Genomic DNA, 55,885 nt, shown 5'->3' on the forward strand with positions numbered 1-55,885 from the left:
ACCACCTGAGCCGGCAATCAGCAGCGGGGAAAATCGTGCACACCGGGTACCGCGGGCAATGACCATGGCCGGCACCCTATCCCTTGCCCGTCCAGCGCCAGGTTAGCACGCCCATCGAAAGGTCGACCTAGGAGCGTGTCAGGCCGATGACGGCCATCTGCCCACGCGCCGGCATCATCAGAATGGACGTGTCGTTGAAAATGGTGAGCAGGTTGCCCGGCTGCGAGAAGCGCGGGAAGCGCAGCGTCACCAGCACGATAACGGCGAGAATGCCGAGCGCCAGCCAGGGTTCACGGGTTTTCAGAAGCCGGTTCATGCCGCCTTCTCCTTGGCAATACCAGCCGCCGGACGCACCAGCGTCTCGGGCTGCGGATTCTTGTTTTTCGAGGGTCTCGATGATGTGCCCTTCGCGCATGAGCGACCACACGGTCGCTCATGCCCAAAATTTCCGGCAGTTCGGACGAGACCATGATGACGCTCAGGCCCTGGGAGACGAGCTCGCCCATGAATTCATGCACCGCCGCTTTCGAACCGATGTCGATGCCCTTGGTCGGCTCATCGAGAATGATGACCTTGGGCAGCGTTGCCAGCCACTTGGCGATGACGACCTTCTGCTGATTGCCGCCCGACAGGGTGGAGACGTTCTGGCTCAGCGACGAAGCGCGGAGATCAAGCCGTTCGGTATAGGTCCGCGCCAGCGCGAACTCTTCCGCCATGCGGATAAAGCCCCTGGCGCTGGTCTTGTCGATGCTCGGCAGCGATACGTTCTTGAAGATCGGCTCGCCGGTGATGACACCCTGCTTGCCGCGCTCTTCCGGCACATAGACGATGCCCGCCTCGACCGCATCCGCTGCAGATTTCGGCGCGATCGTCTGGCCGCCGAGCACCATCGTGCCCGAAGCAATCTGCGTCATGCCGAACACAGCCTGCATGACCTCGGAGCGTCCGGCGCCCACAAGGCCGTAAAAGCCCAGGATCTCGCCCTTGCGGACCTCGAAGGAAATATCCTCGAATTCGGTCGGGTGGCTCAGCCCCTTCACCTCAAGCACGGTCTCGCCAATCGTGGCGGTGCGTGCGGGGAAGATGTGGTCCACCGAACGGCCGACCATGAGCTTGACGATCTCGTTCTCCGGGGTCTCCTTGATGAAACCCTTGCCCACCATTTCGCCATCGCGGAACACGGTGAAGCGGTCGCAGATGCGGTAGATTTCGTCGAACTTGTGCGAGATGAAGAGGATAGCCTTGCCATCCGCCTTGAGGAGTTCGACGAGCACGTAAAGCTCCTCGATTTCCTTCTGGCTCAACGCGGCGGTCGGCTCGTCCATGATCACGACCTGCGCGTCGACACTCAACGCCCGGGCCACAGCCACGAGGTGCTTCTTGGCGATGCCCAGTTCCTTGAGCGGTGTGCCGGCATCAATCCCTGCGGCCATGGAATCGAGCGTCTTCTGCGCCTCGTTTTTCATGGTCTTCCAGTCGATCATGCCGAAGCGATTGCGCGGCGCATGCCCGAGATAGATATTCTCGGCCACCGAAAGCTCGTCGAACAGAACCGTTTCCTGATGGATGGCGGTGATGCCGGCATGGGTCGCCGAAATCGCCGTCGGCAGGGTCACGACCTGCCCTTTGACACGAATTTCGCCTTCGTCGGGCTGGTAGATGCCGGTCATGGTTTTGACCAGCGTCGACTTGCCCGCGCCGTTCTCGCCGATCAGCGCCGTCACTTGCCCGGGAAAGAGTTCGAGCGACACATTGTGCAGCGCCCTTACGCCGGGAAAGCTCTTGGATATGCCCGTCAGGGTCAGGATGGGTTCTGTCATTGCGCGTGTGTCCTTGACCGCCGGCAGCGGCATCAATCACCACGTCATTCCCGCGAAAGCGGGAATCTCATTGCCGAAAAAGAGATTCCCGCTTTCGCGGGAATGACGCCGTGGTTTGGGGTGGCCCGGCACCGAAGCGCCGGGCCGAAAAAGATCAGTAGATCTTGGAGAATTCTTCGATGTTGCTCTTGTCGAACTGGAACGGGGCAGCCATGGCAGCCGCGTTGTTGTCATCGAGGGTCACTTCGCCGACCTTGCCGATCGAGAAGGTCGCGCCGGGGGCAGCTTCCTGGCCGTCAACGAGAGCCTTGGCGAGGTAGACGGCCGAGTAGCCGAGGTCGATCGGGTTCCACAGAGCCACAGCCTGCGAAGCACCATTGTCGATGAACTGCTTGAACTCGGACGGCAGAGCCAGACCGGTGACATTGACCTTGCCGATCAGGTTCTGGTCGGTCACGACCTGGGCCGCAGCAACGACGCCGACGGTAGTCGGAGCGATGATGGCCTTGAGGTTCGGATAGGCAGCGATCAGACCGCGGGCTTCTTCGGTCGACTTCACCGAGTCGTCGTCACCGTAAACGGTGGCGACGAGGTTGATATTCGGGAACTTTTCCGGAATGACAGCCTTGGCGGCTTCGATCCAGGCGTTCTGGTTGGTCGCGGTGGAAGCGGCCGAGAGAATGGCAACGTCGCCGCCTTCGGGCAGGTAGTCGGCAGCCAGCTTGATGATGGTTTCGCCGATCAGGCCGATATCAGACGGGTTGAGGTGGATCTGGCGGCCTTCGGGAGCAACGCCCGAATCCCACGAGATCACCTTGATGCCGCGCTGCTGGGCGCGCTGCAGAACCGGCACGAGAGCATCCGGGTCATTGGCCGAGATGGCGATGGCGTCGACCTGCTGAGCGATCAGCGAGTTGACGACTTCGATCTGGGCTTCGGCGGTTGCAGCGGTCGGACCGGTATAGATCAGCTCGATGTCGCCGATTTCCTTGGCAGCTTCTTCAGCACCCTTGGCAGCGGCGTCGAAGAAGCCGTTGCCGAGCGATTTCACGACCAGCGCGATGCGGGTCTGAGCATAGGCCGGCACGGCGAGGAGAATGGCGGCAGCAGCCGTCGCGGCCATCAGTTTGAACAGTTTCATAAGAGTCCCTCCCTGGGATGATCTGTCGTTCATGTCTCAAGCCACCGCACTTTGACGGTCGGCCTGAGCAGTCGTGTCCGCCACGATGAGCCGCACACCTGCTGTTTCCAGCATTTGACGATCTTCGTCGCGGATGCCGCTATCGGTAATGACAGCGGCAATTCTATCGAGCCCGCAGAGGATGAGACTGCTGCGGCCCATGAATTTGGAGGAGTCGGCGAGGACGATCAGTTCGTCTGCCTGCCCGATCAGGCCAAGCTCGGACTGCACGACCATCGGGTCGGCCTCCATCAGCCCATGGGCGCCGATACCCTGGCAGCCGATGAACATGCGCTTGGCATAAAAGTGGCTCGCCACCACCCCGCCAAAGGGCGAGAGGATGACGTTCTGCTCGCGATAGACCGTGCCACCGGGAATGACGACGGGGTTGCGCGAGTTGTGGATCAGATACTCCGCGATGGCGAAGCTGTTGGTGAACACGCTGACCCGCTTGGAGGTCAGGAAGTGCACCATCTGATAGGTCGTCGTGCCGCCATTGATGATGATCGGCTCGCCATCGCTGCACAAATCTGCAGCAGCGCGCGCAATTGCCCGCTTCTGAGCAATATTGATCGTTTCGTTGACGGAGAAGGGTCGACCGACGAGACCGCCCTGCGCCGGAGGATTGATCGCCTCGGCGCCGCCACGCACGCGGCGGAGCTTGCCCTGCTCGTCGAGCGAGGCAATGTCCCGGCGGATCGTGGCTTCGGAAGAGCCTGTCACTTCACACAATTCGGCCACCGTCACCACGGGGTGCGATTGTGCAGCGGATAGAATGACGCGGTGGCGTTCCGTTTCGTGCAAGGCTGATACTCCCTGAACGCAGTGCTTTCACTCTTTCCGCGCAGAGTCAATCAGCAATCGACATGTTTCAGTCAGAAGCGCGCACGAATGATGAATCCTGATCGTTTCTGATTGACAGCGTATATCGTTCTATGGCCATGTCCGGGCCAAATCTCCACTTCGCCTAACCTTCGGGAGGAACTTCCATGTCCACCGCGCCCAAGCGCCTTGAAAACAAGTGGGACGACGCCAAAGCCGCGTCCATGACCGAGCCGGAGCGCCTGGTCTACCGTTCGAACCTGCTCGGCTCGGACAAGCGCGTCACCAACTATGGCGGCGGCAATACCTCCTCCAAGATCATGCAGAAGGACCCTCTTACGGGCGAGATGGTCGAAGTCCTCTGGGTCAAGGGTTCGGGCGGCGACAGCGCTTCGATCAAGCTCGACGGCTTCTCGACGCTCTACATGGACAAGCTGCGCGCCCTGAAGGGCCTCTATCGCGGCGTTGAGTTCGAAGACGAGATGGTGGGCTACCTGCCCCACGCGACGTTCAACCTGAACCCGCGCGCCGCTTCGATCGACACCCCACTCCATGCCTATGTGAACCACAACTTTGTGGACCACATGCACCCGGACGCGATCATCGCCATCGCGGCCTCGAAGAATTCCAAGGAACTGACCAAGCAGATCTTTGGCGACACCATCGGCTGGCTTCCGTGGAAGAAGCCGGGTTTTGAACTCGGCCTGTGGCTTGGCAAGTACTGCGAAGAAAACCCGAACTCCAAGGGTCTCATCCTCGAGTCGCACGGCCTCTTCACCTGGGGCGACACCCCCAAGGAATGCTACGAAACCACCATCGGCATCATCAATCAGGCCATCGAATGGTTTGAAAAGGAAACCGCTGGCAAGACCATCTTCGGTGGCGCCGCTACCCAGTCGCTCGATGCCGACGCCCGTCGAGCCGTCGCTGCCAAGCTGATGCCAAAAATCCGCGGCTTCATCTCCGAAGACAGCCACAAGCTCGGCCATTTCGACGACAGCGACGCCGTCCTCGAATTCGTCAATTCCAAGAACCTTCGCCCACTGGCGGCTCTCGGCACGTCCTGCCCCGACCACTTCCTGCGCACCAAGATCCGTCCGCTGGTCATCGACTTCAACCCGGCCAACCCGGACGTTGATGCCGTGATCGCTGGCCTTGATGCCCAGATCGCCGCCTATCGCGTCGACTACCAGGCCTATTACGATCGCTGCAAGCACGACAATTCGCCGGCCGTGCGCGATCCGAACGCCGTCGTTTACCTGATCCCCGGCGTCGGCATGCTGACCTTCGCCAAGGACAAGGCCACTGCCCGTATTTCTGGCGAGTTCTATGTCAACGCCATCAACGTGATGCGCGGCGCCTCGACCGTCAGCGAATACCAGGGCCTCCCCGAGCAGGAAGCCTTCGACATCGAATATTGGTTGCTTGAAGAAGCCAAGCTTGCTCGTATGCCCAAGCCGAAGTCGCTCGCTGGCAAGATCGCCCTCGTCACCGGCGGCGCCGGCGGCATCGGCAAGGCCACTGCCGCTCGTCTGCTGCGTGAAGGCGCTTGCGTCGTCATCGCCGATATAGACCAGACCGCGCTCGACAACGCGACCGCCGAACTGTCCGGCGTGTTCGGTGCCGACTTCGTCCGTCCGGTGAATATCAACGTCACCAAGGAAGAACAGGTCCTCGCCGGCTTCGCCCATGCCGTGGTCGAATTCGGCGGCCTCGACATCCTCGTTTCGAATGCCGGTCTCGCCTCCTCGGCTCCGATCGAAGAGACCTCGCTCGAACTCTGGAACAAGAACATGGACATCCTGTCCACGGGCTATTTCCTCGTCTCGCGCGAAGCCTTCCGTCTTTTCCGCCAGCAGAAGATCGGTGGCAACGTCGTGTTCGTTGCGTCCAAGAACGGCCTCGCCGCTTCGCCCAACGCTGCAGCCTATTGCACCGCCAAGGCAGCCGAGATTCACCTGGCGCGCTGCCTCGCCCTCGAAGGCGCGGAAGCACAGATCCGCGTCAACGTCGTCAATCCTGACGCCGTGCTGCGTGGTTCGAAGATCTGGGCCGGCGAATGGCTTGAGCAGCGCGCATCGACCTACAAGACCGACAAGGACGGCCTTGAAGAGATGTATCGCCAGCGCTCGATGCTGAAGCGCTCGGTGTTCCCGGAAGACATCGCCGAAGCCATCTACTTCTTCGCTTCGGAAGCCTCGGCCAAGTCCACCGGCAACATCATCAACGTCGACGCCGGCAACGCCCAGTCGTTCCCGCGCTAATTTGGCATTGTCCTAGCCCACCCACTGAATGTCACCCCGGCCTTGAGCCGGGGCCCATCCTGAGATCTCAAGATGGATCCCGGCTCAAGGCCGGGATGACAACCGGTGGGTGCGGGAGGAGGAGCAAGAAAATGACCGAACACATCATCGACGCATCCATCGTCGAAGCCGACAACACCAAGCGCGAAGCCGATCTTCGTCGCGATTACGAAACCCTGGGCGAACGCCTCGACCGTCGCGGCATTGCCATCGACGCCGTCAAGGCCAAGGTCGCAAAATTCTCCGTGGCCGTCCCCTCCTGGGGCGTCGGCACCGGCGGCACGCGCTTTGCCAAGTTCCCGGGCGCCGGCGAACCGCGCGACATTTTCGACAAGATCGAAGATTGCGCCGTCATCGCCCAACTCACCCAGGCGACCAAGACCATTTCCCTGCATATTCCGTGGGACAAGGCCGATCCGAACCGTCTGAAGCAGGCTGCCAGCCGCTTCAACCTCGGCTTCGACGCCATGAACTCGAACACGTTCTCGGACGCCAAGGGTCAGCTCCAGAGCTACAAGTTCGGCTCGCTCTCGTCCTACGACAAGGGCACCCGCAACCAGGCCATCGAGCACAATCTCGAATGCATCGAGATCGGCAAGACCATCGGCTCCAAGGCCCTGACCATCTGGATCGGCGACGGTTCCAACTTCCCCGGTCAGGTCAATTTCGCCGACCAGTTCGCGAACTACCTCGACTCTGCCAAGGCGATCTATGCCGCCCTGCCGGACGATTGGAACGTTTATACCGAACACAAGATGTACGAGCCGGCCTTCTATTCGACGGTCGTGCAGGATTGGGGCACCAATTACATCATCGCCAAGGAACTGGGCGACAAGGCCCTCTGCCTCGTCGATCTCGGCCACCATGCGCCGAACGTGAATATTGAAATGATCGTCTCCCGCCTTGCCCAGTTCGGCAAGCTCGGCGGCTTCCACTTCAACGATTCCAAGTATGGCGACGACGATCTCGACGCCGGTTCGGTCGACCCGTACCGCCTGTTCCTGGTGTTCAACGAACTCGTCGACATCGAAAACCGCGACGCTAGCTTCCACCCGGCCCACATGCTCGACCAGAGCCACAACGTCACCGACCCGATCGAGTCGCTGATGCTGTCGGCCTCGGACGTGCAGCGTTCCTACGCCCAGGCGCTCCTCGTCGACCGCGCGACCCTCAAGGCCGCGCAAAACGACAATGATGCACTGACGGCTACCCAGCAGCTTCGCCACGCGTTCCGCACCGATGTCGAGCCGATCCTGGCCCTCGCCCGCCTCGAAGCCGGCGGCGCTATCGACCCGCTCAGCGCCTACCGCGCCTCCGGCTACCGCGCCAAGGTCGCCGCAGTCCGTCCCGCCGTCGAAGGCGGCTCGGGCGGCATCGTCTAATTCCAACGCTCCTCCCAAGTTGCGACGGAAGAAAAGGCCCGGTGAGCGATCACCGGGCCTTTTTGTTCCTACAGGACGTCACCCTCGGGCTTGACCCGAGGGCTCTGCACTTGCCGCCCCCCTCACCCGTCTCGGGCTTCGCCCGATCCACCCTCTCCCCGAGAGGGAGAGGAACAAGAGGAAGCCCCGGCGTATTCTTCTCCCCCTCGGGGAGAAGGTGGCGCGAAGCGCCGGATGAGGGGGATGCTTCAGCGGCACGGCGCAGCAGAAGGCGCAATAGCCCCCTAAGGCTTCACCAGCCCACCAAAATAATCGAGCGCATAAGCCTCTACCCCACCCACCAAAATCACTTCCCTCCCCCGAAACTGCGCCGCGCTGCCCTCGCTCCTGTCTCGATAATGTCCATGCGCCCCCGTCCAATCAAAACCACCCAGAAACCGCCCTTCGCCATACATGGCCGAAAGTGCGCCCTTGATCGTCTCCCCCGCCTTGGCCCCGTCAATCAGGTCCGGCCGCAGCACATAGCCGTAGTAGTTCATGGCCCAGACCGGCTCCGCGCCGCGCAGCAGCACTTCCTGCCCCAGAAAATCCGTGCCGCCAAAATAGCTGTCGAGATAGCGCCACTCGCCCTCGGACCAACCGAGATCATGCGATCCCGGCCGCGAGGCAGTCGCCTTCACGCCGCCGCCCACATAGGTCGCGGCCTTGGCCCTAACGATCACGGCATTGAGTTCGTCTGCAGTCATTCTGTTCCCCTGACTTCTTGGGGAACACTCGCGGTGTCCCGCGCCAAAACCTGTCAGGATTCCGCGCGCATAAAGGCCGTCGCCTCCAGCATCCAGTCGCGAAACATCTTGATCTTGGGCGCATTGCGCCGGCTTTCGGGATAGACGAGGTAATAGGCCCGCCCAGCCGGCGCCAGCAGCGGAAAGGGCTGGATCAACCGACCCGAGGCAATCTCGTCGCGAAACAGCGCCGGCGTCAGCATGGTCACCCCGCGGCCCGCCATGGCGGCCGTACCAAGCAGGCTCTGCCAATTGAGCATGCTCATCGGCCGCCCCTCGGCCGAAAAGCCGGGAACCCCCGCAACCTCGAACCAGAGCGCCCACCATTCGTCCTGCGGATCGAGCATGGGCAGCTTTAAGAGGTCCGCCGGCTCCTTCACGCCGCCGATGCTCTCAGCCAAAGCCGGACTAAGCAGTGGCGTGAAATCCGCCTTGACCAGCATGTGCGAGACCAGCCCCTTTTCCGGCGGCGCTGCCAGCGTGCGGATGCCGATATCGCATTCATCATTGAGCAGGTCGACCATGTCGCTGGTGCTATCGACCCGCACCGCGATCTCTGGATGATCGATCTGGAACAGCCCCAGATTCTGCGCCAGCCATTGGCTCGCAAAGGTCGGCACAGTGGTGATCGAGAGCAATCTGTCGACCTCGCCCCGCGTATCGGCAAAAGCCTCGCGCATGATTTCAAAGGCCTGCTGCACCTGCGGCGCCAGGCTCGCCCCCACTTCGCTCAACGCAATCTGCCGCGGTTTCCTGAGAAACAGCGGCGCCCCCACGCGCTCCTCCAAGAGCTTGATCTGATAGCTCACCGCCGCCTGCGTCATGCCCAGCTCCTCGCCTGCGCGCGTAAAGCTGAGATGCCGCGTCACGGCCTCGAAAACCCGGATGGCACTGAGCGGCGGCAGCGACATGGATAAACACCCCTTATGCGTCGGCATCGAGCTTTAGTTGGATACTGGCAGCAATCAGGTGCATTTTTCAGCTCATGTCAATCCAATGAGGACGCCGGCCATAAGGCCAGCGAATGCATCAAATGCTCACTTTGCCCAGCTTTCTTGGCTTTCTCCTGCCCCTCCCCGCCGCTCTCCTGCACCAGCAGGACGCCTCGGAACCCAAGCGCCGCCGCGCCATAAGGGCACTTAATCTCTCCCATCACATCCTTCAGGATGTCGGTCTCGACGATCTCGAAAATCCCGCCGACGATCCGCGCTGGGTACAGCGTCCCGATCTTGAGCGCTGAGGCTTGAGCTTTGCCGTCGACGGGCTAAAACAGATGCATGTCCAAGACCACGCCCGCCACGCAGGCCCTCATCAAGGCCGGCATCAGCTTCACCCTCGCCAATTACGACTATGACCCGAATGCAGAGCGCGTCGGGTTGCAGGCCGCCGAGGCCATGGGCGTATCGCCGGGCGAGGTGTTCAAGACGCTGATGGCCGAGCTCGACGGCAAGCCCATCTGCGCCATCGTTCCTTCCGACGAGGAAGTGAACATGAAAAAGCTCGCCGCCGCTCTCGGCGGCAAGTCCGCCCACATGATGAAGCCGGCAGATGCCGAGCGCCTGACGGGCTACAAGGTCGGCGGCATCAGCCCCCTCGGGCAGCGCAAGCTCGTCCCCACCGCGCTCGACGAAATGGCCCAGCTCTACGACGAGATTTTTCTCAATGGCGGTCAACGGGGATTGCAGATTCGCATCAAGCCGGACGATCTCGTCGCAGCGCTCGAATGCGTTGTCGCGGATTTGACGCGGTAAGCGTCACAAGCGCGGCATCCCGCGGGAATTCGGATTTCCGCACCGCAAGACCCCACCCCACCACGTCATTCCCGCGAAAGCGGGGATCCCTGTTTTTCGCGCAAGGAGATTCCCGCTTTCGCGGGAATGACGCCGGGGGATGGGAGGGCTTGGGAGGGGGGACGGAGCCACACGCTCGACATCACCCCAGAAAAGACAAAAGGCGCCCTGGAGGACGCCTTCATCTTACATACCGATTTGCCTAAAACTTAGGCGGAGTAGGTACCGCGAGCAATCGACTTGATGTCGGAGCGGGTGATGCCCAGGTCGTTCAGCTGGCGGCTGTCGAGCGAGTTGAGCTCGCGCAGGGTGCGCTGGTAACGGGCGAAATCGGCGATCTTCTTTGCAATGTTCATTTTGGTTCCCCTTCGTTTGATGACCTCTATGTAGACCGGAGGGGTCGTGATTAGTAGATGGACCTTCTGCACATCCGTTATGCACTGGACGCACAGAAATGAGGCATATGGTTCATATTCGGTTTAGGTAGGTTTTCCGCCAATTTCGCCGACGCCACGACTGGTACCGATCTAATTCATTGTAACAAAAAGCAAAAATCGGATTCCGCGACCGCAGAACCCGATTTTCTGATTTTTGACCAAATGGTCAGGACCCATGCGCTAGCGGGTGGTCGGCTCCCGCCCTTCCTCGCGAGCTATGCGTCTATCCTCGCGCATTTCGAACCACATGGCATTGAGAATGCCAAAGGTGCAGGCAAGCCCGAGGCCGAGAATCCAGGAAAAATACCACATCGTCTCTCTCCTAGTAGGCGTTGGGGTTCTTGTTGAGGCTGGTTGAAGTCACCGGACCGCGCATCACCCGGAAGACATAGCCGGTATAGAGAATGATGATCGGCAGGAAGAACGCGGTCACCAACAGCATGATGAACAGCGTCATATGGCTTGAAGACGCATCCCAGAGCGTCAGCCCGGCCTGCGGCACCGTCGAGGATGGCAGCAGGAACGGGAACAGCGACAGGCCGGCGGTGGAAATAATGCCGAAAATGCCGGCGCTGGTCGCCAGGAGCGGAATGAGCTTCCAGCGAGCATTGAGCCCCAGCACCGCCAGCGCCAGACCGGCAAAGCCGATCACCGGCGCTGCGATCATCCAGGGATAGGCGCCGTAATTGCTGAGCCAGCCACCACGCACCAGTTCGACGGTCTTGGCGAGCGGGTTGATCGGGGCATTGGGATCGACGGTGCTGGTGATGACATGACCATCGATACCAAAGGCCACCCAGACGCCGCCAAGAGCAAAGAGCACGATCGTCCCGAGCCCGGCCCAGATGCCTATCGTCCGGGCCCGCTCGGCCAGCAAGCCGTCTGTGCGCCCCACGATCACCGACGCGCCCTGTGTCACCAACATCCCCAAGCTCACGAGGCCACAGAGCAGGGCAAAGGGCATCAGCAGCATGAAGAAGTTGCCGGTATAGAAGGCACGCATCGTATCGTCGAAGTGGAACGGCGCGCCGAGGATCACATTGCCCACCGCCACGCCGAAGATCAGCGAGGGCACTGCCCCGCCGATGAACAGTGCCCAGTCCCAGGTCGCCCGCCAGCGGGCATCGGCGATCTTGCCGCGGAACTTGAACCCCACCGGCCTGAGGATCAGGGCCAGCAAGATGACAATCATGGCGAGGTAAAAGCCCGAAAAGCTCACGGCGTAGAGCGGCGGAAAGGCGGCGAAGATGGCACCGCCGCCCAGCACCAGCCAGACCTGATTGCCTTCCCAGGTGGGGCCTACGACGTTGAGCAGAACACGCCGCTCGTCATCGGTGCGCGCCGCAAAGGGCAGCAGCGCGCCGACGCCGAGATCGCGCCCACCCATGATGGCAAAGCCGATCAGCAGCACACCGAGCAAGAGCCACCAGATAAGCCGCAAGGTTTCATAGTCGAGTGGAATGGTGCTCACGATCCGAGCTCCTTGGTAGCGGGAGTGGCAGGCAGTGCGGCGACAACAAAATCGTCGGCGTCGGGGCTATCGGCGAAGGTGTAGTCTTTCGGTCCGGCTTTGACGATTTTGACCATCAGCATGATCATGATGATGAACAGCACCGTGTAGAGCAGGGTGAAGAAGGTCAGCGAAATCACCAGGTCCCAGAAGTTGAGGGTTGAGGCGGCGTAGAAGGTTGGAAGCACCCCTTCCACCACCCAGGGCTGGCGGCCGAATTCGGCGATGAACCAGCCCGACTCGATGGCGATCCATGGCGTCGGCAGCAGGAAGAAGCTCAGCCAGAGCAGGTTCTTGTTGCTGTCGAGTTTCCCCGTCGATGCCTTCCAGAACCAGAACGCGAAGAAGGCGATGAAGAAGAAGCCCAGACCCATCATGATGCGGAAGGTCCAGAACAGCGGCCAGACATCGGGCACGGTGTCCTCGGCTGCCATGGCGATTTCCTCGTCCGTGGCATTGCCGACGTCTTCGCGATACTTCTTCAGCAACAGGCCATAGCCGAGATCGGCCCAGTGCTCGTCAAAGACCGCACGCGCCGCCTGATTGGTGCCATCGGCCCGGATTTCTTGCAGCGCATCATAGGCAATCATGCCCGAGCGGATACGCGTCTGGGCATGCAAGGTCAGTTCCTCGATGCCCTCCAGTTCCTCGTCCAGCGATCTCGTCGTGATAAGGCCGCCGACCCAGGGCACCTGGATCGAGAAGCTCGGCTCGCCACCATCGGCGCCTGGAATGGCGATGACCGTCCACGGGGCCGGCGCTTCCTCGGTATGATAGCTCGCCTCAAGCGCGGCGATCTTCATCTTCTGGTGCTCGGTCGCGACATAGCCGCTCTCGTCACCCAGCACGACGACCGACAGCGCCCCGGCAAGACCGAAGCTGGCTGCCACCACCATCGAGCGCTTGGCGATTTCCACATGCTTGCCGCGCGCCAGATAGAAAGCCGAAATGGCAAAGATGAACACCGCACCGCAGACATAGCCCGCGCTGACCGTGTGCACGAACTTGGCCTGTGCGACCGAGTTGAACAGCACCGCCATGAAGTCGGTAACTTCCATGCGCATGGTATCGGGATTGAACTTCGATCCAACCGGGTTCTGCATCCAGCCATTGGCAATGAGGATCCAGAGCGCCGAGAAGTTGGTGCCGAGCGCCACAAGCCAGGTGACGACCAAGTGGCCTACCTTGCTCATACGGTCCCAACCGAAGAAGAAGAGGCCGACAAAGGTGGCTTCGAGGAAGAAGGCCATCAGCCCCTCGATCGCCAGCGGCGCGCCGAAGACGTCGCCCACATAGTGGCTATAATAGCTCCAGTTCATACCGAACTGGAATTCCATGACGATGCCGGTGGCCACGCCCATTGCAAAGTTGACGCCGAAAAGCGTGCCCCAGAAAATCGTAGCCTTGCGCCAGATTTCGCGCCCCGTCATCACGTAGACGCTCTCCATCACGGCCATCAGCATGGATAGCCCGAGCGTTAAGGGAACGAAGATGAAGTGATACATGGCGGTGGCGGCGAATTGCCATCGCGAGAGTTCTACGACAGTCATGTCGATCATGGCAGGTCCTGCCTTGCTGCTGCTAGGGATGGCCGGGAGGAACCACCCCATCTCCCCATGAACCCGGACTGTGCTACCCGCCTTGATGTAGATCAAGGTTCATTGCGCCAGCGCAATTTAGAGTGCAAAACGTGGCCCTCCGGAATCGGCCCTGTTCCGACTAGAAGATCTGCCCGTGACACCCCAGGAAAAAGCTGCCGGCAAGGCTCTGTCAAAACTGCAACGCCATGGCGGCATTGCGCTTTGGCTGGCGATCGGCCTGCCGCTCGTCTCCGGCGGCCTGCTGGTCTGGCAGGCCTCCAGCCTTGCCAATGTGATCGGCCGCGCCGTGCAAGGCGGCGAGACGATCGACGCACTCCTGCCGACCGTCGGCATCATCCTCGCGCTGCTTGTTTTCCGCGCCGGCCTTTCGGCACTGGGCGACTGGCTCGGCACGCTCGCGTCCGAACACATCAAGCGCGACCTGCGCGAGGCACTCTTTTCCTCGCTCCTTGCCCGCTCTCCCCGCCGTCAGGATCAGCCCGCCTCGGGCGCCGCCGTCACCGCCATTGTCGATCAGGTCGAGGCACTCGATGGCTTTTTCGCCCGCTACCTGCCCGCCTCGGGCCAGGCGGCCCTGTTGCCGCTGGTGTTCGGCGCCATCATCCTGCCGCTCGATTGGGTCGCTGGCCTGCTCTTCCTCGTCAGCGCGCCGCTCATTCCGCTTTTCATGGCGCTGGTCGGTTGGGGCGCGCAGGCGGCCACCGACCGCCAGGCCCAGGCTCTCACCCGCCTTTCCGGCCGTTTCGCCGATCGGCTGCGTGGCCTTCTCACCCTCAAGCTTTTCGGCCGCGAAGCCGCCGAAGTGCATGGCATCGTCTCAGCCAGCGAGTCGCTGCGCCGCCGCACCCTAAAAGTGCTCGCCATCGCCTTCCTGTCCTCCGCCGTGCTCGAATTTTTCGCTGCCCTCGGCGTTGCCGGCGTCGCCCTTTATCTGGGCCTCACCTTCATCGATTTCCTCCACTTGCGCTCATCGCCGCTGACACTGGAACTGGCGCTGTTCCTGCTCCTCATGGCGCCCGAGGTCTATAATCCCCTGCGGCTCCTTGCCGCGCACTACCACGACCGCGCCTCCGCCAAGGCCGCCCTCGTCGAAATCGAACGCCAGCTCGGCGCCCTCCCTTCAGAGGCAACGCCCCTCGCCGACATCGCCCCTCGCCCCGGCAAGGCCATTGCGTTCGATCTCACTGGCGTCACACTGCGCACGCCCGACCGCCAGCGCGTCGTCCTCGCCGATACCGCGCTCAAGATTGCCGCCGGCCAGCACATCGCCATTCTCGGCCCCAGCGGCCAGGGCAAGTCGACCCTGCTGGAAGCCCTTATCGGCCTCCGCGCCGCCGAAGGCGAGATCATGCTCGATGGCCGCGCTCTCGATAGCTGGCCCGAGGAAGAGCTGCGCGCCCGCACCTTCCTCCTCACCCAGAAGCCGCGCCTCCTTCACGCCAGCGTCGCCGAAAACATCGCCCTCGCCCGCCCCGGCGCGAGCCGCACTGAGATCGAGCTCGCCGCCGAGCGCGCAGGTATCACCCAGTTCGCCGCCGCCATGCCACAGGGACTCGACACCATCATCGGCGAAGACGGCATCGGCCTTTCTGGCGGTCAGGCCCAGCGCGTTGCCCTCGCCCGCCTGTTCCTCCGCGATGCCGGCCTCATTCTCCTCGACGAACCCACCGCCCATCTCGATGCCGAACTCGAAGCCGAAATCATGTCGGCCATCATCGACTATGCGAAGGGCCGCACATTGATCGTCGCCACCCATTCGCAAGCGGTCGCCACCCGCCTCGACAAGGCCTGGCGCATCGCGGGCGAAACCCTGCTGCCGGTCGCCCTGCCTGCGCATAAGAAAGGTGTCGCATGACTGTCTTTGCCATGCTCGCCCCGCTCTTCCGCCGCCGCCTCGGCGCGCTCTCCCTGGCGCTGCTGCTCTCCTCCATCGCCCTTGCCGCCGGCATTGCCCTCCTCGGCACTTCCGGCTGGTTCATCACCGCTACGGCACTGACCACGCTCGGCCTGGGCTTCAATCTCTTCGTGCCGTCCTCACTGGTCCGCGCCTTTTCCTTCATCCGCATTCTCGCCCGCTATGGCGAACGCTTCGTCGGCCACAACGCCACCCTGCGCCTCCTCTCGGACCTGCGCGGCTGGCTCTTTGCGGCGCTCTTTCCGCGCTTGCCGCTCTCGGATCGTTCCATTCGCCATGGCGACCTCGTCAGCCGCCTGACAGCTGATGTCGACGCGCTCGACGTCGCCTTCCTCGTCGCCATCGGCCCCATGCTCGGCGCCCTCCTCATGGGCATGGCGGTCACCGGTGTACTGGTCGTCTTCCTGCCATCCGCCGCCCTCATCTACGCGCTCGCGGTTGCCGGCGCCGTCTTCGTGGTTCCCGCCGCTCTCGTCATCTCGTCGCGAAAAGTCGGCCGCGAGGTTGTCACCGCCGCCGCCGACACGCGCATATCCGTCTACGACGCCATCAGCGGCCACGCCGATCTCACCATTCTCGGCGTTCTGGGCACCGCCAGAGACCGCTTCTCCGCCCTCGCCCGCCGCCTTTCCGAGCGCCGTCTCACCCTCGCAGCCCTGACCGGCGCCGCAGCCATGGCCGTGCAGGTGCTGGCCGCCCTAGCATTGGTCGGCACGCTCTGGGCCGGCCTCGTCGCCCATGAAGCTGGCACGCTCGACCCGGCCGTCTTCGTCGGCCTCGTCCTCGCCGTCCTCGGCAGTTTCGAAGCCACCGCTGTCATCATCCGCAGCGTCGGCAAATCTGCTGCTGCCCTTGCCGCTGCGGAACGCCTGACCGCCCTCGCCAACCTGCCCCCGGCGATCATCGACCCGGCCCAGCCCCTGCCCTTCCCCGAAGGCCAGAAGATCGCCTTTTCCGACGTGCATTTTTCCTATGATAGCGGCGCGCCCGTTCTCAACGGCGTCACCCTGAGCATCACCCCCGGCGAACGCATCGCCATCACCGGCCCCAGCGGCGGCGGCAAATCCACGCTTCTACGCCTGCTGCTGCGTCTCAACGAACCGCAATGTGGCGACATCCGCATCGGCACCACCGCTCTGCACGACATCGCCAGTGCCCAAGTCCACGCCCATATGGCGCTCCTGAGCCAAGATAGCCCCGTCTTCATCGATACGATCCGCAACAACCTGCGCATCGCCCGCCCCCTCGCCGACGACGAGGCAATCTGGGCCGCGCTCGAAGCGGCAAAACTCGACAAATTCGTTGCCACCCTGCCCGATGGTCTCGACACCGTCCTCGGCGAATCCGGCCGCACGCTCTCCGCCGGCCAGATGCGCCGCCTCTGCCTCGCGCGTACGCTCCTCTCGGATGCGCCGATCATCCTTCTCGACGAACCAACCAATGCGCTCGACCGCGCCAATGAACTAAGCTTCTTCGAAACCCTCGCCGAAGCCACAAAGGGTCGCACGCTGATCATGGTCACCCACGCCGCCATTCCTGAGGGCACAGTGGATCGGGTTTTGGAAATGCGGAATGGCAAGCTGTCTGGCTGACTAGGCCGACACTCTCCCGCCCACGATCGTCACCACCGGGCCTGTCCCGGTGGTCCATGCGAAGGCAAGATGGATTGCCGGGACAAGCCCGGCAATGACGACCAAATAGGTCCTGTAGGCCCTTACCCGCAGCGCAGCCGCAACTGTGTCAGGTCCTTGATGCTGACATGCCGATAATTGGCAATCTCGATCACCTTCTCGGCCTTGAGCTTGGTCAGCTGCCGGCTCACCGTCTCGATGGTCAGCCCCAGGAAGTCAGCAATATCCGCCCGACTCAGTGGCAGATCAAAAGTCGCCAGCGCCGTTTCTTCCGTGGGATCGATATGCGTCGCGAGGAGATACAAAAAGCTCGCGACCTTTTCGCTGGCCGTTTTGCGCCCCAGCGTCACCATCCAGTCGCGCGCCTCGTCGAGTTCGCGCAGCGCCTGCATCATGATCCGGTGTTCCACCGGGCCACCTGCCGACATCAGCGCCTCGAGCGCGCTTTTGGGGATCATGCAGAGTTCGACGTCCGAGGCCGTTTCCGCCGTCACCCGGCTTTCGCTGGCAAAGGGCCGGCCCAGCAGATCGGGCGCAAATTGCAGGCCCACCACCTGCTGGCGCCCGTCTTCGAGTACCTTGGTCAGTTTGACCACCCCGCGCAGCACATTGGCATAGGAAGCAATCGGCATGGCATCAGCCATGATTTCCTGGCCCGGCTCGCGACGCACGCGCCGCGTATGCTTGGAAATGGCGAGCAATTGCTCGGAGGTCATTGCCCCACAAATCCCCTGGTGCCGCGCCTCGCAGCTTTGGCACAGGATCGGCAATTCAGAGTTGTGGATGTCTTTGCGAACCGTCTGCATGGATCAAGCTCCTGACAGCGCATGAAATAGGCTGGCGGCGCTTCGAATATAATCAGGAGATTTGTCGCTGTGCCAACAGGTCGCATAGGCGAAACCACATTTGTTTTCCGCGCGTGCACAATTACCGCGCTTTCTTCGTGCCGGGGGCAGCAATGCCAATGGCAAAAAGATGCTTCTTCGCCTATTGACCTTACCATGATGGGAAGGTCTATCTACATGAGGACGGAGTAAGAACCCATGACAGAACACGTCCACCACACCCATTCGCCTACCCCCGTGGCCCTCGATATCGAAGGCATGACCTGCGCGTCCTGCGTGTCGCGGGTAGAAAAGGCATTGCTGAAGGTTCCCGGCGTCGAAGCGGCGTCAGTCAATCTCGCAACCGAACGCGCCACCATAACCGGCGGCGACACCGAAGCCCTCATCAAGGCAGTCGAAAAGGTCGGCTACAAGGGCAGCCTGCGCCAGCCCGCGCATGCCGGTCACGACCACGCCCATCACCACCACGACGAAGACGCGGCGATCCTCCGCCGTGACGTCATCATTGCCGCCATCCCGACCATTCCGCTCTTTGCGGTGGAAATGCTCGGCCACCTCTACATGCCCTTCCACATGTGGCTGATGTCCGTCGTCTCGATGGACGTCCTCTACACAACCTATTTTGTCCTCGCGACCTTCGTGCTCTTCGTGCCGGGCCTGCGCTTCTTCAAGGTCGGCATTCCCGCCCTGTTGCGCGGCGCGCCGGAGATGAACTCGCTCGTCGCCTTGGGCGCGGGCGCCGCCTGGCTCTTTTCCACTGTTGTCACCTTCGCTCCCCAGCTCGTGCCGGCCGAAACGCGCTACGTCTATTTCGAAGCCGCCGCCGTGATCGTGCTTTTGATCCTCGTCGGCCGCTGGCTCGAAGCCATCGCCAAGGGCCGCACCGGCGAAGCCATCCAGCGCCTCGTGCGCGAACAGGCCAAGACCGCCCGCGTCGAGCACAATGGCATGGTCCATGAAATGCCGATCGAACAGGTGAAGGTCGGCGACATCATCGTGGTCCGCCCCGGCGAGAAGATCGCCGTCGATGGCGAACTCGTTGATGGCACCAGCCATGTCAACGAATCCATGATCTCCGGCGAACCCCTCCCCGTCTCCAAGAAGGCAGGCGACACGGTCATCGGCGGCACGCTCAACACTTCGGGCAGTTTTCGTTTCCGCGCCACCAAGGTCGGCGGCGATACCATGCTGGCCCAGATCATCCGCATGGTCGAAGAAGCCCAGGGCGGCAAGCTGCCGATCCAGCGCACCGTCGACCTGATCACCGCCTGGTTTGTGCCCGCCGTCATGGCCCTCGCCGCGCTCACCTTTATCGTCTGGCTCGTCTGGGGTCCCGATCCCGCGATGACCTTCGGCTTCGTCAATGCCGTCGCCGTGCTGATCATCGCCTGCCCATGTGCCATGGGTCTCGCCACGCCCACCTCCATCATGGTCGGCACCGGTCGTGCCGCCGAACTCGGCGTGCTCTTCCGCAAGAGTGAAGCCCTGCAGCGCCTGCGCGACGCCGATGTCGTCGCCTTCGACAAGACCGGCACGCTCACCGAGGGCAAGCCCGTGCTGACGGACCTGATCCTCGACGACGACTTTGACCACGACGAAGTGCTCACCCTCGTCGCCGCCGCCGAAAGCCGCTCCGAGCACCCGATTGCCCTGGCCATCGTTGCCGCTGCCGAAAAGGCCGGCCTGACCCTGCCTGCGGTGGAACATTTCGACTCCGACCCCGGCCACGGCGTCATCGCCACCATCGGCGGCCGCAAGGTGCAGGTCGGCTCCGCCCGCATGATGGAAGGTCTGGACCTGTCAGACTTTGCCGAAACGCTTCAGCGCCTCGCCGACGAAGGCAAGACCCCGGTCTTTGCCGCCATTGACGGCAAGATCGCCGCCGCCATAGTCGTCGCCGACGTGGTCAAGCCGACCAGCAAGGCCGTCATCGCGCGTCTCCACGCCATGGGTCTCAAGACCGCGATGATCTCGGGCGACAACAAGCGCACCGCCGCCGCCATCGCCGCCCAGCTCGGCATCGACGAGGTGCATGCCGAAGTCCTGCCCGCCGACAAGGTCGCCGCCGTCAAGGCCCTGCGCCAGGGTGGACGCGTCGTCGCCTATGTCGGTGACGGCATCAACGACGCCCCCGCCCTTGCCGAAGCCGATATCGGCATCGCCGTCGGCACGGGCACCGACGCCGCCATCGAAAGCGCCGACGTTGTCCTCCTCGGCGGCAATCTGCAGGGCGTGCTCAACGCCCTGACGGTCAGCCGCGCCACCATGAAGAACATCTGGGAGAACCTCTTCTGGGCTTTTGGGTACAACGCCCTCCTGATCCCAGTCGCCGCGGGCGTGCTCTATCCCGCCTTCGGCATCCTGCTCTCGCCCATGCTCGGCGCTGGGGCCATGGCCCTCTCCTCGGTCTTCGTCGTCGGCAATGCCCAGCGCCTGCGCACCATCAAGGGAGAAAAGGCATGAATATCGGCCAGGCCGCCGACGCATCCGGCGTTTCGGCAAAGATGATCCGCTACTATGAGCAGATCGGCCTCATCCGCCCACCCTCGCGCACCGGTAGCAATTACCGCGTCTATGGCAGCGATGAAGTGCATGTGCTGCGCTTCATCCGCCGCTCGCGAACCCTGGGCTTTTCCATCGAGGAAACCAGCGCCCTCCTCGCCCTCTGGCAGGACAAGACCCGCGCCAGCGGCGAAGTGCGCGACATCGCCTCCGAGCACATATCGGCGCTCGAAACCAAGATCGCTGAACTCGAATCCATGGTCGGGACGCTAAAACATCTCGTCCATTGCTGCCAGGGCGACAACCGCCCCGATTGCCCCATTCTCGACGATCTCGCCGGGACCCATTCCAAGACCAAAGGACACTGACATGGCCGACAAGACCATTTTCACCGTCAACGACATGACCTGCAGCCACTGCGTCGGCACGGTCCGCAAGGCCCTCGAAGAAGCGCTACCGGGCGCAGAAATCAGCGTCGACCTCGACACTCACAAGGTGAGTTTTACGGGTGATCGCGCCAAGGGCGAAGAGGCGATCAAGGAAGCTGGCTATACGCCTGAGCCTGCGTAGCTTCCCCACCCACCGCAGCAGCACCTCCCCCTTGACGGGGGAGGATGGGAGGGGGTGCGGGAGCCGCGATTTTTCAGCGTGTGAACACCCCTCCCCAACCCTCCCCGTCAAGGGGAGGGTGCCACATCGAGTGTGGCGCCTACTCCCAATCCCCCTCCACAAACCGCCCGAGATTATCGAGCAACCCATTCGTGCCCTCCTCACGCAGCCGCCCGCCATCATCGAACCCATCGAGATAGGCGCCCATCTCGGTCAGCTTCAGCACCGTATGATCGCCATCCGCGACCAATTCAAACGTCGCCACCGACACCGATATCCGCACATCGTCCAGCGTCATGTCATACGAGTAGACAATTCGCTCATTGGGCACGATGTCCTGATAAACCGCGCGAAACGCATGCACTGGTCCGCCCACCGGCCCACCAACGCTCGTCTCCACCCCGCCAATTCGGAAATCCATGGTCTGCTCGTCCTTGCCCCAGGTCTCGGGCGGCGTGAACCACTGCGCCTTGGCCCCCGGTTCAGAGAGGGCGCGATAGACCCGCGCTGCCTTCGCCTTGTAGCGGCGCTCCAGCACAAAGGTCGCATGACTGACGCTGCGTTTCTTCTCGGTCATTTGCCCTCTTCCTCGTCTTCCGTCGCCGCCAGATATTCCCCCAAGCGATCGAGCCGCTGCACCCATAAAGTGCGCCGCTCATTGAGCCATTGCTCCGCCTGGCTCAGCGCCTCCGGCTCGATCTGGCAGGTGCGCACGCGCCCCACCTTTTGCGAGGAAACGAGGCCACTCGCCTCCAGCGCCTGCAGGTGCTGCACCACTGCCGGCAGCGACATATCGAAGGGTTTTGCGAGCTCACTGACCGAGGCCGGGCCACGGCTGAGGCGATCGATCATCGCCCGGCGCGTCGGGTCGGCCAGCGCCTGAAACATCAGGTCGAGCTTGGGATTTTGGTTAAGCATGAAATTAAGTAACAAATCCGCCAGTTGCGTGTCAACGGCGCTTGACCTTGCCATCTGGCAAGCCCGCATTTGTGTGGGGCAAAACCAAAGGTGGCCCAATGAAAACCGCTATCCTCGCTCTCGCCTTCGCCCTCTTCGCCCTTCCGGCCCATGCTCAGGACGCCCATGCCGGCCATGGCGGCACGATGAGCGATTCCCCTGCCACCACGGCTTACACCAAGGCCAACCAGCAGATGCACGCCGACATGGCGATCGAATATTCCGGCGACGCCGATGTCGACTTCATCCGCGGCATGATCCCCCATCACCAGGGCGCCGTCGCCATGGCCAAAATCGTGCTCGAACACGGCCAGGATCCCGAAGTGCGCAAACTCGCCGAAGGCGTCATTGCCGCCCAGGAAGGCGAGATCGCCTGGATGGAAGAGTGGCTGAAAGCCAAGGGCTACTGACCGAGAGGCTGCTTGCGTCCGACACTACCACAAACTCAACTGTCACCCCGGCGAAGGCCGGGGCCCATCCTGAGATCTCAAGATGGATCCCGGCTCGGGGCCGGGATGACAGCCGGTGAAAGGATGCACATCGAGCAAGAGCCGCCACGCCAGGTGACAATCGCAGCTACCCCACCCGCGACACCGAGTTTCGCACGATCAGTTCTGCACGCAGAAGCACCTGCTGCTCATGCGGCTTCTCGCCGGCCAGCAGTTCCAGCAGCAATTCCATCGCCGCCTCGCCGATCCTGTGCCGCGGCTGTTTCATCGTCGTCAGCGACGGCGTCACAAAACTCGAAAACGAAATATCGTCAAAACCCATGATGGAGAATTGTCGCGGCAGATCGTAGTGCCGCGCATTGAGCGAGATGATCACGCCCAGCGCCGTCGCGTCGTTGACGCAGAAAAAGGCCGTCGGCAGCACATCGCGCACGAACATCAGTTCCGCCGCCGCACGCCCGCTCTCGGTCGTGCCATCGCCATCGATGATCATGCGCGGATCAATCGCAATTCCCGCCCCCGCCAGCGCCTTGCGATAACCCTCTTCGCGTAGCCGATTGACCTCGCGCCCATGCGAACGCCCGACAAAGGCAATCCGCCGATGCCCCTGCGAGATCAGGTGCTCGGTCGCAATGCGCGCGCCCTCAAAATTGTCGACGCCAACAAAGGGCACATCGGCATTGGGCACCGGCTCATTGACCGCCACCATGGGCGGCAGCCGCCCTTCGGTCCCATCCTGTCCAAAGCCATAGGGCAAATGTCCCGTGAACAGGATCAACCCATCCGCCTGGTTAGAGCTGATGAACCGCAGATAATCGGTCTCACGGCTCGCATCGTTCTGCGTATTGCCGATGAGCACGCCATAGCCGCGCTTGCTCGCTTCGGTTTCGAGCCCCACCAGAATGTTGGAAAAATTCGGATCGCCGACATCGGGCGCCAGGATGAGAATCATGTTGGACCGCCGCATGCGCAGCGATCGGGCCATGGCATTGGTGGTGTAGCCGGTCCGGGCGATCGCCTCGGTCACCTTGCGGCGCGTTTCGTCGGCGACCTTGGTGGGCTCGTTGATGGCACGACTGACCGTGGCGATGGATACGCCGGCAAGCGCCGCAACGTCTTCAATCGTAGCCAGTTTCTGGTGCTGCACTCGTTAAGCCCCGCACACCCCACTGGCGCCCGTTTCCCTGCCTCTAGCAGAAGCAACGCATAGCGCCAGACCCTCCCCAAAGGCTTACCCTCTTTTGCCTCTATGTAAACCTTTACATCATTCATGAAAACCTTTACATCATCACATCAGGACGAAGAGCCGGGTCAACCGCCGCGTCCATTGGGGAGGGATTTTGCGATGTCATCAGTCGAAGGCACAGTTGCGCCTGCCGTTCTGTCGGCCAATCGCATTTCCAAGTCTTTTGGCGAAATCCCGGTGCTGTTCAGCATCGATTTCGACATCAAGCCCGGCGAAGTACACGCCATCATCGGCGAAAATGGCGCGGGCAAATCCACCCTCATCAAGATTCTCTCGGGCATCGAACAGCCAACGTCGGGCTCCATCACCTATGATGGCGAGACCGTCACCCTGCCGCCCGATGGCAAGGCGGAAGCGATGGGCATCGTGCTCATCCACCAGGAACTGAACCTCGCCGAACACCTCACCGCCTCGGAATCCATCTTCCTCGGCCGCGAGCTCAAGCGTTTTGGTTTTTTGGACTTGGGCGAAATGCGAAAACGCGCCGCCGCGCTGATGGACACGCTCCACGTTCGCGTCGATCCCGATGATCGCATCAGCACCCTGTCGGTCGCCGACAAGCAGATGGTCGAAATCGCCAAGGCCATCAGCCGCGATGCGCGCGTCCTGATCATGGACGAGCCGACCGCCGTGCTGTCGGTCGGCGAAACCCAGACGCTTTTCGAACAAATCCGCCGCCTCACCGCCCGCGGCGTCGCCGTCATCTTCATCTCGCACAAGCTCGATGAGATCATGGAACTGGCCGATCGCGTCACCGTCCTCCGCGATGGCCAACTGATCGCCACCGTCGGCACTGAGGCGCTGACCCCAGACTCCATCGCCCAGATGATGGTCGGCCGCGAACTCTCCAATCTCTATCCGCCCAAGCACGAACCCGATGTAGACGCGCCCGTCGTCCTCGGCATTCGCAACCTCGTCGCCAAGGGCGTCAAAGACATCTCCTTCGACCTCAAGCGTGGGGAAATCCTCGGCTTTGCCGGCCTCATCGGCTCGGGCCGCACCGCCGTCGCCGAGGCCATTGTCGGCCTCAGCCACCGCACCGGCGGCGAGATCACCCTCGATGGCAAGCCGGTCAATTTCACCCAGGTCGCCCAATCGGTAGACGCGGGCCTTGCCTACATGACCAAGGACCGCAAGGGCAAAGGCCTGCTGCTGAACATGGGCCTCAGGCCCAACCTGACTCTTCTCACGCTCGACAGGCACATCAAGGCCGGCTTCCTCGATAGTTCCAGCGAAGAGCGCGCCCTCGAGCGCGCCGTCCGCCGCTTCGATATCCGGGCCCGCGACGCCTCCGTCGCCGTCGGCCGCCTCTCGGGCGGCAATCAGCAGAAGCTCATGCTCGGCAAGACCATGGAGAGCGAGCCGGACATCATCATCATGGATGAGCCGACCCGCGGCATCGATGTCGGCACCAAGCAGCAGATCTATCACATCATCGCGGCCCTGGCCGCCGAAGGTAAATCGATCATCCTCATCTCCTCGGAAATGCAGGAAGTGATCGGCCTCAGCCACCGCGTGGTGGTGATGCGCGAAGGCCGCCTGACGGGCGTGCTCGAAGGCGCAGAAATTACCGAAGCAGAAATCATGCGGTACGCCGCGGGCATCAAGCAGAGTGGAAACGATGAGCGTATCAGCGCCTGATATTCCGGCAAAAACCAAGCGCGGTTTCCGCCTCGATCTCAAGACTGTGGGGCCGCTCTTGGCGCTCGCCCTCCTGGTCCTGCTCGGCATCTCGCTCAACGAGAATTTCCTGAGCTACAACAACCTGACGAACGTCCTCGCACGGTCGAGCTTCATCGGCATCATCGCCATCGGCGCGACCTTTGTCATCACCGCCGGCGGGCTCGATCTTTCCGTCGGCTCCATGGCCGCGGTCATCGCCGGCGTCATGATCATGGTGATGAACTGGCTGATCCCCTCCATGGGCATTGGTTGGGGCGTCGTTATCGCCGGCATGGCGACGGGCATTCTGCTCGGTGGGGTCGCCGGCGTGTTCAATGGCACCATGATCACCCGAGGGCGCATCGAGGCCTTCATCGTTACCCTCGGCACCATGGGCATTTTCCGCTCGCTCGTGACCTTCCTTGCCGATGGCGGCACGCTGTCGCTCAATTTCCAGGTCGCCGACGTCTATCGCCCGGTCTATTACGCCGGCGTCCTCGGCGTGCCGTGGCCGATCATCGTCTTTGCCCTCGTTGCCATCGGCGGCGAAGTGGTCATGCGCTACACCGCCTTCGGCCGCTATTGCGCCGCCATCGGCTCCAACGAGCAGGTCGCCCGCTACTCTTCGATCAATGTCGATAACGTGCGCCTCCTGACCTACATCCTGCAGGGCATTCTGGTCGGCGTCGCCGTGCTGCTCTATGTGCCGCGCCTCGGCTCGGCCTCCAGCACCACGGGCGTCCTCTGGGAGTTGGAAGCCATTGCCGGCGTGATCATCGGCGGCACCACCCTCAAGGGCGGGTATGGCCGCATCTGGGGCACCGTGGTCGGCGTCGTCATCCTCGGCCTTATCGGCAATATCCTCAATCTTCAGAGCCTCATCAGCCCCTACCTCAATGGGGCCTTCCAGGGCGTCATCATCATTCTCGCCGTGCTGCTGCAACGCGGCCGCCGCACATGAGCGTTTTCAGGAAAAGTGGGCACCACTTTTCCGGTTCGAAAGCGCGACCACGACGGACACAGCGAGCCAAGAGTTTACATCGCCCGCAAAGGGCATTTTCGGGAGGACTACAAGAATGAAACTGGTGAAATCCCTCATGGCTTCGGCTGTCATTGCCGGCAGCCTCACGGGCGCAGTCGTCGCCCAGGACAAGGTGACCATCGGCGTTTCCGTGCCGGCGGCTGACCATGGCTGGACCGGCGGCGTCAACTATTTCGCCCAGGAAGCCATCGAACGTCTCGGCACCACCTATCCCAACGTCGAGTTCGTCTTCGCTTCGGCTCCTGATGCGCCCAAGCAGATCGCCGACATCGAAGACATGGTCTCGACGCGCGGCATCGACGCCCTCGTCATCCTGCCGGGTGACCCGGACGCCATGACCTCGGCCATCAAGCAGGTCAAGGACGCTGGCAAGTTCGTCACGGTCGTTGATCGCCAGCTCTCCATTGATGGCGTCGAAAACCTCTACGTTGCCGGCGACAATCCGGGTCTCGGCGCCAATTCGGCCGAGTACTTCAAGCAGGCTCTGCCCGAAGGCGGCAACATCGTCATCCTGCGCGGCCTGCCGATCCCGATCGACGCACAGCGTTTCGACGCCTTCGTTGCCGGTATCGAAGGCTCCAACATCACCGTTCTCGACGACGAATTCGCCAACTGGAACCGCGATGACGGCTTCAAGGTGATGCAGGACTTCCTGACCCGCTTCCCCGACATCAAGGGCGTTTGGGCACAGGACGACGACATTGCCCTCGGCGCCATCGAAGCCATCAAGCAGGCTGGCCGCGAGAACGACATGTTCATCGTCGGCGGCGCCGGCATGCAGCAGATCCTGCAGGCCGTTGCCGATGGCTCTGCCCTGACCCCGGTCGATGTTTCCTACAGCCCGGCCATGATCGCCACGGCTATCGAACTGACGACGTCGCACTTCACCGGTGGCATCCAGGTCGCAGGTCGCTACATCCTCGACTCGACCCTGATCACCAAGGACAACGCGGCCGAATACCTCGATCCGAACAGCCCGTTCTGATCTCAAGAACTCCCAACGACGCAAATGCGAAGGGCGCCTCTCGGCGCCCTTTTTCATTTATGCCCCACCATCGTCACCACCGGGCTTGTCCCGGTTGTCCATGCGATCCGCAGGATGGCGCTCCCCAAGATGGGTTGCCGGGACGAGCCCGGCGACAACGAAGTGGTTGATCACGCGATGGCGGCCAGCTCCACCTCTTCCTCGCCCCAGCCCATGGCTGCCGGCCGGCCGAGCAGATAGCCCTGCGCCTCGTTGCAGCCTTCCATGCGCAGCACGTTGAGCTGTTCGAGCGTTTCCACGCCCTCGGCCAGCACCGGCACGGACAGGCTCCGTCCCAGCGCCAGGATGGCGCGCACGATGGCCTTGGATTCCTCGGAATGCTCCACCTCGTTCATGAACGAGCGGTCGAGCTTGATCTTGTCGAAGGGGAAGCTGCGCAGCGTCGCCAGCGACGAGTAGCCGGTGCCGAAATCGTCGATGGCAATAGACACACCCAGCTCGCGAATCTGGCGCAAAATGCTCAGCGCCCGCTTCTTGTCGGTGATGATGGCCGTCTCGGTGACTTCCAGTTCCAGCCGCTCCGGCGCCAGCCCCGATTGGAACAGCACCATCTTCACCAGGTCCACCAGTTCCACCTGCGAAAGCTGCAGGCCGGAGACGTTGACGGCGATCTTGTGCGGTTCGGGCCAGGCGGCAGCCTCGATACAGGCCGTGGTCAGCACCCAGGCGCCGATAGCGCCGATGGCCCCACATTCCTCGGCCACTGGAATGAATTCGGCCGGCGGAACCGAGCCATAGCCCGGCCGGTCCCAGCGCAGCAGCACTTCGTAGCCGGTGATTTCACCCGACGAGACCGATTTCTGCACCTGATAGACAAGGTTGAAAGCATTGGTCTCCAGCGCGTGCCAGAGGTCGACGGACATAGCGCGACGCTGGCGCGCATGCTCGTCCATCTCGCTCTCATAGTAGCAGATGCGCGTGTCGAACTCGGCCTTGGCGCGATAAAGCGCAAGGTCGGCATTGCTCAAAAGCTTGGAGTGCTCCCTGCCGTCCTGCGGATAGATGGCCACGCCGATGCTGCCGCTCGTGGCGACAATTACGTCCTGATACTGCACCGATCCGAACAGCACGCCCTCGATGCGATCGAGAAAGTCGCGCAGGCTTTCGATGACGGAAAACTGCTTGATGGCAACGAACTCGTCGCCGCCGAGCCGGGCGATCACCTCGCCGGGCTTGAGCAGGCCACTCAGCCGCTCGGAAAGCACGCGCAGCACCTGGTCACCAGTGGCGTGGCCATAGCTGTCATTGATGTCCTTGAAGTTGTCGAGGTCGATAGCGACAACGCCGATCTGGGTCCCCTTGGCCTCGGCATCGGCCAGGGCACCTGCAAAAACTTCGTCGAAGCGCGCCCGGTTCGGCAGGCCCGTCAGCGTATCGTGCTTGGCCAAGTGGGCAATGGCCGCTTCGCTGCGCTTGCTGTCGGAAATATCCTCCATCAGCGTCACCCAGCGACCGTCGCCGATCGGATTGTGCTGCACGCGCAGGAACCGTTCGCCGTCAAAGCTGTGCACAGCCTGCCCACCCTGGGCGGCAAGCAGACGATGCTGTTCGGCAAGGCCCCGCGCGATCTCGTCGCGCTTTGCAAGGTCGATGCTGACCTGGTTGGTGGCCACCACGCACATGTCTTCCAGCGTCCGGCCTTCAATGGCTGCCCCCTTGGGCAAGCCGAGCAGTTCGATCAGCCGTTCATTGTGCAACATCACCCGGCCATCGGCCGAAAACAGCGCCAGCCCCTGCCCCATATGGGTCAGCGCCAGCTCAAGCTTCTGGCTCACCGCGGCGATGCGGTCGGCGTCGACCTTCTGGCGTAGGTCTTCGCGCTCGGTGCGGCGGCGATCGGCCTCATCGAGCACCACGCTGCCAAGAGCGGCGCTCAGGATAAAAAGCGTGATCAGGGCGACGATGATCGACATCACGGCGCCGTCGATTTCCGCGCCGGCATTGACCATGGGCAGGCAATTGCTGAAGTCCGCGGCGCCCATGGCGGTAAAATGCATGGCGCAGATGGCCAGGGTAAGCAGACCCGCGCCGCCAAACAGGCGCGCCCGGCCGACACCCATGGCCGTCACCACGGCCAGGCCCGAGATGACGATACCGGCGAGGATCGAGAGGCCGATCAGGCCATTGTGCCAGAGCAATTGTCCATCGAGCAGCAGCGCCGCGATGCCGACATAGTGCATGGAGGAAATGCCGACGCCGATCACCGCGCCGCCCAAAAAGCGGTCTGCCGTCCCGGTCGAGCGGATCGCCATGGCAAGGCCCGCACCGCAAATGCCTATGGCAATCAGCAGGGAAAGGCCGGTGAGCAGGATGTCATATTGCAGCGCAAAGCCCGGCCGGAAGGCCAACATGGCGACAAAATGCGTCGACCAGATGCCCAACCCCACCGAAAGGGCCGAAACCGTCGTCCAGATGCGACGTGCTCGCCCCTGCATTCGCATCGCGTGGCGCAACAGACTGACACAGGCATAGGCCGAAAGCAGGCAAACAAGAGCAGCGAGCGCCACGAAACCGAGGTCATGGCCACGGAAGAAGAAATCGAGAACGGCAAACACGGCACACATCCGGAAAAATACGCATCTGACCCTAGGAGGAGGCCCTTACGGATCGGTTACGCAGCACTCACTTCGATCCGGATGCTGAACGGCTCGTAAAGCCGGATGCTAGACGGTGCCCTCATAGGCGATCACCGGCCCGCTCGGACCTTCGATCAGGCGCGCATGCACACCATAGACCCGGGCGAGCAGGTCTTCGCGCAAAACCTCCGGCGGCCGCCCCTCCGCCACCACCTGCCCGGCATCGAGGACCACCAGCCAATCACAAAAGCGCAGCGCCAGATTGAGATCATGCAGCGCCAGGAGAACGGTGCCGCCCGCCCCAGCCAGATCGCCAAGCAGATGCAGCACCTGCAATTGTGCGCGGATATCGAGATGGCTCGTCGGTTCGTCGAGCACCAGCAGCTTTGGCTGCTGCGCCAGCGCCCGGGCGATATGCACGCGCTGCTGTTCCCCGCCCGAAAGCGTATTGAACTGGCGCGTGGCAAAGCCGGACATGCCAACGCGTTCAAGCGCCCCCGCCACTACCGCCTCGTCGTCCGAGCCAAGGCCCGAGAGCCAGGCCAAAACATGCGGAATGCGCCCCAGCGCGACGACATCGGCAACGCTGAGCCGCTCTTCCGTGCTGGCGGACTGCTCGACATAGGCGCAGATGCCGGCACGCTCGCGGCGCCCCATGGCCACCAGATCCGCACCTTCGAAGGTCAGCGCGCCCGCCTCTGGCCGTTCGATCCCGACAATGGCCGAGATTAGGGTCGATTTCCCCGCCCCGTTCGGCCCCACCAGCCCCGTCACCTTTCCCGCCGGCGCCGAAAACTGCGCACCATCGACGATGCTCCTGCCGCCGCGACGAATGGTGATGTCGGCAACTTTCAGTCCCTCCATCACGTCACCCGCCTGAAGCGCATGAGGATCAGGAGGAAAGCCGGTGCCCCGACAAGCGCCGTGACAATGCCCACCGGCAGTTCGCGCGGATCGAACAGGGTTCGCGCCATGGTATCGGCCCAGAGCATGAAAATGGCGCCCACCAGCATGGATAGCGGGAGGAGTTTTCCATGCCGCGATCCCACCGCCAGCCGCACCGCATGGGGCACCACGAGCCCGACAAAACCAATGGCCCCGCCGATCGCCACCATCACCCCCGTCAACAGCGCCGAAGCGCCGAGCAAGGTCCAGCGCAGCCGCCCCACGTCCACCCCGAGGCTCGCCGCCGATTTCTCGCCAAAGGCAAAGGCATCGAGCCCCCGCGCCGAGATCAGCATCACCGGCGCGCAGACGAGGAGGCTCGCCGCCACCAGCCCCGCATCGACCCAGCCCGACCCGCTCAACGAGCCCATGAGCCAGGAGAGGATTTCGCGATAGGAATCCCCTGTTGCCGACCAGAAGATGATGAAGGAGGTCATCGCCGAGGCCAGCGCCGAAATGGAAATACCAGCCAGGATCGCCCGCACCGGCGTTGCTCCACCCAGCAGCTGGGCAATGAGCAGCGCCAGCCCCAAAGCCGCCAGCGAACCAACAAAGGCCCCCACCGGCACCAGCAGCGCAAAGCCCATCACCACCAGCGTCACCGCCCCCAGGGCAGCCCCCGACGACAGGCCCAGCAGATAGGGATCGGCCAGCGGATTGCGCGTCAGCGCCTGCATCACGGCCCCCGCCAGCGCCAGCCCCGCCCCCACGCCCATGGCGGCAATGACCCGCGGCATGCGCAGATCCCAGACAATGGCATCGCGCAGCCGCGAAACCGGGCTTTCCGGCACGAGCCCAAGATGATGGAGGATCGTGGTCCAGACTTCGGTCGGCGTGATATCGGCCGGCCCGAAAGTGACGGCAATGGTCGCGCTGGCGATGAGCAGCAGCCAGAGGGCGATGTAGGCGGTGGCGTTCAAAGACCGGGTCACACTGAGCCCGGGGCAGTCACCCCCTCCCGTCCTCCCCCATCAAGGGGGTGGTGAAGGGATTGTGGTTTTGGTGAGAAGTTGCCCCAAACTCGATCTGCACCTCCCCCTTGATGGGGGAGGTTGGGAGGGGGTGGCGTGAGCCCCGATGCCAGCATCAAAAACTCAACCCAGCCAACTGCCCCGCCATATCCACTGTCGCCGGCACATTGCGAATGCCAGCCTCGGAAGCCGGGAACGGAATGACGAGATACCGCTGATTGACCACCGCATCCAATTTCGACGTGATCGGATTTTCCGCCAGCAGCTTCTTCTTGGCCTCAGCCGAATTCCACGCCGCATCGACCAGCACGATCACATCGGGATTGGCATCCACAACCGCTTCCCAGCTCGCCGCCGTCCAGCCCTCGTCCACGCTGGCAAAAATGTTCTCCAGCCCCAGCGATTCCATGATCATGGCTGGCGCATTGCTGCCCGCGCCCACATAGGGCGCCTTGGTGCCGGAAGAATACCACACCGCCGTCAGCCCGCGCGTATCAGCAACCACGCCAGCCAGCGCCGCCTTCTGTTCGTCAACGAGCGCCGCCGCCCTGTCCTCGACATCAAAAATCGCCCCCAGCTCGGCAATTTCCGCAAACAGCTGATCAAAGCTCAGCTTGACCGGTCTTACCGACCGGCAAGCCGCCGGCGCCACATAGGATGCCACGCCAAGCTGCTGCAGCGTCGGCCGTTCGCCGGCCCCATCCGCCGCAAAATTGCTCTCCCAGCCGCCATAGACAAAGTCCGGCTCTACCTCGAGCACCACTTCCTGCGATGGCAGCTTTTCCGACAACACCGGAATGCCCGCCGCCGCTCCGGCCAGGGCCTCGGGCAATGGCCCATCAAGGAAAGCCAGCCCTACCAATTGTTTCTCAAGCCCGAGCGAAAGCAGCAATTCCGCCGCCGTCGACTTGATGGCCACGACGCGCTGCGGCGCCGCCGCGATATCGAGCGCAAAGCCGCAATTATCGAGGCTCAGCGGATAGTCCGTCGCCATTGCTGGCACGGCGAAAAGACCCGCCGCGATGGCAGCGAGAAGAGAAAAAGAATGACGCATGGTTCAGTCCTGCTTCTGCCCCTTGGGGCGTGCCTTGGAAGTATCTTTCATGTCCGCCATCGCGGCCTCATAGCCGAGCCGGTAAGCCTCGGCCGAACCGAAGCGGAACATATCGTCGTCGCCGGTCCGCACGAGACTCCGCGCCCCCGGCGCATCGAGCCCCTGCACCAGCCGCCCCAACCCGCGGACCACCGCCACCGGAATACCTGATGTCTTGCCTTTGACGAGATCAGCCGCCCCGGCGAGTTCATCGGCCACCACAGCCATGGTCACATGCAGCGGCCGCCCGTTGGCGTCATTTGCCCCGCGCAGATCGTCCGTCAGTTGCAGCCCCGCCGCGCCAATGGCGAGGTCCGTCTGCCCCACCCGCCACGGTCGTCCAACCGTATCGGTCACTACAATCCCGATCTGAACGCCAAACCTTGCCCGCAACCCTTCGCACAGCGCTCGCGCCGACCGGTCCGGGTCTTCCGGCAGTTTCAGCGCAAAGCCCTCCGGCACATTGGACATGTCCAATCCCGCCGCGGCCATGATCATGCCCTGCCGCGTCTCGACGATCCGCGTCACCCCGCCCGGATGCACGCGCTCGGCGACAACACGAACCGTATCGTCAGCGATCGCCTTTTCCCGATCCGCCGCCGGCACCTGTCGCCCCTCGGCCTTGGAAACGATCTTGCTGGTCACCACCAGAACGTCGCCATCAACCAGCGCATGTTCCGGCCCCATTCCCGCAATCGCCGCCGAGATCAGCGCCACTAGATCATCGCCCTCGGCAATTTCCGGAATGCCGGTCACACCCCAAACGCTGAATGTTGGCACCGACATCTCTTATTCTCCTCACCCCAGCGCCTTAAGGCGCGGCAGGATTTCCTTGGCATAGAGCGCCAGGAACCGGCTCTGGTCCGTGCCCGGCGCATGGAACACCAGATGGTCAAACCCATAGTCGATATAGGTCTTTATCTGAGCCACATGCTCCTCGGGATCGCTCGACACGATCCAGCGTTTTGCGACGCGCTCGATCGGCAAGGCTTCGGCGAGCTTTTCCATCTCCTCGGCATCCTGCACCGAGTGCTTTTCCTCGGCCGACAGCGACAGGGCCGCCCAGTTCCGTGTATCCTCCAGCGCCCGCGCAGCGTCCGTGTCGAACGACACCTTCACCTCGATCATCCGCTCATAAGGCTTTCCCGCCCGCGCCGATTCCTCCCGGCCAATCGCCACGTTCGGCAGCAATTCATCGACATAGAGCGATGCGCCCTTGCCCGAGGTACAGATGAACCCATCCCCCTCGCGCCCGGCAAATTTCGCATTCAGCGGCCCGCCCGCCGCAATGTAGATCGGCACCATTTCCTCGGGCCGATCATAGATCGTGGCATTGACAGTCTTGTAGTACTGCCCCTCAAAACTGACCCGATCCTCGCTCCAAAGCTGCCGGATCAGCTTGATCGCCTCGCGCAACCGCGCCGACCGCTCCTTCAGTTCCGGCCATTCAATGCCGGTGGCTGGCACTTCATTGAGCCCCTCGCCCGTCCCGACGCCCAAAATGACGCGCCCCGGAAACATCGCCCCCAGCGTGCCGAACGCATGCGCCACCACCGAAGGATGCAGTCGAAACGTCGGCGTCAGCACCGATGTGCCCAGCACGATCCTCTCGGTCTTGGCCAGCACCGCCGCCATCCAGGCCGGCGCAAATGGCGCATGCCCATCCGTATGCTTCCAGGGCTGAAAGTGATCGCTGACAAAAACGGAGTCGAACCCGCCCTCTTCCGCCTCCACGGCGAATTGCAGCAGCTTATTCGGCCCAAACTGCTCCGCCGAAGCCTTATACCCGAAGCGCATTCTGCTTATCTCCTCCCGGGACGCCCCAACTATCTCGGTGTCGTCCTTCAACCCACCGCGTCATCCCCGCGAAAGCGGGGCTCTCTCTCCCAGTCAGAGATTCCCGCTTTCGCGGGAATGACACCGTGGGAGGGGACGTCCCTCAGCGAAACGCCGGGATCACATGCCGCCCATAGCCGGCAATAATCTCTTCCTCATCGCCACTATCGAGGTAGATATTGAACTGCGTCACGCCCGCCGCCTCGAGCTCGCGGATTTTGGCGACATGCTCATCCGGCTCGCCCAGCACGCAAAAACTTTCCACCACATCATCGGTGATGAAATCGAGGAACGGATTATCCGCCTGCCCGTGCTTGGAATAATCATAGCCCCGGCGCTTCTCGATATAGCTCGTCAGGCTCTGCGGAACCTTGCCGCTCTCCGAGCCATATTTTTCGACAATGTCGGCCACATGATTGCCCACCATGGCCGGGAACCACTTCACCTTCTCGATGGCCCGCTTCTTGTCGCCAAAATAGGCCGGCGCCGCCGCCATCGAACGGTAGTTCGACATGTCCTTGCCCGCCGCCGTGCCCGCTTCGATGCACTGATCGGTGAACCACTTGCAAAGGCCGGGATCGGCGATCTGCAGCACCACGCCATCGGCGCTCTCGCCCGCCGTTTTCAGCGCCAGGGGACCATAGGCAGCAATCCAGCTCGGCATTTCGTGGCCCACGGCCCAGGGAAATTTCACCGGCGCGGGGATTTCGCCATAAGAAACTTCCTCGCCACGCACCATGGCCTTGGTCTTGTCGATGAACTCAGCCACCCGCGCCAGCGTCGCCGGCTTCTTGCCCATGACACGCATGGACGAGTCCCCGCGCCCCACCGCCAGGTCAAACCGCCCGCCACTCTGCTTGCTCAGCGAGCCAAAAATGGAAGCCGCCACCGACCAGTCGCGCACATCGGGATTGGTCACCAGCGGCCCGAAGCGAAGCTTGGTCGTGTGCTCCATGCACATGGCGATCGCCGCATAGCAATCGCGCCAGAGAATGTGCGAGTCATAGAACCAGCAATAGTCGAAGCCCGCATACTCGGCCGCCCGCACCAGATAGCGCGCCCGGTCCGCTTCGATGAACCCCTTGAAGGTAATGCCGAATTCCATAGTCCCGTCCCCACGTTCCCTTCGGCCAATAAATTTGACCAGACGATCAAATTTTCACCGACCAATGACGATTGTCAACGGCCTTTATCGCGGGGGACAGCGGGCCCGCCGGGGCGTTGCAGCGAGGAGAATTGGCGCCTTGCCTTTGCAGTTTTGCTGCGCAACCATGCGCCTGGGAGGAACCAAAACATGCGCATCGGAGTACTCGGCAGCGGCCAGGTCGGCGGCGGCATTGCCCGCAAGCTCGCTTCGCTCGGCCACGACGTCATGATGGGCTCGCGCAGCGCGGCAAACAAGGCTGCCGACTTCCCGGGCATAAAACTCGGCACTGCCACCGAAGCCGCCGCCCATGGCGAGTGGGTCGTCAATGCCCTGCCTGGCGAAACCTCGCTGCGCGTCCTCGGCCAATGCGATATCGCCGGAAAAATCCTCATCGATATCGGCAATTACGACAGCGCCGTCGACCAGCCGATCGCCATCCCCCTCGGCGAGGCCATCCAGAAGGCCCATCCCGAAACGCGCGTGGTCAAGACGCTCAACAGCATCAGCGCCCATCTGATGGTCGACCCCGCCAATCTGCAGCAAAAGCACGCCGTCTTCATCGCCTCAAACGACGAGGCGGCAAAACGCGAGGTCACGGCGCTGCTCGAAAACTTTGGTTGGCAGGACATCATCGACCTCGGCGATCTCGGCGCCTGCCGTGCCATGGAACAGCTGATCCCGCTCTGGATGAGCCTTGAGCAAAAATTCGGCGGCCCGCAGTTCAATCTGGCGGTCATCCGCGGCTAGGCGGTCCAATAGGACCAATTGCCGAACCGATATCGGGCACCTTGGGCTGTTCTCGACTCTCGCATGGCTGTACACCGCCCTAAAGGGCGAGAGGATCAGCATGGCCTATTCGGTTGATCGAGTTTTGGACGAGGCTGGCGCCGGCCGCTTCCAGCGGCGGCTCCTTGGTATTTTCGGCCTCGTCTGGGCCGCAGATGCCATGCAGGTCCTCGCCGTAGGCTTTACCAGCGCCTCTATCGCCACCAGCTTCGGCATTTCCGTGCCCGAAGCCCTGCAGATCGGCACGGTCTTCTTCCTCGGCATGCTGATCGGCGCCAGTCTCTTCGGTCGCCTCGCCGACCGTTTCGGCCGCCGCCGCGTGCTGCTCATCACCGTCGCCTGCGACGCCGTCTTCGGGCTGCTGTCGGTCTTCGCGCCCAACCTCTTCGTGCTCTTCGCGCTGCGCTTCCTCACCGGCGTCGCTGTGGGCGGCACCCTGCCCGTCGACTATGCGATGATGGCCGAGTTCCTCCCCGCCAAAAACCGCGGCCGCTGGCTCGTCATTCTCGAAGGCTTTTGGGCCGTCGGCACCGTGGCCGTTGCGCTGGCCGCCTGGATCGCCAGCCTCTATGTCACGACCGACGCCTGGCGCTGGATTTTCGCCGTCACGGCCCTCCCCGCCCTGATCGGCATCTGGCTGCGCCTCTGGGTCCCCGAATCCCCGCTCTACCTCCAGCGTCGCAATCGCCCGGACGATCTCAAATCCGTCCTCAACACCATTCTTCGCACCAATGGCAAAGCCGAGCTGCCGCCCGATGCGGTCTTCGAAGCCCCCGTCGTCGAACCCATCCAGGGCATTTTCACCCCGGCCCTCCGCCGCCGCACGATTTCCATTCTCCTGGTCTGGTTCCTGGTGTCGATTTCCTACTACGGCATCTTCACCTGGCTCCCGGCGCGCCTCGCCCAGGACGGTTTTGGCTATGTGCGCGGCTATGGCTTCCTTGTCCTCGTCGCCCTCGCGCAGATCCCCGGTTATGCCCTCGCTGCCTGGGGCGTCGAAGCCATGGGCCGCAAGCCTACCCTGATCAGTTTCCTGTTCCTCAGCGCCGCCGGCTGCATCCTCTTCCTCCTCGCCAGCGATGCCTATGTCGTCGGCGCAGCCATTCTCCTGATGAGCTTTGCGCTCCTCGGCACCTGGGGCGCACTCTACGCCTTCACGCCCGAGCTCTACCCCACCGTGTCACGCGCCACCGGCATGGGCGCGGCCGGCGCCATGGCCCGCCTCGGCGGCCTCTTCGCTCCCTCGGTCATGGCCCTGGTCTTCGTGCAGAATTTTACCCTCGCCATCGGCCTCTTCGCCGGGCTTCTCATCCTCGGCGCTCTGGCGGCCACATTCGTGGACGCCGAAACGCGCCAGAAAGCGCTGACCTGAAGACACGCCTCTAGGGCCGGATCACCCGCGAACCACGCCAGATTTCGTGGAACTCATAGGTGATCTCGGGCTTGCCAAACTCCTTGTAGAGGCAGCGCGCCTCGACCGAGAGGCCGTAGGCGATCATCGGCTTGTCGGCGATCAATGCCAGGCTCGGCTCCATGCCGTTCCACACCTCGCCATCACAGGTAAAGGGCAGCGCCGTGGGCCGATCCGCCGCCGCCGTTTCCGACCGTTCGGCAAAATCGCCGTCCCAGCTCGCCTTGTCCGGATTTTCGCAATCACCCGTACACATGGCATAGCCGAGCTCGAACCCGTCCGTCGTGAAGGCAATATGCGGGATGCCGCTTGAATCGATCTCGATATCCGGGCTTTCGCCAACCTTGTCGCCAAGCCCCAGCGGATAGCCCGACCAGTTCTCGCCCTCGGCCCCGGTGCAATCCTGGTCGCAATAGATATAGAGCAGTTGGCTATCGAGCCCTTCGACGTCGACGCCATAGCCGGTGAACAGGGCGACGCGCGGTTTTCCGTCCGCCGTCAGGTCCATGCTCCAGGTGGGGTTGGGATAGGATCCGCTCCCCTGCGAAATCACCCGCGTCCGGCTCCAGTTCTCCCGGCGCTCACAGTCCCCATCACATTCGTAATAGTAGAGCCCGTCCTCCAGATCATTGCCCTCCTCATCGAAGGCATAGACCCCCGCGATCACCCTGGCACTGCCGTTGGGCCCCAGCGCCAGCACCGGATAGTTGAAGCTCTCGGTATTGTAGCCGACCTGATTGGCGAGATTGGTCTCGGTCCAGCTTGTCGCCGCGGTGCAGTCGCTCTCGCAGGCCATGTAGAAGCCACCATAGTGATCGGGCTCGACGAGATAATTGCTGTCCGACACCATGAAGCGCGGCCTGCCGCTCTCATCGAGCGCAAAGGTGCGCTCGGGCAGCCGGTTGCGACTGATATTGGACATGATCCCGTCGGCGGTCGACACCACCTTGCCGATCCGCCAATTGCCCTCATCGAGGCAATCGACGTTGCACTCGGCATAGTAGTAGTCCGTGCCATTGCCCCCCTCTGGCGACCATCCTGCCCCCAGAATGCGCGGCGCCCCCTCCGGCGTCAGCGCCAGCTGCGCCTTGACCGCCTGTGGCAGTTTCAGGGCCACGCGGCTCCATGCTGCATCCTGGGTACAGTCGCCACCCGCGCAGAGCCCATAGTAGAGCGTATCGCGATTACCCTCGCCAAAGCCGACAAAGGCCGCCTGCAGCCCCCTTTCGGCGTGGAAGGCCAGCGAGGCGCTCGAAGATTCCTCCTTCGGCGCAAAATAGGCGCCCCCGCTTGGCCCCGACATGTCGACCGGGCTCAGCGCGACCGGCTGCGCCGCCCCATTCGTGGTTTTCTCCTTGGCGGCGACGCCATGAATCGCCAAGAGCACGAAGATGAAGACCCCAGCAAAACGCAGCATTCTTTTCCCCAAGGACAGCGCGATGCACGGCAATAGGCGAGGCGGGGAGCACTTTTCCAGTCCCATGTATTATGCGCGCGGGCATAATTGCCCCGGTTTTCCGCCATTTCGCGGGGCTTTACGCTTGCTGTCATCATATCGAAGAAAAGCTTGTGGGAAGCGCTTGAACCCACCGGCATCGCCAGCTATAACCCCGCCACGTCGCGCATCGCACTGGCCCGCCAGCGCATCCCGAGCGACACCTGACGGAGTATAGCGCAGCCTGGTAGCGCACCTGCTTCGGGAGCAGGGGGTCGAGTGTTCGAATCACTCTACTCCGACCAATCAACCCCGGCCTTTCCGAAGGTCGGGGTTTTTGTTTGCTCTTGGCACCACCAATAGTCGCAAAGAAAAAGGGCCGGCCCGAAGGCCAGCCCTAAAATTCGTCTCTGCAAAAAAGCTCAGCTCTTGCGGCCGAGAATGTTCCAGGCGCCGGTCACGGTCAGTGCGGCCAGAGCCATCTTCAGCACGTCCCAGACGAGGAACGGCTGCACGGCCTTGGCCCATGCCGAAGCCACGACATTGGTCTGGTCGATCCACTGTGCCTGGCCCGAGAGCAGCAGCAGCCAGGCAAAGCCCAGCGCCAGCAGCACAGCTTCACCAACCAGCATGGCGCCGAACAGCGTCATCGGCTTGGCCGAAGCGCCGCGGTCGGCGGCAAAGCCGATGATGCCGGCCATGACGAGGAAGCCGAGGAGGAAGCCGCCGGTCGGGCCCATCAGGTAGGGAAGGCCGCCGCCGGTGGCGAAAACGGGAAGACCCATGGCGCCCTGCGCCAGGTAAAGAGCAACGGTCGCGACGCCGATGCGCGCGCCGAAAGCAGCTGCAAGAGCGGCAATGGCAAGGCTCTGCAAGGTCACCGGAACCGGCCAGACCGGCACGTTGATCTTGGCAGCAATCGTGATCACCAGAGTGCCGAGCACCACAGTCGCGAGATTGGTCGCGAGCTTTGCCGCATCGGACTTGGGCTGGAAGGCGCCGAGCAGCGTATTGGGCGTGGTCAAAGTGACGGCCATTTCATACCTTTCTTGCAGAAGACACGGATGCGCTGCTGAGCGCGCCGTGTTCGGTCGACATGTTCTAGTCTGTCATTTTTGTTGGCGCAATGGCTCCGCTTTCCACCCTCACCTTCGATACCGCCTTTCGCCCCGAGATCGGTGCCGCCGTCGCGCTGGCCCCAGGCCTTACGCGCATCACCGCGCCAAACGCTTCGCCCTACACCTTCACGGGCACCAACAGTTTTCTCATTGGCAAAGACAAGGTGGCTGTGGTCGATCCCGGCCCCGAGGATGCAGCCCATCTCGAATCGCTCCACCGCGCGATCGATGGCCGCCCCCTGACCGCAATTCTCCTCACCCACACCCACCGCGACCACAGCGCCGCCGCGGCCGATCTCGCCCAGCGCTATGTCGTCCCGCTCTGGTTCGGGGGGCGACACCGCCTCTCCCGCCCCCTCCGCCGCTTCGAGCGCAATCCAATCAAGCGCTCCTGCGACTGGAATCTCATTCCCGACCGCACCCTCGTCGATGGCGAAACCATCACCGCCGGCGATATGACCGTCATAGTCCACACCACACCCGGCCACTGCGCCAATCACCTGGCCTTCGGCCTCCCCGAGGCCGACATTTTGTTATCCGGCGATCATGTCATGGGCTGGAACTCGACCCTCGTCGCTGTGCCCGACGGATCAATGGCCGATTATTTCGCCTCGCTCGAAAAAGTCATCGCCCTGCCCTACCGGCACTACCACCCCGCCCATGGCGGCCCCATTGCCAACGGCCCGGCCCATGCGGAAGCGCTTAAAGTCCACAGGCACATGCGCAATGGCCAGCTCCTCGCCGCGGTCGGCAACGGCGCAAAAACGCTCAGCGCTGTGGTGAGGGCGATCTACCCGACCCAGCCGGCAAGAATCCGCCTGGCCGCAAGGATGACCATGGCCGCCCATGTCGAATATCTGAAAGAACGCGGCGCGCTAAAGGTCAGCCGCGGCCTCTTCGGCCTGCGGCTGTCATTGCCCTAGTTCCGCTGGAAACCCACGGCGCCTTCGCGCCCGGTCTGCCCACGATGCCGCAGCATGTGATCCGCCAGCACCAACGCCATCATCGCCTCGCCCACCGGTACGGCGCGAATACCCACGCAAGGATCATGGCGCCCCTTGGTGATGATATCGACGTCTTCATTGCCCGTGGTCACCGTCTGGCGCGGCGTGATGATCGACGAGGTCGGCTTCACCGCAAAGCGGCACACAATGGGGTCGCCATTGGAAATCCCACCCAAAATCCCGCCGGCATGATTGGAGAGGAAATAGGGCTGCCCCTCACCCGCGCGCATCTGGTCGGCATTTTCAACGCCCGTCAGCGCCGCCGCCCCAAAACCATCACCGATCTCCACGGCCTTGACCGCATTGATGCTCATCATGGCCGAAGCCAGGTCCGCGCTCAGCTTGCCATAGACCGGAGCCCCCCAGCCCGCCGGCACGCCTTCAGCGACGATCTCGATGACCGCGCCCACCGAATTGCCATCCTTGCGGATGCCATCGAGATAGTCGGCCCAGAATTCAGCCGCCTTGGGATCGGCGCAGAAGAACGGGTTTTCGCCCACCTGATCCCAGTCAAAATTGTTGTAGTCGATCTTGTGCGGCCCAACCTGCACGAGGCTCGCGCGGATGGTCACCCCAGCCAGCACCTGCCGCGCCACCGCACCGGCCGCCACACGCGCCGCCGTTTCACGCGCCGAAGTGCGCCCACCGCCGCGATAGTCGCGAATGCCATACTTCTGGTCATAGGTGAAATCAGCGTGTCCCGGACGGTACTTGTCGCGGATTTCCGAATAGTCCTTGGAGCGCTGATCGGTATTTTCGATCAGCAGCGAAATCGGCGTCCCGGTCGTGCGCGGCCCATCGGTGCGCTCGTCCTCGAACACGCCCGAGAGGATTTTCACCTCGTCGTCCTCGCGCCGCTGCGTCGTATACTTGCTCTGCCCGGGCTTGCGCCGATCAAGATCGCGCTGGATGATTTCCGGCGTCAGCATAATGCCCGGCGGGCAGCCATCGACCACCACGCCAAGCGCCGGCCCATGGCTTTCACCCCAGGTGGTGAAACGGAAAAGATGCCCAAATGTATTGAAAGACATGGCGCCGCCCTTTGTTGGCTGCGGTTCTAGGTACCGGAAGGCGTCAGGTCAATCGACCGGCGCATCCCAAGTGTTTTTCGCCTTGTGCAGCGCCATCTTGCCGCCGACGAAATGGGCAATGACGCCCTGCGGAGGCGGCCAGTTCATCACCTCTTTGCGCGAGGTGCCTTCCACCAGATGCCAGAGCACCCGCAGCACGCCGCCATGAGCAACGACCACCGCGTGGTGAGTAAGCTCCCGCGCAAAATCGAGCAGGCGCACCGCCACGTCATCATAATTCTCGCCGTCCTGCGGCCGGAAATGCCAATAGCTCTCGTCCCGCTCGCCCGGCGCAAAAGCGGCCTGTTCGCGCGCGATCTCGGCATGCAGCCTGCCCTCAAAAGCTCCGAAGGAAATTTCGATCAGCCGCTTGTCGTGGATCACCGGCGGCAGTTCCACGTCAAAGGCCGCGCGCATGCGGTCCATGGTCTCCGAAGCCCGGCTCAGCGGCGAGGCGAACCAATTGAGCGACGTGGGATCAACACCCTCGCGCTGCAGCATCTCGCGCAGCAGAATGCCATTGGCATCCGCCTGCATCTGCCCCTTGCGGTTAAGCGGAATATCCTTGCTGCCCTGATAGCGCTGTTCGCGGTTCCAGTCGGTTTCGCCGTGGCGAGCGAAATAGAAATCCGGCCAATCGTGGGCAGTCATGGGCATAAACGCGCCGACCGGGCGCGACCTTCAGCTAAGAGGAATGGACGCGGCCACCCTAACCATTTTCGCTTGCGATACCAGAGGGCAAAGGCGGAAAGCTGCCATGTCCGAAAGCCTTGATCTGGAACCGCCCCCTCGCTTGTGGCACATGAGTGCCACCTGCCGTTTCGAGGTTCCCATGCCGCTTTCATCAGCCGAAATCGCCTCCGCCCTTGCCGCCATCGTCGGCGCCGATGCCGTCATCAGCGACACGAGCAAAATGAGCGCCTGGCTCAACGAACCCCGAAAGCGCTTCCACAAGACCGCCGCCGCCGTCGTCACCCCGCCCAGCGTCGAAGCGCTCCAGGCCGTCGTCCGCTGGGCCAATGCAAACCGTATCGGCCTCATTCCCCAGGGCGGCAATACCGGCCTTGTCGGCGCCCAGGTTCCGCTCTTCGGCACCGAAGTCATCGTCAGCCTCGCCCGCCTCGATCGCATGCGCTCGGTCGACACCGCCGCCGGCGTCATGACCGCCGAAGCCGGCGTCATTCTCGAAAACGCCCACAAATCAGCCGAAGCCCAAGGCGCCATGTTCCCGCTCTGGCTCGCCTCGCAAGGCTCCGCCCGCATCGGCGGCGTGCTCTCGTCAAACGCCGGTGGCGTCAACGTCCTCGCCTATGGCAACGCCCGCGAACTCACCATGGGCGTCGAAGCCGTGCTCGCCGACGGCAGGCTCTATCAGGGCCTGAACGCGCTCAAAAAAGACAATACCGGCTACGACCTCAAAGACCTGCTCGTCGGCGCCGAAGGCACCCTTGGCATCATCACCGCCGCGACCCTCAAAATCTTCCCGCTCCCCGAGGATCACGAAACCGCCCTCGTCAACGTCGCCTCTCCCGAAGCCGCGCTCGAGGTTTTCCAGTTGATGCGCCAGCGCCTCGGCAGCCGCCTCAATGCCTTCGAGCTGATCCCCCATATCGGCCTCGATTTCCAGCTCCGCCACGGCATGCTCGACGCCGACCCCACCGCCAGCCCCTCCCCTGGTACGCGCTGATCGAAGTCACCCGCATGGCCGGCACCGAACCCGGCGCCCTGCAATCCGCCCTCGAAGCGACCTTCGAAAAGTCCCTCATCTCCGACGCAGTCATCGCCGAATCCCTCGCCGACCGCACCCGCATGTGGGCGTTCCGCGAGCAGATGAGCGAGTGCCAGTCCAAGGAAGGCGCTTCCATCAAGCACGACGTCTCGGTCCCCATCGCCGCCGTCCCGGCCCTCATCGCCGAAGGCTCAGCTGCCGCCGAACGCCTCTCCCCCGGCATCCGCCCCGTCCCCTTCGGCCACATGGGCGACGGCAATATCCACTTCAACTTTTCCCAGCCCGCCGGGGCGGACTCCAAGGCCTTTATGGCGCAATATGACGAAGCCTTGCACGAGGTGATCTACGAAGTCGTGCTGAAGCTCGGCGGCTCCGTCTCAGCCGAACACGGCATCGGGCAGCTGAAGACGGACCTCCTCAAGCATGTGAAAGACCCGGTCGCGCTGGAAATGATGCGCGCCATCAAGACCGCGCTCGATCCCAATGGGATTCTCAATCCCGGGAAGATGCTCGGGTAGCGCCTTCCCTCTCTCACCGCGTCATCCCCGCGAAAGCGGGGATCTCATCTTGTACCAGAGGGATTCCCGCTTTCGCGGGAATGACATCCTGCGCGAGTCCCCATGTTACCCAGTACCCCCAATGTGCGTTCTTGCGCCGAGCCTCTCCCTGCCCCATCTCTCCGCCATGCTGCTCGACATCAAATTCCTCGACGACGCCACGCGTCCGCCCGTTCCCGTTCTGGAAAACCTCACCGCGGCCCAGCGCGCGCCCGGCCATCACCTGCGCATGATCCACGATCACCTGCGCGACAACATGGTCACGCTGGGAAAACTCATCGAGCGCGCCAATGCCCGTCAGGCCACTCTGGCCGACATCGCCGCCGAGACGGACAACATGGCCATGGTCGCCAACTATCGGCGCTTTGGTAATCTCTGCGGCCAGCACTGCGGCATCGTGAATACCCACCACACGATCGAGGACCACCACCTCTTCCCCGTGCTCGGCCAGCAAGGCCCCGCCTTCAAGGCCATCGCCGACCGCCTCACGGCCGAGCACATCGTCGTCCACGAATTGCTCGAACGTCTCGTCGCCGCCCTCAACGACCTCGCGGCGGAGCCGAGCGAAACCCGCTTTAACGACGCGCGCGAAATCTACCACGCGCTCGAACGCGTGCTGCTCTCCCACCTGGGCTGGGAAGAAGAAGCCATGGGCGATGCATTGGGTTATTTCGAGATAATGTAGGTCAGACGCCGCTTCCGATCGAACCCGACCACATCCCCTCCATCGTCACTACCGGGCTCGTCCCGGTAGTCCATGCGGAGGCGAGGTGGATTGCCGGGACAAGCCCGGCAATGACGATCGTGGTGTCTGTGCGATCGTCCTAAAACAAATCCATCTGCCCGCCACCACCGCCGGCAGCCTTCTTCACCTTCACCACCACCGGCTCCGGCTTTTCCTCGGTCACTTCCACGATCAACCCGGGATCATCATCCCGCGCCGAATTGACCCGCGTCGACACCGGATGGAATTTCAACACCCCATCCTCAAGCGGCAGCGCCATCTGCGCCGCGTCCTCGGCACGAACCTCGCGCACATTCAGCCAATCATCGATCTGCTGCCGGCCCATCAAGATCGCCGGCATCCGATCGTGCACCACCGAGAGCTGCCGATTGGCCGCCACAGTAATAGTGGCAACACTATCGACCTCCTCGCCCTCCGGCCCGCTCCAGGTCACATAAAGCCCTGCCAGCGCCATCGGCTCGCCGTCAGCGCGCGTGATGTAATAGGGGCGCTTTTTCTTGTCTGGCCCGGTGTGCCATTCATAATAACCGCTCGCCGGCACCACGCAGCGCCCATGCTTCAGCGCATCGCGAAAAGCCGGCTTTTCCCGCATGCTCTCGGCCCGCGCATTGATCAGCAGCGGAAATTCGCGCGGGTCCTTTACCCAGCGCGGCACCAGCCCCCAGCGCGCAAAATGCCCCTCGCGCCGCCCGCCCTCTTCCCAGATGGCCGCGACCGGCTGGGTCGGCGCCACATTGTACCGCGGCATCATCGGCAGCGTGTTCAGCAGCTGAAAAAGCTGCGCCATCATTTCGGGCGGCAGGGTCACCGCATAGCGTCCGCACATATTTTTCTCGCTCGATCGCGACCTCCCCCAGCCTTTGTCGGGAATGAAAGGGGGAATTGAAACTCTTTGAGGTACACTTATGGCCTCGAGTGACGAATCGCAAACCAGCTCCGGCCATGACCGACCAACCTAACGCCGCCAGTGTCGGCATCGTACGCCACGGCAAAATCCTGCTTATTAAGCGCGCCTTCGCGCCATACCAGAATCTCTGGACCTTTCCGGGTGGCCGCATGGAGCCGACTGAAACCGTCGAGCAATGCGCCATTCGCGAGGTGCAGGAAGAGCTTGGCCTCACCGTGCGCAATCCGCGCCACGTCATCACCCAGGAGCTTGGCCGCGACGGCACCTATCGCCTCGCCGTCTTCACCACGACCGACTATGTCGGCACGGTAAAACCGTCCGACGAAATCTCGGACCACAAATGGGTCGATCCCGGCATGCTGATCGCGCTCCGCACCACGTCCCGCCTCGATGACGTGATCAAAGAGTGCTTCAAGGTTCTGGGCCAAAACTGGTAAGAGGCCGCATGCGCGCTTTCCTCCGCCCCGTCATCAGCCTTGTCATGGTGCTCTGCGCCGTCGTGCCGTCCTTCGCCATCGACCCGCCCTATCAGCGGCAGATGGAGCGGCTCGCCGAGGTCATGGGCAGCCTCTACTATCTGCAGCCGCTGTGCAAAACCGGCACCGAAGACTGGCGCGCCCAGATGGCCGAGCTGATCTCGCTCGACGAGCCCGACGAAGACCGCCGCCAGCGCCTCGCCGGGGCCTTCAACACCGGCTATACCGGCTTTTCGCGGCTCCACCGCCATTGCACCCCTGCCTCGCGCGAGGCGCTGAGCCGCCTGCTCTTTGAAGCCCAGCAGCTCGCCCGCGCCATCCATACGCGCTTTGCCGAATAGGCGGGGCGGGAAAAAGCTGCAATTGCCTACCTCCCGTTAACCTTCGGCTTACTTCTGCCGCGCCAATGGACGGGGTGCGTGCTACGGGATCATGCATGAGCACCACCAAGTCAATTTTCTCGTCGGCATCTGGCCAGGGCCCGTTTGAACAGGGTCAGGCCGAGCGTCAGATTGCGCTCGAATACCTGGCCGAAGCCTGGAACGAAGCCGAGGAAGACGGGCTCGAAACCGCAGCCCTCGCCCATGCTTCGCTCTTTGCCGCGCTCGCCACTTTCGTGCGCATGCATGGCGATGAAGCGACCGCCGAGCTCATCGCGCAGCTGCCCGACCGTATCCGCACCGGCGAATACAATCTCGAGCGCATTCTCCAGTAACGAGACCGCTTGCCTAAAATCTCCCGATCCCTCTCAATGGGGCCGAGGAGATTGCCATGCACCGTCTTTTTCGCCCTTGCCGCCGTCGCCCTTTTCGCGACGCCCGCTCTTGCCCAGGATGCTGAAGTCTGGCCGGTGCCGGAGATCAGTTCCGATCTCTCCCTGCTTCCCGAACCCGTCCGCGCCAAGCGCGAAGCCCTTATCGCGGCGGCCCGCTCCGGCGATATCGAAGCCCTGCGCCCGATCATGGAAGCCCAGGAGCACCCGCCCACGGTCAGCTATGGCGGCCCCGACGACGCCGTCGCCTATCTCAAGGGCACTTCCGAAGACGAGAAAGGCCACCAGATTCTCGGCCTCCTGCTCGACCTTCTCGACCAGCCCTATGCCTATTTCCCCGATGGAGAAGGCACGACCTATTATGTCTGGCCCTATCTCGCCGAGCTCGACCTGGCGACACTGACGCCCGAGCAAACCGTCGACGCCTATCGCCTGCTCGATGCCGACCAGCTCACCGAACTGCAGGAATTGCAGGCCTGGTACTATTGGCGCGTCTTCATTAGTAACACCGGCGAATGGACAGCCTTTGTCGCGGGGGATTGAGCCGCCCCCACCCTTGATCCCTTCCCACAAGGGGGAGGGAGACGAAAGAGCCGTGTCATTGAGGCAAGCGCCTCCCTCCCCTTGATGGGGAGGGAATGAGGGTGGGGTGAAGGAGAGCCACGAAGCAGTGAACCCTTCCCTCCAGGAGGGGGGCGGGCGTGTCCTTGTCACGCTTGGGCCGGCAGCGCCTCAAGAAACCGCATCGGCTGCCCCTTGCTCGGCGTCGTCAGCTCGCCCTGCCACATCACCTTGTGCCCACGCACAATCGTGCCCACCGGCCAACCGGTCACCTCAACCCCATCATAGGGCGTCCAGCCGGCGCGGCTCTTGATCCACTCATTGGTGATGGTCTCGCGCCGCTTCATGTCGACAATGGTGAGGTCGGCATCATAGCCGACCGCAATCCGCCCCTTGCCGGCAATGCCAAACAGCCGGTTCGGCCCATGGCTCGTCATATCGACAAAGCGCTGCAGGCTCAGCTTGCCCGCATTCACATGGTCCAGCATGGTCGGCACCAGCGTCTGCACGCCGGTCATGCCCGAGTGGCTGGCGGGATAAGCATGGTCCTTTTCCTCGCGCGTATGCGGCGCATGGTCGGAGCCGAGAATATCGGCCACCCCATTTTCGACACCCTTCCAGATGCCTTCCCGATGGATCTTGTCGCGCACCGGCGGGTTCATCTGCGCATAGGTCCCGAGCCGCGTGTAAGCCGTCTCGTCCAGCGTCAAATGGTGCGGGGTCACTTCCACCGAGGCCACGTCCTTGTGGTCGGCGAGATAGACGATCTCTTCCTTGGTCGAGATATGCAGCACATGGATGCGCTTGCCGGTCTTGCGCGCCAGATTGACCAGCCGGGTCGTGCAACTCATCGCCACTTCGGGCGAGCGCCAGACCGGATGGCTCGACGGATCGCCCGGCACGCGCAGATGCTTGCGCTCTTCGAGCATATATTCGTCTTCCGAGTGAAAAGCGGCGCGGCGCGAAATCGCGCGCAGGATTGCCTCCACACCCGCATCGTCCTGCACCAGCAGCGAGCCGGTGGACGAGCCCATAAACACCTTTACGCCCGCACAGCCCGGCAGCTTTTCGAGCACAGCCAGCTCGCCGACATTCTCGTGCGTGCCGCCGATGTAAAAGGCAAAATCGCAATGCATGCGATTGGTGCCCGCCGCGATCTTGGCTTCAAACGTTTCGCGGGTCGTCGTCAGCGGATTGGTATTGGGCATTTCGAACACGCCTGTCACCCCGCCCATGACCGCGCCGAGCGAACCCGTCTCCAGGTCTTCCTTGTGCGTCAGGCCCGGCTCGCGGAAATGCACCTGCGTATCGATCACACCGGGCAGGATATGCAGGCCCTTGCAATCAACAACCTCGGCCGCATCGCCCGTGATCGTGCCGAGCGCAACGATCTTGCCGCCCTTCACCGCAATATCGGCGAGACCTTCGCCATCGTGATTGACCACCGTGGCGTTCTTGAAAATCGTGTCGTACTGCGCCATGTCTGCGGTCTCCGCTGGTTCCGGTTCAGGGCTGGTTTAGCGGAGGAAAACTCCGTGAGGCAAGGCATCATGACCATTCATCTGCGCAACGACCGCGTTGTTTTTCGCTTCTCCGGTCCCGAAGCGCATCGCCTCATCAATGATGTCGTGACCGGCGTCATGCCCACCTCCCCCGAAGAACCCGCGAGCCTTTGGGCTCTCCTCTCCCCACAGGGCAAGATTCTCGCCGAAGGCCTCGCCGGTTGGGCAGAAGACGCGCTCTGGCTCGACGTCCACCAGTCCGTTGCCGACGATTTCTTCAAGCGCATGCGCATGTACCGCCTCCGCGCCAAGGTCGAGATCGACGATCTCCGCGAAACCCACCGCCTGGGTTTTGCGACCGAAGCCTCCGACCTCTCCCACAAGGACCGCCGCGGCCCCGTCGCCCTCGGTTTTCGCATTATTGCGCCCGTCGAAGCCACGACCGACTGGTCCAGCGACGACGCCGCCTATCACGCCGCCCGCATTGCCAATGGCATCCTGCACCAAGGCAACGACTTCCCCGCCAACGACACCTTTGCCCATGACATCGGCATGGACATCCTCGACGGCATCGACTTCGTCAAAGGCTGCTATGTCGGCCAGGAAGTCGTCAGCCGCATGAAACACCGCGGCACCGCCCGCCGCCGCCCCGTCATCGTCTCCGGCATCGACGCGCCCACCGGCACCCCCGTCATCGCCGGGGGCCGCGAAGCCGGCACGATCGGCCAGGTCGTCGACGGCAAAGCCATGGCCATCCTCCGCCTCGACCGCATCACCGACATCGCCGCTGCCACGGTGGATGGCAAACCCGTCACCCTCGCCCTCCCCACCTGGGCGACGTATCAGTTCGGCGAAGCCGTCACCGAAGACGCCGAGTAGCTTCCTGCCGCACATCCCCCTCCCCAACCCTCCCCGCAAGGGGAGGGTGCCGGTTCAGTGGACAAGGCGTGATCCGTGCCAAAACTCGATGCAGCACCTCCCCCTTGACGGGGGAGGCTGGGAGGGGGTGTCGGTTTGACTGGATGTACTGGTGGAAACACCCAGACCTCCCTCACCCTTTCACCATTCCTTCTCGAATCGGACGCATCTGTTAGTGTCACCGCCAACAGTCTGCTAACGAACTCGACCCCTATGGCCCGCACAAGCTCACGTGCCTGGCAGCGCATGCTGTCGGGTCGCCGTCTCGATATTCTTGACCCCTCGCCGGTCGATGTGGAGCTGTCCGACATCGCCCACGGTTTGGCCCGCGTTGCGCGCTGGAATGGCCAAACCATTGGCGATTATCCCTTTTCCGTCGCGCAGCACTCCGTCCTCGTGCTCGAACTCTTCCGCGCCTCGAACCCCGAGGCCGCGCCCGCGCACCTTCTCCAGACGCTCCTCCACGACGCGCCCGAATATGTCATGGGCGACATCATTTCCCCCTTCAAGACGGCGATGGGCGGAAACTACAAGGACGTCGAAAACCGCCTGCTTTCAGCGATCTATCTGCGCTTCTCGCTGCCCGCGACCCAATCTGTCCCCCTGAAAAAACAGATGAAAAAAGCCGACCAGGAAGCGGCCTATTTCGAGGCCACCAGCCTTGCCGGCTTCGAACCCGCGGAAGCCATAAAATTCTTTGGCGAACCGGGCGTTGCGGCTTTCGAAATCGAGCAGTTCGACCGCCTGATCCAGCCCTGGCCGACGCGTGAAGCGCATGATCGCTTCATCGCCACTTTCGAGGCCATCGCAGAACTTATCCCCGCCCCCTGAACCCGTGTCAGAATTAACCAAGGCTTAAGGAAAGGGTCGCTTCGTCGCGTGTGCATGGTTACTGATCCGTTAATAGTGTGCGCTCGCACTGGATCAGAATGGGACGCCTGCCATGAACCTGCCGACCCTGCCCTCGCTTTTGAGCCTGATCACAGCCGCGCTCGTGCTGTCCCTCGCCCCCGCCAGCGCCGATGGCTTCGATCCGAGCAAGCTGCTCATCCTCGACGAGGAGAATGGCGTTCGTTACGAGGATTGGGTGTCCACCGACCCGCTCGACACGCAGATGATCAAGAAGATCGAGGCCGGGCGGGTGAGCTATGTCACCATCAAGCGCACGTCCACCGGCACCTATTCGAGTGACGGGATCGACTCGGCCCATGTGCAGTATCCCGGCGTCATCGAACCCGATAACCCACGGAATAATTTCAGCTTTTCAAGCTGGAACAACGGCCAGTGGACCCGCCTCAAGACCTCTAGCGGCAATTCCTACGTCTCGATTTCCAGCTACAAGACGCATCGCGGCGAGACGCGGACTTCCACCTGCATCTCGACCGCAAGCTATTGGTATTGCTAACCAAATAGCCAACCGCGCTTGAACTTGTAGAAGACGTGCAGCCCGATCTGGGTCACCTTTTCCATGCGCGGGGCCCAGGTGGGGCGCACATAGGTCGCGTGGTAGTGCGTGGCAGTGCCCACTTCGGTCAGATAGAGTTCGCCATTGAGATAGCGGTCGGCAATGTCCTCGGCCTGGACCCAGGGCTCACGCTCGCTGATCACTTCCGGAATACCGTCGCAAGCGAAGGAGAACTGGCAAGCGTTGCGCTTGTTCTGGTTCTGGAACACCACGCCGCAAATGGTATCGGGATAGCGATGATCCTTCACCCGGTTCATCACCACTTGCGCCACGGCAACCTGGCCGCGATAGGCCTCGCCACGGGCCTCAAAATAGATAGCGGTCGCCAGGCACCATTTTTCGCGGTCCGAAACCTCAACCGGTGCCGTCGTCGAATAGGCCCCGGTTACCGGCGCATTGGCGCGGGCATAGGCCAGCTGTTCCGAGGCCATGGCGGGGATCGGATCGGTCGGCGTCAGCGAGGCGGTCTGCGGCGCGATACCGGCAATGGCGTCGAGCGCCGCGGCAGTCGCCGGGTCGATTGACGCCACCGACATGCGCGGGCCCACTTCTTCGGGCGCGTCTTCAAGCTCTGCAATGCGCGACTGGCCGAGCACATTCGGATCGCCCGCCGGATCGCGCAACGAAGCAATGCGGACGCGGGCTTCCTCAAAATTCTTCGAGAAGGCAACGACATCGACGACCGGCTTGTAGCGATCGGTCTTTTCGGACCGATTGGGGCCGGTAAAGCTAATTGAATCAAACAGATGGTCGACAGAACCGGTGATGACCGGATCGGCGCCGGAATAGCTCAGGCTCGCAAGGGCAAGGTTGGGCTTTGCAGTTTGTGTCTGGGGCAGATCAGCGGACGGGCCAAAGGCGCCGCCGGCAAGGCCTGCGTAAGCAAGGGACGCAACAACGCCCAACGCCATCGTCCTGGCGACGGGCAATCCCCGGCGAACCGCTCTAGCCGCGTGCTGACGCACGACCGGCCGGTGTGGATGGGCCATAAACTCTACTCAACTCAACGCTACGCAACACGAACAAGACCGGCAAAAGTGACGCTAAAATGCCGACGATCGTGATGATCTCTGATTAAGGTTAGCGCCGAGTAAATAGGTAAACGGGCGCGCAAAGGGTCAAAGCGCGGCCATCAGAGGGCAGAAATGTGATTGGCGGATTTGTCGCAGTACCTATGTACAGGCGGCTCGCACTGGCTCCACCTGTTCAAGCACACCGGCAAGACTGAAGCGCACGGACAAGGACCGGGAATTGACTGGCGTCACCCGCGTCGTCAGGTTCTGCGCCCCTGCCAGCATATCGAGAAAAGCCAGTGTGTCGGCGGTCTTGTCGATCACCAGCGCCGTATTGCTGGCATTGACCAGCAGCGTGCGGCTGCGCGGCGATTGCAGATCGACCTGCAGGGTAATCCCCGCATCGCGCCCCAGCGCCGACATCGTGTTTCCCGCATAGGCAAAGGCCACGCTGAGGTTCCCCGCCTCGCAGGCAATGGTCATCGTCGCAGGCTGCCGCCCGCTCGGCCGCGCCGGGATAAGTTGTTCGGACTCAAAGCTCACGCTCAGCGCCTCGGTCGCCCCGGCGCCATCGCGAAAGATCGCGTCATAACAGGCAAGACGCTCGCTATCGCCGCCGATGGCAGCGCATTGCGCCCCGGACTGAGCAAAGGCCGGGGCCGCAAACATGGCGCCAAGCATAGTCAGCGTCGCGAAACCCCTGATCCCAATCACCAGCATTATCCCCCCATTAGTCTCGCTAGTCTTTTGTCACGTTCTTATATCGTGACCAATGCCCGCGATTAAAATGGCTTCATGGAAAAGTGTGGCGCGTCAGGTTGCCGCTTGCGCCAGCGTCAGCCGCGCCACCGGCACGCGGTAGGGCGCACAGCTGACATAGTCGACCCCAAGCCCCGAGAAGAATTTCAGCGATACCGGATCGCCTGCATGCTCCCCGCAAATGCCGATCTTCAGCCGTGGATTGGCCGCCCTGCCCCGCTGGATGGCAATGGAGATCATCTCGCCCACGCCCTTCTCGTCGATGGTGACGAAAGGGTCGCGCTCATAAATGCCCTTGCGCTGATAGACAGTGAGGAAGGTCGGCGCATCGTCGCGCGAAATGCCAAAGGTCGTCTGCGTCAGATCGTTCGTCCCGAAGGAGATGAAATCGACCATGCCGGCAATATCCCCGGCCCGAAGGCAAGCGCGCGGCAGTTCGATCATCGTCCCGAATGAGAATTTCACCTTTTCCGATTTCAAGAGGCCCGAATTGGCGACGATGGCCATGGTGCGTTCGCGCACCCAGGCGACCTCGCTGGCCGTCGACACGAAGGGAACCATCACTTCCACCGGGATCGGCTTGTTCAGCCGCTCACTGGCCTCCCGCGCCCCGGCAATCACCGCCTGCATCTGCATCTGCAGGATTTCGGGATAGGTGATGGCCAAACGCACACCGCGATGCCCAAGCATCGGGTTCACCTCGGCAATGCGCTCAAGCCGCAGGCGCAGCGCCCGTACCGCCACGCCAAGCGACGCCGCCGTTTCCTCGATCTCTTCATCGTTACGAGGCAAGAATTCATGCAGCGGCGGATCAAAGAGCCGCACCGTCACCGGCAGCCCCCCCATCACCGAGAACAGCGCCGAATAGTCGCCGGTCTGGAAATCAACGAGGCCATTCACTGCAAGGCTGCGCGCCTCCTCGTCTTCGGAGAGGATCATGCGTCGCAAAGCCACGAGGCGCTCGGGCGAGAAGAACATGTGCTCGGACCGCGCGAGGCCAATGCCCTCCGCACCGAAGCTCAAGGCGGTGGCAGCGGACTCAACCGTTTCCACATTGGTACGAACGGCAATCGACCGGCTGGCATCGGACCAGCCGAGCAGCGTGCCGATATTGCCGCCAATATGGGGCTGGGCCAGCGGCAGCGTGCCGAGATAGACCGAACCATCGCTGCCATCGATGGTGAGCCGATCGCCCGGCCGCAGCTCGCGCGAACCGATGCGGCAAACCATCTCCACCGTATCAACCGACAGCGTGCGCACGCCGGCGACGCAAGGCTTGCCCGTAATACGCGCAATCACACCGGCATGGCTGGTCATGCCGCCGCGGGCGGTGAGAATGCCCGTCGCCGCCTTCATGCCCTCGATGTCGGCCGGCCCGGTCTCGTTGACCACCAGAATGCAGTGCTTGCCGCGAGCGCGCAGCCGCGCCGCATCCTCGGCAGAGAACGTAATAATGCCGCTCGCCGCGCCGGGCGAAACCCCAAGGCCCGTAGCGATCGGGGTGACATCCTCGGTCGACTTGATGCGCGGATGCAGCAATTGCGGCAGGCGATTGG

Annotated in this window: 55 protein-coding genes, 1 tRNA gene and 1 pseudogene (1 of these 57 cut by a window edge); 27 read left to right on the top strand and 30 right to left on the bottom strand. The window is 62.7% G+C overall.

Annotation, left to right across the window (positions count from 1 at the left end):
• Window positions 1-130 precede the first annotated feature (130 nt).
• From NVV77_RS00515 to NVV77_RS00530, 4 genes and pseudogenes are all read right to left on the bottom strand, one after another.
• Window positions 131-316, bottom strand: a pseudogene (locus NVV77_RS00515) (ABC transporter permease); the annotation flags it as partial.
• A complete protein-coding gene (locus NVV77_RS00520) occupies window positions 291-1,820 on the bottom strand; it encodes a sugar ABC transporter ATP-binding protein (RefSeq protein ID WP_295409625.1) in 1,530 nt (509 codons plus the stop codon). The gene NVV77_RS00520 and the pseudogene NVV77_RS00515, both read right to left, overlap by 26 nt.
• 154 nt (window positions 1,821-1,974) lie before the next feature.
• On the bottom strand, window positions 1,975-2,961 hold the full coding sequence (gene rhaS, locus NVV77_RS00525) for a rhamnose ABC transporter substrate-binding protein (RefSeq protein WP_295409630.1): 987 nt from the start codon (window positions 2,959-2,961) through the stop codon (window positions 1,975-1,977).
• Between the two features lie 36 nt (window positions 2,962-2,997).
• Window positions 2,998-3,804, bottom strand: a complete 807-nt coding sequence (locus tag NVV77_RS00530; protein WP_295409633.1) for a DeoR/GlpR family DNA-binding transcription regulator — start codon at window positions 3,802-3,804, stop codon at window positions 2,998-3,000.
• Window positions 3,805-3,989: 185 nt separating this feature from the next.
• Here NVV77_RS00530 and NVV77_RS00535 point away from each other — a divergent pair, with 185 nt between their 5' ends.
• Complete coding sequence (locus NVV77_RS00535; RefSeq protein WP_295409636.1) at window positions 3,990-6,086, top strand: bifunctional rhamnulose-1-phosphate aldolase/short-chain dehydrogenase; 2,097 nt, start codon at window positions 3,990-3,992, stop codon at window positions 6,084-6,086.
• A gap of 131 nt (window positions 6,087-6,217) precedes the next feature.
• Window positions 6,218-7,507, top strand: a complete 1,290-nt coding sequence (rhaI, locus tag NVV77_RS00540) for an L-rhamnose catabolism isomerase (protein ID WP_295409639.1) — start codon at window positions 6,218-6,220, stop codon at window positions 7,505-7,507.
• A 284-nt stretch (window positions 7,508-7,791) separates the two neighbouring features.
• Here rhaI and NVV77_RS00545 read toward each other — a convergent pair whose 3' ends face one another.
• Together NVV77_RS00545 and NVV77_RS00550 are read right to left on the bottom strand one after the other, a co-directional pair.
• A complete protein-coding gene (locus NVV77_RS00545) occupies window positions 7,792-8,253 on the bottom strand; it encodes a DUF5680 domain-containing protein (protein WP_295409642.1) in 462 nt (153 codons plus the stop codon).
• A gap of 53 nt (window positions 8,254-8,306) precedes the next feature.
• Window positions 8,307-9,203, bottom strand: coding sequence for a LysR substrate-binding domain-containing protein (locus NVV77_RS00550; RefSeq protein WP_295409645.1), 897 nt, complete (start codon window positions 9,201-9,203; stop codon window positions 8,307-8,309).
• A gap of 122 nt (window positions 9,204-9,325) precedes the next feature.
• On the opposite strand from NVV77_RS00550, the gene NVV77_RS00555 reads away from it, so the two are divergent.
• Together NVV77_RS00555 and ybaK are read left to right on the top strand one after the other, a co-directional pair.
• Window positions 9,326-9,532, top strand: a complete 207-nt coding sequence (locus tag NVV77_RS00555; protein WP_295409647.1) for a hypothetical protein — start codon at window positions 9,326-9,328, stop codon at window positions 9,530-9,532.
• Between the two features lie 37 nt (window positions 9,533-9,569).
• Window positions 9,570-10,043, top strand: coding sequence for a Cys-tRNA(Pro) deacylase (gene ybaK, locus NVV77_RS00560; RefSeq protein WP_295409650.1), 474 nt, complete (start codon window positions 9,570-9,572; stop codon window positions 10,041-10,043).
• Between the two features lie 248 nt (window positions 10,044-10,291).
• Here ybaK and NVV77_RS00565 read toward each other — a convergent pair whose 3' ends face one another.
• The 4 genes from NVV77_RS00565 to NVV77_RS00580 form a co-directional block, all read right to left on the bottom strand.
• On the bottom strand, window positions 10,292-10,438 hold the full coding sequence (locus tag NVV77_RS00565) for a DUF1127 domain-containing protein (protein ID WP_295409653.1): 147 nt from the start codon (window positions 10,436-10,438) through the stop codon (window positions 10,292-10,294).
• Between the two features lie 261 nt (window positions 10,439-10,699).
• Window positions 10,700-10,831 (bottom strand): cytochrome bd-I oxidase subunit CydX, encoded by a 132-nt coding sequence (cydX, locus tag NVV77_RS00570; RefSeq protein ID WP_295409657.1) that lies wholly within the window; start codon window positions 10,829-10,831, stop codon window positions 10,700-10,702.
• A gap of 10 nt (window positions 10,832-10,841) precedes the next feature.
• Entirely contained in the window at window positions 10,842-11,990 is a 1,149-nt protein-coding gene (gene cydB / locus NVV77_RS00575) for a cytochrome d ubiquinol oxidase subunit II (protein ID WP_295409660.1), read from the bottom strand.
• On the bottom strand, window positions 11,987-13,585 hold the full coding sequence (locus NVV77_RS00580; RefSeq protein ID WP_295409848.1) for a cytochrome ubiquinol oxidase subunit I: 1,599 nt from the start codon (window positions 13,583-13,585) through the stop codon (window positions 11,987-11,989). Before NVV77_RS00580 ends, cydB begins: the two co-directional genes overlap by 4 nt.
• Window positions 13,586-13,763: 178 nt before the next feature.
• On the opposite strand from NVV77_RS00580, the gene cydD reads away from it, so the two are divergent.
• Both cydD and cydC read left to right on the top strand, forming a co-directional pair.
• Window positions 13,764-15,485, top strand: coding sequence for a thiol reductant ABC exporter subunit CydD (cydD, locus tag NVV77_RS00585; protein WP_295409663.1), 1,722 nt, complete (start codon window positions 13,764-13,766; stop codon window positions 15,483-15,485).
• Window positions 15,482-17,137 carry a thiol reductant ABC exporter subunit CydC gene (cydC, locus tag NVV77_RS00590; RefSeq protein ID WP_295409666.1) on the top strand — a complete coding sequence of 552 codons (1,656 nt, stop codon included), beginning with the start codon at window positions 15,482-15,484 and terminating at the stop codon, window positions 17,135-17,137. The genes cydD and cydC overlap by 4 nt, the downstream gene beginning before the upstream one ends.
• Window positions 17,138-17,259: 122 nt before the next feature.
• Here the strand turns inward: cydC and NVV77_RS00595 are convergent, their stop codons facing one another.
• Window positions 17,260-17,982, bottom strand: a complete 723-nt coding sequence (locus NVV77_RS00595) for a Crp/Fnr family transcriptional regulator (protein WP_295409669.1) — start codon at window positions 17,980-17,982, stop codon at window positions 17,260-17,262.
• A gap of 237 nt (window positions 17,983-18,219) precedes the next feature.
• On the opposite strand from NVV77_RS00595, the gene NVV77_RS00600 reads away from it, so the two are divergent.
• The 3 genes from NVV77_RS00600 to NVV77_RS00610 are packed head-to-tail and all read left to right on the top strand — an operon-like array spanning window position 18,220 to window position 21,093.
• Window positions 18,220-20,484, top strand: coding sequence for a heavy metal translocating P-type ATPase (locus tag NVV77_RS00600; RefSeq protein ID WP_295409671.1), 2,265 nt, complete (start codon window positions 18,220-18,222; stop codon window positions 20,482-20,484).
• A complete protein-coding gene (cueR, locus tag NVV77_RS00605; protein ID WP_295409674.1) occupies window positions 20,481-20,891 on the top strand; it encodes a Cu(I)-responsive transcriptional regulator in 411 nt (136 codons plus the stop codon). Before NVV77_RS00600 ends, cueR begins: the two co-directional genes overlap by 4 nt.
• 1 nt (window position 20,892) lies before the next feature.
• Window positions 20,893-21,093, top strand: coding sequence for a heavy-metal-associated domain-containing protein (locus tag NVV77_RS00610; RefSeq protein ID WP_295409676.1), 201 nt, complete (start codon window positions 20,893-20,895; stop codon window positions 21,091-21,093).
• Window positions 21,094-21,232: 139 nt separating this feature from the next.
• On the opposite strand, the gene NVV77_RS00615 is transcribed toward NVV77_RS00610, so the two are convergent.
• Window positions 21,233-21,709 (bottom strand): SRPBCC family protein, encoded by a 477-nt coding sequence (locus NVV77_RS00615; RefSeq protein WP_295409679.1) that lies wholly within the window; start codon window positions 21,707-21,709, stop codon window positions 21,233-21,235.
• Window positions 21,706-22,050, bottom strand: a complete 345-nt coding sequence (locus tag NVV77_RS00620) for a metalloregulator ArsR/SmtB family transcription factor (protein ID WP_291420091.1) — start codon at window positions 22,048-22,050, stop codon at window positions 21,706-21,708. Before NVV77_RS00620 ends, NVV77_RS00615 begins: the two co-directional genes overlap by 4 nt.
• Before the next feature lie 98 nt (window positions 22,051-22,148).
• Between NVV77_RS00620 and NVV77_RS00625 the strand changes: the two genes are divergently transcribed.
• The gene (locus NVV77_RS00625; protein ID WP_295409686.1) at window positions 22,149-22,499 is read left to right on the top strand and encodes a DUF305 domain-containing protein; all 351 of its coding nucleotides are present in this window, start codon (window positions 22,149-22,151) and stop codon (window positions 22,497-22,499) included.
• A 166-nt stretch (window positions 22,500-22,665) separates the two neighbouring features.
• Here the strand turns inward: NVV77_RS00625 and NVV77_RS00630 are convergent, their stop codons facing one another.
• Entirely contained in the window at window positions 22,666-23,685 is a 1,020-nt protein-coding gene (locus NVV77_RS00630; protein WP_295409689.1) for a LacI family DNA-binding transcriptional regulator, read from the bottom strand.
• Between the two features lie 198 nt (window positions 23,686-23,883).
• Between NVV77_RS00630 and NVV77_RS00635 the strand changes: the two genes are divergently transcribed.
• From NVV77_RS00635 to NVV77_RS00645, 3 genes are all read left to right on the top strand, one after another.
• Entirely contained in the window at window positions 23,884-25,425 is a 1,542-nt protein-coding gene (locus NVV77_RS00635) for a sugar ABC transporter ATP-binding protein (protein ID WP_295409692.1), read from the top strand.
• Window positions 25,406-26,407 (top strand): ABC transporter permease, encoded by a 1,002-nt coding sequence (locus tag NVV77_RS00640; RefSeq protein WP_295409694.1) that lies wholly within the window; start codon window positions 25,406-25,408, stop codon window positions 26,405-26,407. The genes NVV77_RS00635 and NVV77_RS00640 overlap by 20 nt, the downstream gene beginning before the upstream one ends.
• Window positions 26,408-26,522: 115 nt before the next feature.
• The gene (locus NVV77_RS00645; RefSeq protein ID WP_295409696.1) at window positions 26,523-27,473 is read left to right on the top strand and encodes a substrate-binding domain-containing protein; all 951 of its coding nucleotides are present in this window, start codon (window positions 26,523-26,525) and stop codon (window positions 27,471-27,473) included.
• 170 nt (window positions 27,474-27,643) lie between these two features.
• Here the strand turns inward: NVV77_RS00645 and NVV77_RS00650 are convergent, their stop codons facing one another.
• From NVV77_RS00650 to NVV77_RS00680, 7 genes are all read right to left on the bottom strand, one after another.
• Window positions 27,644-30,088: an EAL domain-containing protein gene (locus NVV77_RS00650; protein ID WP_295409699.1), complete on the bottom strand. Its 2,445-nt coding sequence runs from the start codon at window positions 30,086-30,088 to the stop codon at window positions 27,644-27,646.
• 108 nt (window positions 30,089-30,196) lie between these two features.
• Window positions 30,197-30,973, bottom strand: coding sequence for an ABC transporter ATP-binding protein (locus NVV77_RS00655; protein WP_295409702.1), 777 nt, complete (start codon window positions 30,971-30,973; stop codon window positions 30,197-30,199).
• Window positions 30,973-31,986: a putative F420-0 ABC transporter permease subunit gene (locus tag NVV77_RS00660; protein WP_295409705.1), complete on the bottom strand. Its 1,014-nt coding sequence runs from the start codon at window positions 31,984-31,986 to the stop codon at window positions 30,973-30,975. The genes NVV77_RS00655 and NVV77_RS00660 overlap by 1 nt, the downstream gene beginning before the upstream one ends.
• A gap of 154 nt (window positions 31,987-32,140) precedes the next feature.
• Complete coding sequence (locus NVV77_RS00665) at window positions 32,141-33,079, bottom strand: putative F420-0 ABC transporter substrate-binding protein (protein WP_295409707.1); 939 nt, start codon at window positions 33,077-33,079, stop codon at window positions 32,141-32,143.
• Between the two features lie 3 nt (window positions 33,080-33,082).
• Window positions 33,083-33,904 carry a coenzyme F420-0:L-glutamate ligase gene (gene cofE, locus NVV77_RS00670; protein ID WP_295409709.1) on the bottom strand — a complete coding sequence of 274 codons (822 nt, stop codon included), beginning with the start codon at window positions 33,902-33,904 and terminating at the stop codon, window positions 33,083-33,085.
• A gap of 12 nt (window positions 33,905-33,916) precedes the next feature.
• The gene (gene fgd, locus NVV77_RS00675; RefSeq protein ID WP_295409711.1) at window positions 33,917-34,915 is read right to left on the bottom strand and encodes a glucose-6-phosphate dehydrogenase (coenzyme-F420); all 999 of its coding nucleotides are present in this window, start codon (window positions 34,913-34,915) and stop codon (window positions 33,917-33,919) included.
• Between the two features lie 142 nt (window positions 34,916-35,057).
• A complete protein-coding gene (locus tag NVV77_RS00680; protein WP_295409713.1) occupies window positions 35,058-36,059 on the bottom strand; it encodes a TIGR03842 family LLM class F420-dependent oxidoreductase in 1,002 nt (333 codons plus the stop codon).
• Between the two features lie 189 nt (window positions 36,060-36,248).
• Between NVV77_RS00680 and NVV77_RS00685 the strand changes: the two genes are divergently transcribed.
• On the top strand, window positions 36,249-36,848 hold the full coding sequence (locus NVV77_RS00685) for an NAD(P)-binding domain-containing protein (protein WP_295409715.1): 600 nt from the start codon (window positions 36,249-36,251) through the stop codon (window positions 36,846-36,848).
• A 100-nt stretch (window positions 36,849-36,948) separates the two neighbouring features.
• Window positions 36,949-38,259, top strand: a complete 1,311-nt coding sequence (locus NVV77_RS00690; protein ID WP_295409718.1) for an MFS transporter — start codon at window positions 36,949-36,951, stop codon at window positions 38,257-38,259.
• A 10-nt stretch (window positions 38,260-38,269) separates the two neighbouring features.
• Here the strand turns inward: NVV77_RS00690 and NVV77_RS00695 are convergent, their stop codons facing one another.
• Complete coding sequence (locus tag NVV77_RS00695) at window positions 38,270-39,715, bottom strand: hypothetical protein (RefSeq protein WP_295409720.1); 1,446 nt, start codon at window positions 39,713-39,715, stop codon at window positions 38,270-38,272.
• 246 nt (window positions 39,716-39,961) lie between these two features.
• Here NVV77_RS00695 and NVV77_RS00700 point away from each other — a divergent pair.
• Window positions 39,962-40,038, top strand: a tRNA-Pro gene (locus tag NVV77_RS00700).
• A gap of 117 nt (window positions 40,039-40,155) precedes the next feature.
• Here NVV77_RS00700 and NVV77_RS00705 read toward each other — a convergent pair.
• A complete protein-coding gene (locus tag NVV77_RS00705; protein WP_295409722.1) occupies window positions 40,156-40,770 on the bottom strand; it encodes a biotin transporter BioY in 615 nt (204 codons plus the stop codon).
• An 89-nt stretch (window positions 40,771-40,859) separates the two neighbouring features.
• Between NVV77_RS00705 and NVV77_RS00710 the strand changes: the two genes are divergently transcribed.
• On the top strand, window positions 40,860-41,774 hold the full coding sequence (locus NVV77_RS00710) for an MBL fold metallo-hydrolase (protein WP_295409724.1): 915 nt from the start codon (window positions 40,860-40,862) through the stop codon (window positions 41,772-41,774).
• Here the strand turns inward: NVV77_RS00710 and aroC are convergent.
• The gene (gene aroC / locus NVV77_RS00715; RefSeq protein ID WP_295409726.1) at window positions 41,771-42,886 is read right to left on the bottom strand and encodes a chorismate synthase; all 1,116 of its coding nucleotides are present in this window, start codon (window positions 42,884-42,886) and stop codon (window positions 41,771-41,773) included. The genes NVV77_RS00710 and aroC overlap by 4 nt on opposite strands.
• 48 nt (window positions 42,887-42,934) lie before the next feature.
• Window positions 42,935-43,582 (bottom strand): histidine phosphatase family protein, encoded by a 648-nt coding sequence (locus NVV77_RS00720; protein ID WP_295409728.1) that lies wholly within the window; start codon window positions 43,580-43,582, stop codon window positions 42,935-42,937.
• 175 nt (window positions 43,583-43,757) lie between these two features.
• Here NVV77_RS00720 and NVV77_RS00725 point away from each other — a divergent pair, with 175 nt between their 5' ends.
• The 3 genes from NVV77_RS00725 to NVV77_RS00735 all read left to right on the top strand — a co-directional run bounded on the left by NVV77_RS00725 (window position 43,758) and on the right by NVV77_RS00735 (window position 45,896).
• A complete protein-coding gene (locus tag NVV77_RS00725; RefSeq protein ID WP_295409730.1) occupies window positions 43,758-44,612 on the top strand; it encodes an FAD-binding oxidoreductase in 855 nt (284 codons plus the stop codon).
• A 14-nt stretch (window positions 44,613-44,626) separates the two neighbouring features.
• A complete protein-coding gene (locus tag NVV77_RS00730) occupies window positions 44,627-45,172 on the top strand; it encodes an FAD-binding oxidoreductase (protein ID WP_295409731.1) in 546 nt (181 codons plus the stop codon).
• Between the two features lie 121 nt (window positions 45,173-45,293).
• Window positions 45,294-45,896 (top strand): hemerythrin domain-containing protein, encoded by a 603-nt coding sequence (locus tag NVV77_RS00735; RefSeq protein ID WP_295409733.1) that lies wholly within the window; start codon window positions 45,294-45,296, stop codon window positions 45,894-45,896.
• Between the two features lie 139 nt (window positions 45,897-46,035).
• Here the strand turns inward: NVV77_RS00735 and NVV77_RS00740 are convergent, their stop codons facing one another.
• A complete protein-coding gene (locus NVV77_RS00740) occupies window positions 46,036-46,782 on the bottom strand; it encodes an SOS response-associated peptidase (protein WP_295409735.1) in 747 nt (248 codons plus the stop codon).
• Between the two features lie 116 nt (window positions 46,783-46,898).
• Between NVV77_RS00740 and NVV77_RS00745 the strand changes: the two genes are divergently transcribed.
• From NVV77_RS00745 to NVV77_RS00760, 4 genes are all read left to right on the top strand, one after another.
• Window positions 46,899-47,300, top strand: a complete 402-nt coding sequence (locus tag NVV77_RS00745) for an NUDIX domain-containing protein (RefSeq protein WP_295409738.1) — start codon at window positions 46,899-46,901, stop codon at window positions 47,298-47,300.
• Between the two features lie 8 nt (window positions 47,301-47,308).
• Window positions 47,309-47,680 (top strand): TIGR02301 family protein, encoded by a 372-nt coding sequence (locus NVV77_RS00750; protein WP_295409740.1) that lies wholly within the window; start codon window positions 47,309-47,311, stop codon window positions 47,678-47,680.
• Window positions 47,681-47,775: 95 nt separating this feature from the next.
• Window positions 47,776-48,054, top strand: coding sequence for a hypothetical protein (locus tag NVV77_RS00755; protein WP_295409742.1), 279 nt, complete (start codon window positions 47,776-47,778; stop codon window positions 48,052-48,054).
• Window positions 48,055-48,105: 51 nt separating this feature from the next.
• The gene (locus tag NVV77_RS00760) at window positions 48,106-48,654 is read left to right on the top strand and encodes a hypothetical protein (RefSeq protein ID WP_295409744.1); all 549 of its coding nucleotides are present in this window, start codon (window positions 48,106-48,108) and stop codon (window positions 48,652-48,654) included.
• A gap of 167 nt (window positions 48,655-48,821) precedes the next feature.
• Here NVV77_RS00760 and NVV77_RS00765 read toward each other — a convergent pair whose 3' ends face one another.
• Complete coding sequence (locus NVV77_RS00765; RefSeq protein ID WP_295409746.1) at window positions 48,822-50,153, bottom strand: dihydroorotase; 1,332 nt, start codon at window positions 50,151-50,153, stop codon at window positions 48,822-48,824.
• A 54-nt stretch (window positions 50,154-50,207) separates the two neighbouring features.
• On the opposite strand from NVV77_RS00765, the gene NVV77_RS00770 reads away from it, so the two are divergent.
• The 3 genes from NVV77_RS00770 (at window position 50,208) to NVV77_RS00780 (ending at window position 52,497) form a co-directional block, all read left to right on the top strand.
• On the top strand, window positions 50,208-51,053 hold the full coding sequence (locus NVV77_RS00770; protein ID WP_295409748.1) for a folate-binding protein: 846 nt from the start codon (window positions 50,208-50,210) through the stop codon (window positions 51,051-51,053).
• A 252-nt stretch (window positions 51,054-51,305) separates the two neighbouring features.
• Window positions 51,306-51,923, top strand: coding sequence for an HD family hydrolase (locus NVV77_RS00775; RefSeq protein WP_295409750.1), 618 nt, complete (start codon window positions 51,306-51,308; stop codon window positions 51,921-51,923).
• A gap of 112 nt (window positions 51,924-52,035) precedes the next feature.
• Window positions 52,036-52,497, top strand: a complete 462-nt coding sequence (locus tag NVV77_RS00780; protein ID WP_295409752.1) for a hypothetical protein — start codon at window positions 52,036-52,038, stop codon at window positions 52,495-52,497.
• Here NVV77_RS00780 and NVV77_RS00785 read toward each other — a convergent pair.
• The 3 genes from NVV77_RS00785 to NVV77_RS00795 form a co-directional block, all read right to left on the bottom strand.
• Window positions 52,494-53,462 carry a cell wall hydrolase gene (locus NVV77_RS00785; protein WP_295409755.1) on the bottom strand — a complete coding sequence of 323 codons (969 nt, stop codon included), beginning with the start codon at window positions 53,460-53,462 and terminating at the stop codon, window positions 52,494-52,496. The genes NVV77_RS00780 and NVV77_RS00785 overlap by 4 nt on opposite strands.
• A gap of 267 nt (window positions 53,463-53,729) precedes the next feature.
• A complete protein-coding gene (locus NVV77_RS00790) occupies window positions 53,730-54,290 on the bottom strand; it encodes a hypothetical protein (protein WP_295409757.1) in 561 nt (186 codons plus the stop codon).
• 93 nt (window positions 54,291-54,383) lie between these two features.
• A protein-coding gene (locus NVV77_RS00795) for a putative PEP-binding protein (protein ID WP_295409759.1) crosses the window boundary here: on the bottom strand, window positions 54,384-55,885 show its 3' portion. The gene runs 787 nt beyond the window's last position; only the last 1,502 of its 2,289 coding nucleotides appear in the window; its start codon lies beyond the right edge, outside the window; the stop codon is at window positions 54,384-54,386.

The sequence above is a fragment of the Devosia sp. genome, from assembly GCF_024707125.1.
Lineage (GTDB): Bacteria > Pseudomonadota > Alphaproteobacteria > Rhizobiales > Devosiaceae > Devosia.

Excerpts from the sequence above, each read along its gene's own strand:
- NVV77_RS00520 (WP_295409625.1), bottom strand. The coding sequence starts at position 1,820 with ATGACAGAACCCATCCTGACCCTGACGGGCATATCCAAGAGCTTTCCC.
- rhaS (WP_295409630.1), bottom strand. The coding sequence starts at position 2,961 with ATGAAACTGTTCAAACTGATGGCCGCGACGGCTGCTGCCGCCATTCTC.
- NVV77_RS00535 (WP_295409636.1), top strand. The coding sequence starts at position 3,990 with ATGTCCACCGCGCCCAAGCGCCTTGAAAACAAGTGGGACGACGCCAAA.
- rhaI (WP_295409639.1), top strand. The coding sequence starts at position 6,218 with ATGACCGAACACATCATCGACGCATCCATCGTCGAAGCCGACAACACC.
- NVV77_RS00545 (WP_295409642.1), bottom strand. The coding sequence starts at position 8,253 with ATGACTGCAGACGAACTCAATGCCGTGATCGTTAGGGCCAAGGCCGCG.
- NVV77_RS00550 (WP_295409645.1), bottom strand. The coding sequence starts at position 9,203 with ATGTCGCTGCCGCCGCTCAGTGCCATCCGGGTTTTCGAGGCCGTGACG.
- NVV77_RS00555 (WP_295409647.1), top strand. The coding sequence starts at position 9,326 with ATGCTCACTTTGCCCAGCTTTCTTGGCTTTCTCCTGCCCCTCCCCGCC.
- ybaK (WP_295409650.1), top strand. The coding sequence starts at position 9,570 with ATGTCCAAGACCACGCCCGCCACGCAGGCCCTCATCAAGGCCGGCATC.
- NVV77_RS00565 (WP_295409653.1), bottom strand. The coding sequence starts at position 10,438 with ATGAACATTGCAAAGAAGATCGCCGATTTCGCCCGTTACCAGCGCACC.
- cydX (WP_295409657.1), bottom strand. The coding sequence starts at position 10,831 with ATGTGGTATTTTTCCTGGATTCTCGGCCTCGGGCTTGCCTGCACCTTT.
- cydC (WP_295409666.1), top strand. The coding sequence starts at position 15,482 with ATGACTGTCTTTGCCATGCTCGCCCCGCTCTTCCGCCGCCGCCTCGGC.
- NVV77_RS00595 (WP_295409669.1), bottom strand. The coding sequence starts at position 17,982 with ATGCAGACGGTTCGCAAAGACATCCACAACTCTGAATTGCCGATCCTG.
- NVV77_RS00600 (WP_295409671.1), top strand. The coding sequence starts at position 18,220 with ATGACAGAACACGTCCACCACACCCATTCGCCTACCCCCGTGGCCCTC.
- cueR (WP_295409674.1), top strand. The coding sequence starts at position 20,481 with ATGAATATCGGCCAGGCCGCCGACGCATCCGGCGTTTCGGCAAAGATG.
- NVV77_RS00610 (WP_295409676.1), top strand. The coding sequence starts at position 20,893 with ATGGCCGACAAGACCATTTTCACCGTCAACGACATGACCTGCAGCCAC.
- NVV77_RS00615 (WP_295409679.1), bottom strand. The coding sequence starts at position 21,709 with ATGACCGAGAAGAAACGCAGCGTCAGTCATGCGACCTTTGTGCTGGAG.
- NVV77_RS00620 (WP_291420091.1), bottom strand. The coding sequence starts at position 22,050 with ATGCTTAACCAAAATCCCAAGCTCGACCTGATGTTTCAGGCGCTGGCC.
- NVV77_RS00625 (WP_295409686.1), top strand. The coding sequence starts at position 22,149 with ATGAAAACCGCTATCCTCGCTCTCGCCTTCGCCCTCTTCGCCCTTCCG.
- NVV77_RS00635 (WP_295409692.1), top strand. The coding sequence starts at position 23,884 with ATGTCATCAGTCGAAGGCACAGTTGCGCCTGCCGTTCTGTCGGCCAAT.
- NVV77_RS00640 (WP_295409694.1), top strand. The coding sequence starts at position 25,406 with ATGAGCGTATCAGCGCCTGATATTCCGGCAAAAACCAAGCGCGGTTTC.
- NVV77_RS00645 (WP_295409696.1), top strand. The coding sequence starts at position 26,523 with ATGAAACTGGTGAAATCCCTCATGGCTTCGGCTGTCATTGCCGGCAGC.
- NVV77_RS00655 (WP_295409702.1), bottom strand. The coding sequence starts at position 30,973 with ATGGAGGGACTGAAAGTTGCCGACATCACCATTCGTCGCGGCGGCAGG.
- NVV77_RS00665 (WP_295409707.1), bottom strand. The coding sequence starts at position 33,079 with ATGCGTCATTCTTTTTCTCTTCTCGCTGCCATCGCGGCGGGTCTTTTC.
- cofE (WP_295409709.1), bottom strand. The coding sequence starts at position 33,904 with ATGTCGGTGCCAACATTCAGCGTTTGGGGTGTGACCGGCATTCCGGAA.
- fgd (WP_295409711.1), bottom strand. The coding sequence starts at position 34,915 with ATGCGCTTCGGGTATAAGGCTTCGGCGGAGCAGTTTGGGCCGAATAAG.
- NVV77_RS00680 (WP_295409713.1), bottom strand. The coding sequence starts at position 36,059 with ATGGAATTCGGCATTACCTTCAAGGGGTTCATCGAAGCGGACCGGGCG.
- NVV77_RS00685 (WP_295409715.1), top strand. The coding sequence starts at position 36,249 with ATGCGCATCGGAGTACTCGGCAGCGGCCAGGTCGGCGGCGGCATTGCC.
- NVV77_RS00690 (WP_295409718.1), top strand. The coding sequence starts at position 36,949 with ATGGCCTATTCGGTTGATCGAGTTTTGGACGAGGCTGGCGCCGGCCGC.
- NVV77_RS00695 (WP_295409720.1), bottom strand. The coding sequence starts at position 39,715 with ATGCTGCGTTTTGCTGGGGTCTTCATCTTCGTGCTCTTGGCGATTCAT.
- NVV77_RS00705 (WP_295409722.1), bottom strand. The coding sequence starts at position 40,770 with ATGGCCGTCACTTTGACCACGCCCAATACGCTGCTCGGCGCCTTCCAG.
- NVV77_RS00710 (WP_295409724.1), top strand. The coding sequence starts at position 40,860 with ATGGCTCCGCTTTCCACCCTCACCTTCGATACCGCCTTTCGCCCCGAG.
- aroC (WP_295409726.1), bottom strand. The coding sequence starts at position 42,886 with ATGTCTTTCAATACATTTGGGCATCTTTTCCGTTTCACCACCTGGGGT.
- NVV77_RS00720 (WP_295409728.1), bottom strand. The coding sequence starts at position 43,582 with ATGCCCATGACTGCCCACGATTGGCCGGATTTCTATTTCGCTCGCCAC.
- NVV77_RS00725 (WP_295409730.1), top strand. The coding sequence starts at position 43,758 with ATGCCGCTTTCATCAGCCGAAATCGCCTCCGCCCTTGCCGCCATCGTC.
- NVV77_RS00730 (WP_295409731.1), top strand. The coding sequence starts at position 44,627 with ATGGCCGGCACCGAACCCGGCGCCCTGCAATCCGCCCTCGAAGCGACC.
- NVV77_RS00735 (WP_295409733.1), top strand. The coding sequence starts at position 45,294 with ATGTGCGTTCTTGCGCCGAGCCTCTCCCTGCCCCATCTCTCCGCCATG.
- NVV77_RS00740 (WP_295409735.1), bottom strand. The coding sequence starts at position 46,782 with ATGTGCGGACGCTATGCGGTGACCCTGCCGCCCGAAATGATGGCGCAG.
- NVV77_RS00745 (WP_295409738.1), top strand. The coding sequence starts at position 46,899 with ATGACCGACCAACCTAACGCCGCCAGTGTCGGCATCGTACGCCACGGC.
- NVV77_RS00750 (WP_295409740.1), top strand. The coding sequence starts at position 47,309 with ATGCGCGCTTTCCTCCGCCCCGTCATCAGCCTTGTCATGGTGCTCTGC.
- NVV77_RS00755 (WP_295409742.1), top strand. The coding sequence starts at position 47,776 with ATGAGCACCACCAAGTCAATTTTCTCGTCGGCATCTGGCCAGGGCCCG.
- NVV77_RS00765 (WP_295409746.1), bottom strand. The coding sequence starts at position 50,153 with ATGGCGCAGTACGACACGATTTTCAAGAACGCCACGGTGGTCAATCAC.
- NVV77_RS00775 (WP_295409750.1), top strand. The coding sequence starts at position 51,306 with ATGGCCCGCACAAGCTCACGTGCCTGGCAGCGCATGCTGTCGGGTCGC.
- NVV77_RS00780 (WP_295409752.1), top strand. The coding sequence starts at position 52,036 with ATGAACCTGCCGACCCTGCCCTCGCTTTTGAGCCTGATCACAGCCGCG.
- NVV77_RS00790 (WP_295409757.1), bottom strand. The coding sequence starts at position 54,290 with ATGCTGGTGATTGGGATCAGGGGTTTCGCGACGCTGACTATGCTTGGC.